Origin of the sequence: Glutamicibacter nicotianae (assembly GCF_006539525.1) — a bacterium.
GTDB lineage: Bacteria > Actinomycetota > Actinomycetes > Actinomycetales > Micrococcaceae > Glutamicibacter > Glutamicibacter nicotianae.
The window spans coordinates 54298-111408 of record NZ_BJNE01000004.1 but is presented as its reverse complement, the minus strand read 5'-3'; the positions used below and the strand labels follow the sequence as shown (position 1 = coordinate 111408).

Annotated in this window: 49 protein-coding genes, 1 tRNA gene, 1 other RNA gene and 1 pseudogene (1 of these 52 only partly in view); 22 read left to right on the top strand and 30 right to left on the bottom strand. The window is 60.9% G+C overall.

The genetic code is table 11. The annotated features are described in order from the left end of the window. Positions 1-54 precede the first annotated feature (54 nt). From ANI01nite_RS06755 to ANI01nite_RS06725, 7 genes and pseudogenes are all read right to left on the bottom strand, one after another. A complete protein-coding gene (locus ANI01nite_RS06755) occupies positions 55-498 on the bottom strand; it encodes a MarR family winged helix-turn-helix transcriptional regulator (protein ID WP_141356912.1) in 444 nt (147 codons plus the stop codon). Positions 499-539: 41 nt separating this feature from the next. Continuing rightward, positions 540-2162: an MFS transporter gene (locus ANI01nite_RS06750; protein ID WP_141356910.1), complete on the bottom strand. Its 1623-nt coding sequence runs from the start codon at positions 2160-2162 to the stop codon at positions 540-542. A 390-nt stretch (positions 2163-2552) separates the two neighbouring features. Then, positions 2553-3143 (bottom strand): annotated as a pseudogene (gene recR, locus ANI01nite_RS06745) (recombination mediator RecR); the annotation flags it as partial. A 90-nt stretch (positions 3144-3233) separates the two neighbouring features. Continuing rightward, entirely contained in the window at positions 3234-6713 is a 3480-nt protein-coding gene (locus ANI01nite_RS06740; protein WP_141356908.1) for a DNA polymerase III subunit gamma and tau, read from the bottom strand. Positions 6714-6725: 12 nt separating this feature from the next. Further along, the gene (gene gluQRS / locus ANI01nite_RS06735; RefSeq protein ID WP_141356906.1) at positions 6726-7643 is read right to left on the bottom strand and encodes a tRNA glutamyl-Q(34) synthetase GluQRS; all 918 of its coding nucleotides are present in this window, start codon (positions 7641-7643) and stop codon (positions 6726-6728) included. Positions 7644-7671: 28 nt separating this feature from the next. Continuing rightward, positions 7672-7768: signal recognition particle sRNA small type (gene ffs / locus ANI01nite_RS06730), an RNA gene on the bottom strand. A gap of 92 nt (positions 7769-7860) precedes the next feature. Further along, on the bottom strand, positions 7861-9402 hold the full coding sequence (locus ANI01nite_RS06725; protein ID WP_141356904.1) for an HNH endonuclease signature motif containing protein: 1542 nt from the start codon (positions 9400-9402) through the stop codon (positions 7861-7863). 188 nt (positions 9403-9590) lie between these two features. Here ANI01nite_RS06725 and ANI01nite_RS06720 point away from each other — a divergent pair. Together ANI01nite_RS06720 and ANI01nite_RS06715 are read left to right on the top strand one after the other, a co-directional pair. Next, a tRNA-Ser gene (locus tag ANI01nite_RS06720) sits at positions 9591-9678 on the top strand. A 127-nt stretch (positions 9679-9805) separates the two neighbouring features. Then, entirely contained in the window at positions 9806-10171 is a 366-nt protein-coding gene (locus ANI01nite_RS06715; RefSeq protein WP_141356902.1) for a VOC family protein, read from the top strand. Between the two features lie 104 nt (positions 10172-10275). Here the strand turns inward: ANI01nite_RS06715 and ANI01nite_RS06710 are convergent, their stop codons facing one another. Further along, complete coding sequence (locus ANI01nite_RS06710; protein WP_141356900.1) at positions 10276-11316, bottom strand: isopenicillin N synthase family dioxygenase; 1041 nt, start codon at positions 11314-11316, stop codon at positions 10276-10278. 271 nt (positions 11317-11587) lie between these two features. Between ANI01nite_RS06710 and ANI01nite_RS06705 the strand changes: the two genes are divergently transcribed. Together ANI01nite_RS06705 and ANI01nite_RS06700 are read left to right on the top strand one after the other, a co-directional pair. Further along, positions 11588-11890: a type II toxin-antitoxin system VapB family antitoxin gene (locus tag ANI01nite_RS06705; RefSeq protein WP_038993786.1), complete on the top strand. Its 303-nt coding sequence runs from the start codon at positions 11588-11590 to the stop codon at positions 11888-11890. Positions 11891-11968: 78 nt separating this feature from the next. Further along, positions 11969-12592 (top strand): LytR C-terminal domain-containing protein, encoded by a 624-nt coding sequence (locus ANI01nite_RS06700; RefSeq protein WP_038993785.1) that lies wholly within the window; start codon positions 11969-11971, stop codon positions 12590-12592. 4 nt (positions 12593-12596) lie between these two features. On the opposite strand, the gene ANI01nite_RS06695 is transcribed toward ANI01nite_RS06700, so the two are convergent. Continuing rightward, positions 12597-13286: a DsbA family oxidoreductase gene (locus ANI01nite_RS06695; RefSeq protein WP_141356898.1), complete on the bottom strand. Its 690-nt coding sequence runs from the start codon at positions 13284-13286 to the stop codon at positions 12597-12599. 123 nt (positions 13287-13409) lie between these two features. Here ANI01nite_RS06695 and ANI01nite_RS06690 point away from each other — a divergent pair, with 123 nt between their 5' ends. Continuing rightward, positions 13410-14132 carry a YoaK family protein gene (locus ANI01nite_RS06690; protein WP_141356896.1) on the top strand — a complete coding sequence of 241 codons (723 nt, stop codon included), beginning with the start codon at positions 13410-13412 and terminating at the stop codon, positions 14130-14132. A 61-nt stretch (positions 14133-14193) separates the two neighbouring features. Here ANI01nite_RS06690 and ANI01nite_RS06685 read toward each other — a convergent pair whose 3' ends face one another. After that, positions 14194-15600, bottom strand: coding sequence for an amino acid permease (locus tag ANI01nite_RS06685; RefSeq protein WP_141356894.1), 1407 nt, complete (start codon positions 15598-15600; stop codon positions 14194-14196). A gap of 186 nt (positions 15601-15786) precedes the next feature. On the opposite strand from ANI01nite_RS06685, the gene ANI01nite_RS06680 reads away from it, so the two are divergent. Beyond that, a complete protein-coding gene (locus ANI01nite_RS06680; protein WP_141356892.1) occupies positions 15787-16353 on the top strand; it encodes a histidine phosphatase family protein in 567 nt (188 codons plus the stop codon). A 6-nt stretch (positions 16354-16359) separates the two neighbouring features. On the opposite strand, the gene ANI01nite_RS06675 is transcribed toward ANI01nite_RS06680, so the two are convergent. From ANI01nite_RS06675 to ANI01nite_RS06655, 5 genes are all read right to left on the bottom strand, one after another. Beyond that, the gene (locus tag ANI01nite_RS06675; RefSeq protein WP_141356890.1) at positions 16360-17424 is read right to left on the bottom strand and encodes an alpha/beta hydrolase; all 1065 of its coding nucleotides are present in this window, start codon (positions 17422-17424) and stop codon (positions 16360-16362) included. 133 nt (positions 17425-17557) lie between these two features. Further along, on the bottom strand, positions 17558-19195 hold the full coding sequence (gene aceB / locus ANI01nite_RS06670; protein ID WP_141356888.1) for a malate synthase A: 1638 nt from the start codon (positions 19193-19195) through the stop codon (positions 17558-17560). A gap of 80 nt (positions 19196-19275) precedes the next feature. Continuing rightward, positions 19276-20589, bottom strand: coding sequence for an isocitrate lyase (gene aceA, locus ANI01nite_RS06665; protein ID WP_038993781.1), 1314 nt, complete (start codon positions 20587-20589; stop codon positions 19276-19278). Positions 20590-21118: 529 nt separating this feature from the next. Further along, the gene (locus ANI01nite_RS06660) at positions 21119-21721 is read right to left on the bottom strand and encodes a HutD family protein (RefSeq protein ID WP_141356886.1); all 603 of its coding nucleotides are present in this window, start codon (positions 21719-21721) and stop codon (positions 21119-21121) included. Positions 21722-21730: 9 nt separating this feature from the next. Beyond that, entirely contained in the window at positions 21731-22288 is a 558-nt protein-coding gene (locus tag ANI01nite_RS06655; RefSeq protein ID WP_170214592.1) for an AAA family ATPase, read from the bottom strand. Between the two features lie 299 nt (positions 22289-22587). On the opposite strand from ANI01nite_RS06655, the gene ANI01nite_RS06650 reads away from it, so the two are divergent. Continuing rightward, positions 22588-24051, top strand: coding sequence for a helix-turn-helix transcriptional regulator (locus ANI01nite_RS06650; protein WP_174787673.1), 1464 nt, complete (start codon positions 22588-22590; stop codon positions 24049-24051). Between the two features lie 10 nt (positions 24052-24061). Here ANI01nite_RS06650 and ANI01nite_RS06645 read toward each other — a convergent pair whose 3' ends face one another. The 3 genes from ANI01nite_RS06645 to ANI01nite_RS06635 form a co-directional block, all read right to left on the bottom strand. After that, complete coding sequence (locus ANI01nite_RS06645; protein WP_141356882.1) at positions 24062-24724, bottom strand: alpha/beta hydrolase family protein; 663 nt, start codon at positions 24722-24724, stop codon at positions 24062-24064. Between the two features lie 56 nt (positions 24725-24780). Further along, on the bottom strand, positions 24781-25695 hold the full coding sequence (locus ANI01nite_RS06640; RefSeq protein WP_141356880.1) for a hypothetical protein: 915 nt from the start codon (positions 25693-25695) through the stop codon (positions 24781-24783). Between the two features lie 63 nt (positions 25696-25758). Then, positions 25759-26175 (bottom strand): GNAT family N-acetyltransferase, encoded by a 417-nt coding sequence (locus ANI01nite_RS06635; protein ID WP_141356878.1) that lies wholly within the window; start codon positions 26173-26175, stop codon positions 25759-25761. Between the two features lie 330 nt (positions 26176-26505). Here ANI01nite_RS06635 and ANI01nite_RS06630 point away from each other — a divergent pair, with 330 nt between their 5' ends. Continuing rightward, a complete protein-coding gene (locus tag ANI01nite_RS06630) occupies positions 26506-26796 on the top strand; it encodes a hypothetical protein (protein WP_141356876.1) in 291 nt (96 codons plus the stop codon). On the opposite strand, the gene ANI01nite_RS06625 is transcribed toward ANI01nite_RS06630, so the two are convergent. The 3 genes from ANI01nite_RS06625 to ANI01nite_RS06615 all read right to left on the bottom strand — a co-directional run bounded on the left by ANI01nite_RS06625 (position 26776) and on the right by ANI01nite_RS06615 (position 30644). Then, a complete protein-coding gene (locus ANI01nite_RS06625; protein ID WP_038992519.1) occupies positions 26776-27132 on the bottom strand; it encodes a VOC family protein in 357 nt (118 codons plus the stop codon). The genes ANI01nite_RS06630 and ANI01nite_RS06625 overlap by 21 nt on opposite strands. 149 nt (positions 27133-27281) lie before the next feature. After that, a complete protein-coding gene (locus ANI01nite_RS06620) occupies positions 27282-29840 on the bottom strand; it encodes an ATP-dependent Clp protease ATP-binding subunit (protein ID WP_141356874.1) in 2559 nt (852 codons plus the stop codon). Positions 29841-29969: 129 nt separating this feature from the next. Then, positions 29970-30644 (bottom strand): response regulator, encoded by a 675-nt coding sequence (locus ANI01nite_RS06615; RefSeq protein ID WP_141356872.1) that lies wholly within the window; start codon positions 30642-30644, stop codon positions 29970-29972. 312 nt (positions 30645-30956) lie between these two features. Here ANI01nite_RS06615 and ANI01nite_RS06610 point away from each other — a divergent pair, with 312 nt between their 5' ends. Then, positions 30957-32141 carry a sensor histidine kinase gene (locus ANI01nite_RS06610; protein WP_141356870.1) on the top strand — a complete coding sequence of 395 codons (1185 nt, stop codon included), beginning with the start codon at positions 30957-30959 and terminating at the stop codon, positions 32139-32141. A 350-nt stretch (positions 32142-32491) separates the two neighbouring features. Beyond that, positions 32492-33112: a malonic semialdehyde reductase gene (locus tag ANI01nite_RS06605; RefSeq protein ID WP_141356868.1), complete on the top strand. Its 621-nt coding sequence runs from the start codon at positions 32492-32494 to the stop codon at positions 33110-33112. A gap of 65 nt (positions 33113-33177) precedes the next feature. On the opposite strand, the gene ANI01nite_RS06600 is transcribed toward ANI01nite_RS06605, so the two are convergent. Beyond that, positions 33178-34383, bottom strand: a complete 1206-nt coding sequence (locus tag ANI01nite_RS06600; RefSeq protein ID WP_141356866.1) for a hypothetical protein — start codon at positions 34381-34383, stop codon at positions 33178-33180. A gap of 323 nt (positions 34384-34706) precedes the next feature. Between ANI01nite_RS06600 and ANI01nite_RS06595 the strand changes: the two genes are divergently transcribed. Further along, positions 34707-35984, top strand: a complete 1278-nt coding sequence (locus tag ANI01nite_RS06595) for an NAD(P)/FAD-dependent oxidoreductase (RefSeq protein WP_170214591.1) — start codon at positions 34707-34709, stop codon at positions 35982-35984. Positions 35985-36087: 103 nt separating this feature from the next. On the opposite strand, the gene ANI01nite_RS06590 is transcribed toward ANI01nite_RS06595, so the two are convergent. Next, positions 36088-36942, bottom strand: coding sequence for an NAD-dependent epimerase/dehydratase family protein (locus tag ANI01nite_RS06590; RefSeq protein ID WP_066143821.1), 855 nt, complete (start codon positions 36940-36942; stop codon positions 36088-36090). 165 nt (positions 36943-37107) lie between these two features. Between ANI01nite_RS06590 and ANI01nite_RS06585 the strand changes: the two genes are divergently transcribed. The 4 genes from ANI01nite_RS06585 to ANI01nite_RS06570 all read left to right on the top strand — a co-directional run bounded on the left by ANI01nite_RS06585 (position 37108) and on the right by ANI01nite_RS06570 (position 41372). Then, positions 37108-38262 (top strand): MFS transporter, encoded by a 1155-nt coding sequence (locus tag ANI01nite_RS06585; RefSeq protein ID WP_170214590.1) that lies wholly within the window; start codon positions 37108-37110, stop codon positions 38260-38262. A gap of 78 nt (positions 38263-38340) precedes the next feature. Further along, positions 38341-38757 (top strand): LexA family protein, encoded by a 417-nt coding sequence (locus tag ANI01nite_RS06580; protein ID WP_084083942.1) that lies wholly within the window; start codon positions 38341-38343, stop codon positions 38755-38757. Then, positions 38747-40039 (top strand): Y-family DNA polymerase, encoded by a 1293-nt coding sequence (locus ANI01nite_RS06575; protein WP_141356858.1) that lies wholly within the window; start codon positions 38747-38749, stop codon positions 40037-40039. Before ANI01nite_RS06580 ends, ANI01nite_RS06575 begins: the two co-directional genes overlap by 11 nt. Before the next feature lie 67 nt (positions 40040-40106). Continuing rightward, positions 40107-41372: a glycoside hydrolase family 3 N-terminal domain-containing protein gene (locus tag ANI01nite_RS06570; RefSeq protein WP_170214589.1), complete on the top strand. Its 1266-nt coding sequence runs from the start codon at positions 40107-40109 to the stop codon at positions 41370-41372. Positions 41373-41463: 91 nt separating this feature from the next. Here the strand turns inward: ANI01nite_RS06570 and ANI01nite_RS06565 are convergent, their stop codons facing one another. The 5 genes from ANI01nite_RS06565 to ANI01nite_RS06545 form a co-directional block, all read right to left on the bottom strand. Continuing rightward, entirely contained in the window at positions 41464-44535 is a 3072-nt protein-coding gene (locus tag ANI01nite_RS06565) for a S8 family serine peptidase (RefSeq protein ID WP_255314439.1), read from the bottom strand. 564 nt (positions 44536-45099) lie between these two features. Beyond that, positions 45100-45588: an FBP domain-containing protein gene (locus ANI01nite_RS06560; RefSeq protein WP_141356852.1), complete on the bottom strand. Its 489-nt coding sequence runs from the start codon at positions 45586-45588 to the stop codon at positions 45100-45102. 363 nt (positions 45589-45951) lie between these two features. After that, on the bottom strand, positions 45952-46773 hold the full coding sequence (locus ANI01nite_RS06555; RefSeq protein WP_121866045.1) for a hydroxymethylpyrimidine/phosphomethylpyrimidine kinase: 822 nt from the start codon (positions 46771-46773) through the stop codon (positions 45952-45954). 36 nt (positions 46774-46809) lie between these two features. Beyond that, positions 46810-47424, bottom strand: a complete 615-nt coding sequence (locus ANI01nite_RS06550) for a hypothetical protein (protein ID WP_038992501.1) — start codon at positions 47422-47424, stop codon at positions 46810-46812. Positions 47425-47548: 124 nt separating this feature from the next. Next, the gene (locus tag ANI01nite_RS06545; RefSeq protein WP_141356850.1) at positions 47549-48256 is read right to left on the bottom strand and encodes a TetR/AcrR family transcriptional regulator; all 708 of its coding nucleotides are present in this window, start codon (positions 48254-48256) and stop codon (positions 47549-47551) included. A 356-nt stretch (positions 48257-48612) separates the two neighbouring features. Here ANI01nite_RS06545 and ANI01nite_RS06540 point away from each other — a divergent pair, with 356 nt between their 5' ends. From ANI01nite_RS06540 to ANI01nite_RS06525, 4 genes are all read left to right on the top strand, one after another. Then, on the top strand, positions 48613-49323 hold the full coding sequence (locus tag ANI01nite_RS06540; protein ID WP_066143848.1) for a queuosine precursor transporter: 711 nt from the start codon (positions 48613-48615) through the stop codon (positions 49321-49323). A 66-nt stretch (positions 49324-49389) separates the two neighbouring features. Next, the gene (locus ANI01nite_RS06535; RefSeq protein ID WP_141356848.1) at positions 49390-50085 is read left to right on the top strand and encodes an ABC transporter ATP-binding protein; all 696 of its coding nucleotides are present in this window, start codon (positions 49390-49392) and stop codon (positions 50083-50085) included. Then, positions 50075-51673 (top strand): DUF6297 family protein, encoded by a 1599-nt coding sequence (locus tag ANI01nite_RS06530; RefSeq protein ID WP_141356846.1) that lies wholly within the window; start codon positions 50075-50077, stop codon positions 51671-51673. Before ANI01nite_RS06535 ends, ANI01nite_RS06530 begins: the two co-directional genes overlap by 11 nt. Before the next feature lie 13 nt (positions 51674-51686). Then, positions 51687-52142 (top strand): GNAT family N-acetyltransferase, encoded by a 456-nt coding sequence (locus ANI01nite_RS06525; protein ID WP_141356844.1) that lies wholly within the window; start codon positions 51687-51689, stop codon positions 52140-52142. Positions 52143-52221: 79 nt separating this feature from the next. Here ANI01nite_RS06525 and tgt read toward each other — a convergent pair whose 3' ends face one another. Continuing rightward, a complete protein-coding gene (gene tgt, locus ANI01nite_RS06520) occupies positions 52222-53520 on the bottom strand; it encodes a tRNA guanosine(34) transglycosylase Tgt (RefSeq protein WP_141356842.1) in 1299 nt (432 codons plus the stop codon). Positions 53521-53653: 133 nt separating this feature from the next. Between tgt and ANI01nite_RS06515 the strand changes: the two genes are divergently transcribed. Beyond that, on the top strand, positions 53654-54751 hold the full coding sequence (locus tag ANI01nite_RS06515) for an FUSC family protein (RefSeq protein ID WP_141356840.1): 1098 nt from the start codon (positions 53654-53656) through the stop codon (positions 54749-54751). On the opposite strand, the gene ANI01nite_RS06510 is transcribed toward ANI01nite_RS06515, so the two are convergent. Next, the gene (locus ANI01nite_RS06510; RefSeq protein ID WP_038992495.1) at positions 54748-55287 is read right to left on the bottom strand and encodes an NUDIX hydrolase family protein; all 540 of its coding nucleotides are present in this window, start codon (positions 55285-55287) and stop codon (positions 54748-54750) included. The two genes, ANI01nite_RS06515 and ANI01nite_RS06510, sit on opposite strands and share 4 nt — an antisense overlap. 209 nt (positions 55288-55496) lie before the next feature. On the opposite strand from ANI01nite_RS06510, the gene ANI01nite_RS06505 reads away from it, so the two are divergent. After that, positions 55497-56945, top strand: coding sequence for an MDR family MFS transporter (locus tag ANI01nite_RS06505; protein WP_141356838.1), 1449 nt, complete (start codon positions 55497-55499; stop codon positions 56943-56945). Positions 56946-57083: 138 nt separating this feature from the next. After that, positions 57084-57111: the 5' end (the start) of a 3-hydroxyacyl-CoA dehydrogenase gene (locus tag ANI01nite_RS06500; protein ID WP_141356836.1), read on the top strand. Its footprint extends 749 nt past the window's final position; 28 of the gene's 777 nt are visible here — the first part of the coding sequence; its start codon is at positions 57084-57086; its stop codon lies beyond the right edge, outside the window.

Sequence of the window (57111 nt, the reverse complement as noted above, 5' to 3'; positions counted from 1 at the left end):
CTCTGGCCGGTCTTCTCGGTATTTCCGAGAAGACCGGCCAGAGGGTGAAGCGAACTAGAGTGACTGGATTTCCAAGTTCAATCGACTGAGCAGATCGATGAGTTTCGACAGATCCTCATCGTCCCAATCGGTCATCCGCGAGCGCAGTTCCGTGCGCCACCCCTGGAAGGTTTCATGCCACCTTTCTGCCGCAAATTCGGCAGGCAGGAGGTGGAATACCCGACGGTCGTCCGGGTCGACTTCTCGCTTGACCAGTTCCAGCTGTTCCAGTTTCGTGATCATTCGCGACAGCGAGGCCTTGTCGACCAGCAGTCTTTCGCAGATTTCGGACTGGGTGATGCGCTGGCTGCGCAGGATCATGCCCAGCACCGGTAGATAGCCTGGGGTGAGCCTGCTGTCGAGCCGGGTGGCCAGTTCCCGCTTGGCGCGCGCCGTCAGCGCGATCAGCGAGAACAGCTCCTGTTCGGCACTGGCGTACAAATCGGGACGTTCCGCCACCGGGGCCTCATCGGCTTTGCTTGGAACCTGCACTGGATCTCCTAGTTGCCAGCTGGCTTTTCTGCCTTGGTTGCGCCCTTGTCCTCCGCGTCCAGATCCTGCATGCGTTCGCTTGCGGTCTGGGTCTTCAGCGACTGGTTGGGGATCAGGCAGACAGCCACGACGACAATCAGCGACAGCGGAGCGGCAATGGCGAACAGCGAAGGCACTGCATCGCCGTAGATGGACTCGAAGATCACGCGGACCGGTTCAGGCATCGCGGCCACCGAAGGCAGGTTTCCGGATCCCAGAGCCGCGGTCAGTTCCTTGGCCTGGTCGCCCAGGGAGGCCAGGGCTGCGGCCAAATCGGACTGGCGGTCGGCGATCATGCTCGGCACGGTAGTCGCCAGTACGGCGCCCAGTCCCGCGGTACCTGCAGTGCCGCCGAGGGTGCGGAAGAAGTTCACGGCCGAGGAAGCTACGCCCAGTTCCTTGACGTGGACCGAGTTCTGCACCACCAGCACCATGTTCTGCATGACCAGGCCCATGCCGGCGCCGAGAATGAACATGTAGGTAGCGACCAGCGCATAGTTGGTGTCGTAGTGGATGGTTCCCAGCAGGAACAAGCCGATGACAACCAGCACAGAACCGGTGACGACCAGCGCCTTCCACTTGCCGGTGCGCGAGATCAGCGCACCGCCGATGGTGGAGATGACCAGCAAGCCGCCCATCAGCGGGAAGGTCATCAGGCCGGCCATGGTGGCTGATGCGCCACGGGCCATGATCATGTACTGGCTGAGGAACACCGAGGTGCCGAACATCGAAACACCAATGGCCAGCGAGGCGATGACCGCGAAGGCGAAGGTGCGGTTCTTGAACAGGCCCAGGCTCAGCAGCGGCTCCGTAGCCTTGGTCTCAACCAGGATGAACAGTGCCAGCAGGACTACCGCGCCGGCAATCATCAGGTAACTGGTCGCCGAGGCCCACTCGAACTGGGAGCCGCCCAGCGACATCCAGATCAGCAGCAGCGAGACGCCGGCGGACAGCAGGACGATGCCCCAGTAGTCGATCTTGACCTTGCGCTTGGCAATGGCCGGCAGGTGCAAGGTGCGCTGGATCAGGATGACCGCGGCGATGGCGAACGGCAAGGCGATGAAGAAGTTCCAGCGCCAGTTGATGGCATCGGTAACGAAGCCGCCGATCAACGGGCCGCCCACGGTGCCAACGGCCATGACAGCGCCGAACAGGCCCATGTACTTGCCGCGTTCACGAGGGGAGAGGAAATCGGCCATGACAATCTGTGCCAAGGCGCCAACGCCACCGCCAGCCAGGCCCTGGACCACGCGCATGGCGATCAGGAAGCTGGTGTCCTGCGAGAAGCCTGCCGCGGCCGAGGCCAGGACGAAGATGGAAAGCGAGATCTGCAGCAGCAGCTTGCGGTTGCCCAGGTCGGCGAGCTTGCCCCAGATCGGGGTGGCGATGGTGGTCGCCAGCAGCGTGGCGGTGACCACCCAGGTGTAGGAGGTCTGGCTGCCGTTGAGATCCGAGACGATCAGCGGCAGCGAGCTGGAAACAACGGTGTTGGCCAAGATGGAGACGAACATGCCCATCAAAATGCCCGTGAGGGCAGTGAGGATTTCGCGGTGAGTCATCTTGGGCTTGGCGACCGGTGCGGTTGCGGTCATTAAAGCTCCAAAAAAATAGGGTCAGGCGTGGAAAGCCTGAATGGTTGATTGATGTCAACTATACGACGATAGTTGACCTTTATCAACTAAGCGTGTTTCACCGCACATCGCGCTGCAGGAATGAAAAACGCCCTGCACTCATGCCGGTGAAGCGGTCGAGTGCAGGGCGTTCAAAAACTGCGGGAATTAGTGGCTGCGGCGGCTGTCCATCTCGGGAACAACTGGATGCGACGACGCTTCGCCAGTGTCGCCGGCAACGCGCAGCAGGCGTGGCTCGGAAAGCTGCGCCTTCGGCTTTTCTGCGGCATCCCCGGCTTCTGCCTGCGGTGCTTCCTGCTCGGACTCCTGCTTCTCTGCCTTGAGCCGGGCCGGGCCGGGTGCGGTGCGGCCGGCGGACCGGCGTCCTTCGAAGGCGCGGGCCAAGGTCACTTCATCGGCGTATTCCAGATCGCCGCCCACCGGCAGGCCGGAAGCCAGGCGGGTAATGCGGATGCCCAGGGGAGCCAACGCGCGCACCAGGTACACGGCGGTGGCTTCGCCCTCGAGATTCGGATCGGTGGCAAGGATCAGCTCGGTGATCGAGTCATCGGCCAAGCGGGTGACCAGCTCGCGGATGTGCAGCTGTTCCGGGCCAATGCCTGCCAGTGGATTGATGGAACCGCCGAGCACGTGGTACTTGCCGGAGAACGCCCGGGTGCGTTCAATGGCCAGGACGTCCTTGGACTCCTCCACGATGCAGATCTTTGTTCCATCGCGGCGCTCATCGCGGCAAATGGCGCAGGTATCCTGCTCCGAGATGTTGAAGCAGATCTCGCAGAATTTCACCTTTTCCTTGACCAGCTGGATCGAGGCGGCGAGCCGGGTCATGTCCTCGGCATCGGCATCGAGAATGTGGAAAGCAATGCGCTGAGCCGACTTCGGGCCGATGCCAGGCAAGCGACCGAGCTCGTCGATCAATTCCTGTACAGCACCTTCGTACACGTGCGCCTACTTTCTAGCTTGCTTCACTACCTTGAAATTGTTCCGTGGTACACCCTAGTGTCTCACTCCGACAGCTCGCCGTGGTGCTGGCTACAAGCTGCGTTTGATTTCCACTACATTCCCGTTCACGTCGCGCTGCTCGATGACCATCCCGCCAAGCAGGCGCTCCACGGCTGGAACGCCGATCAGTGCCGAATCCTCGACCTCGATGTCATCGTCGCTGGGGACGAACTCCTCCGGCTCCTGCACCGGGGCAGGATCGGGAGCCGATGCCGGGCCGCCCCAGCCGCGTGCCGACTGGGCAGGCGCTGGCGCGCTTGGTGCGTTCTTCGCCTGGTTCATCAGCTGCTGGTACCGGCTCATGCGGCCCGTGCTTGCCGGTGCCGATGCAGCGGGGGCTGGTTCAGGCTCAGGCTGCGGAGCACCCCAGCGCGGTGCCGCCTCCGGAGCGGGTGCCGGGGCTGCTGGCGAAGGCGCCGGTGCAAGCGGCTCCGGGCGGGGCTGCTCCTGCTCGCGTGGGCGAACCTGAGGCTGTGCAGGGGCGGGCGCAGGCTCCGGAACCGATCGCTCTGGAGTTTGCGGAGCCGGCTGTTCTGGTGCATCAACCGCCAGATTCTCGAAGGAATCGGTGGTGCTGTCCGGGTGCAACGGAGTCGAAGACACCGGGCGCGCAATATTCGGAACTCCGCCTTCGGCCTGGCGCGCTGCCATGCCGGCAGTCATCCGGGGCTTGGGGGCCACCGGAGGCCCGTCGAAACTGCGTGGCGCACTGGTTGCCGGGGCGGGCGCCACCGGCTCTGGCTGGGTAGCCGGGGCCGGAGACTGCTGCTGCGGCTGAACCTGCGGTGCCACCGGGACGGAGCCAGCCGGCGAATAGTACGGGTCATCCGGGAACGGCGGCTCGTCGAAATACGGCTCTTCCGCGGGTGGCGGAACGTCGTCGTAGGAGCTGGCGTACCCCTCATGGGCGCGTGGCGCAGGTGCGGCTGGTGCCGAGGTCTGCACTGCAGAGGCAGGACGATGCTGCGGTGCCGGAGCGGCAGCTTGGGCCCGTGCTGCGGCGCGCGCAGCAGCCCCAGCAGAACTTACAGCCTTGGTGAACTTAGTTGGTGCTGGGGTTGGCGCCGGGATTGGCCGGCGCTCACCTTTTGGGGAACCACCACCGTTGGGGTTGGATCCGCCTTCGGTCAGGACCACTTCGATTGGCGAACCTGCGACCTGGGAGAGGACTCCGGTCAATGTATTCATCAAATCCGGCCGGTTGCGCAGATTCACGATGGGGCCGGTGTTGCTGAACGCCAAGGTAAGTGTACGGCCATCGAAGCCTGCCACGGAGCCATAGGTGGCGACCATGGAATGCAGGACACGCGAACTGCCCTGCAACTGCTGCAGGATCGTAGGCCACGCCTGCTGGAACATCGCCACCGGCGAGCCGGCGCCCTGTGGTGCTGGCTGCTGGCCCTGCGGGGTTCCGCCGGGCGCGCCGTGCTGAGGCTGCTGGGGAGACTGCGGCCGTTGTTGCTGTTGTGCTTGCTCGCGTTGTGCTTGTTCTTGTGCGGCGCGCTGTTGTGCTTCGCGTTCTGCTTGCTCGCGTTGTGCTTGTTCTTGTGCGGCGCGCTGTTGTGCTTCGCGTTCTGCTTGCTGGCGCTGGGCATGTTCCTGCGCCGGATGGGCAGCGTTGCGCTGGGCATCCATGCCAGGCTGGCTGGCCTCCGGCGCCTGTTGCGCCTGTTGCGACTGCTGCGGCTGGGCAGGCTGCGGTGCTTGTGCTGCGCGGTTGGCTGCCGCGCGACGTGCGAATTCGGCCATGGCAGGATTCTGCTTCACGTCATCGATGGAGACACCGGTGCCGAACGACAGATCTTCACCGCTGGATGGATCAGGAACCAAGCTGAATGGTGCCACGCCTTCCGGACGGGCTGCCGGAATGCTCGGACCAGGCTGCACCTCGGTGGTCACCGAGTAGTTTTCGCCCTTTGGCCCCCAAGTGGCGCCCCAGTCAGCGGCTTCGCCGGTGTTCAGGGAAGCTGCCGCGCCAGGATCCAGCGGGGCATTTGGGTCATCATCAGCCGGCTGCGGCTGCGGCTGTGGCTGTGGCTGTGGCTGTGGCGGCATGGACTGCTGCGGCTGCTCGGTGCGCTGTGCCTGCGCTGATTCTGCGTGCTGCGCAGGCTGCTGTGCCGGTGCGGGAGCCTGCTCATCCTGCTGCGGCTGAGCCTGAGCCGACTGGACCTGTGGTTCCTGCTCTTCAGCCGGTTCCGGGGCAGCGCCTCGACGGGACTTGGCAGCGGCCAAGGCCTCGCGCACAGCGGCAGCACCCTGACGCGCGGCTCCAGGATTCGGGGCAGCATTCGTTGAGGGTGCAGCACCCGCGGCGTCGTCTTCATTAAGCGCAGGCAGCGCTCCACCGGTCATCGCATGGCGCTCCAGGCGATCTAGACGGGCAGCGAAGGAGCTGTCGGAGTTCTGCGAACCCGGCAGCATCAAGCGCGCCGCCAGCAATTCCAAGTGCAGCCGAGGCGAGGTAGCGCCGGTCATCTCGCTCAGGGCCTTGTTGGTGACGTCTGCCCATCGCGACAGTTCGCCTGCGCCGACCAGTCCCGCCTGCAAGCGCAGGGCTTCGAGCTGGTCTTCTGGCACGCCGCGCAAGATCTTCTCAAGGCCTTCGGGCATCGCCTTGGCGATGATCAGATCGCGGAAGCGCTCCAGCACATCTTCAACGAAGCGCCGAGGATCCAGACCGGTCTGGATGATGCGGTCGATCGCGCCGAACAGCCCGGCGCCATCGGATTCGTGCAGCGACAAGGTGACCTCGTCGAGCAGCGTCGAGTGGGTGTAGCCCAGCAGCGCAACCGCGGTCTCGTAATCAAGGCTGCCATCGCGGGCGCCAGAGATCAGCTGGTCCAGCACCGAGAGGGTATCGCGGACCGAACCGCCGCCAGCACGGATCACCAGCGGCAGCACGCCTTCGGCTACTGCGACGCTTTCCCGTTCGCAGAGCACTTGCAGGTACGCCAGCAGCGCCTCGGGCGGAACCAGGCGGAATGGGTAGTGGTGGGTACGCGAGCGGATGGTGCCAATGACCTTTTCCGGCTCGGTTGTCGCGAAGATGAACTTGATGTGCGCCGGCGGCTCTTCAACGATCTTCAGCAGGGCGTTGAAGCCTGCCGCGGTGACCATATGGGCCTCATCGATGATGAAGATCTTGTAGCGGTCGCGGGTAGGCGCGAACGTTGCGCGCTCGCGCAGGTCGCGGGCGTCATCGACGCCACCGTGGCTGGCCGCGTCGATCTCGATGACATCCAGCGAACCTGGTCCGCCATTGGCCAGATCCACGCAGCTTGGGCAGGTGCCACAAGGAACCGGAGTAGGACCTTGCTCGCAGTTCAAGCAGCGGGCCAGGATGCGGGCCGAAGTCGTCTTGCCGCAACCGCGCGGGCCGGAGAACAAGTACGCATGGTTGACGCGGTTCTTCTCCAGAGCCGTCATCAAGGGCGCAGTAACGTGCTCCTGCCCGATGACGTCGCCAAACGTATCGGGACGATATCTGCGATAAAGCGCTGTACTCACACCGGTTCCCTATCAGTTTCCTGATGCCCTGGGCATCAGCTGTTGGACAATATTCTCTGGTTCGACGATCCACGGCTCGCGTGGCAGATTCGCCGGATCGAAAGCTTCCAAGGCTGCCTGCAAACTTGTGCTGGGCAAGCCCAATGACTCTAGCAAAACCGCCACAACGTTGGCTGGATGCACACCTTGTTCGGTGATCTCTTCGAGTGTTACCGCGCCATCGCGCTTGGCCAGGCGCTGGCCTTTGGCATTCAGTGCAAGCTGGACGTGTGCATAGGAGGGGATTGGGTGGCCCAGAAGCGTTGCCAGATAGGCCTGACGTGGCGCGGAAGAGAGCAAATCATCTCCGCGTACGACCTGGTCGATGCTTGAGAAAGCATCATCGACGACCACCGCAAGATTGTAGGCTGGTGCGCCGTCGTTGCGCACCAGGACAAAATCATCAACCGCGCCGGTGTAGTCGCCGAATAGTTCATCGTGAACGGAAAATTCGTTCACTTCTGAACGCAGGCGCAAGGCGGCCGGGCGGTTCTGCGCTTTGGCCGAGCGCTCGCTGGCGCTCAGATTGCGGCAGGTTCCCGGGTAGGCACCGGGCGCAGCATGCGGAGCGCTTCCGGCTTCGGCAATATCCTTGCGCGAGCAGTAGCATTCGTAGACCAGACCGCGCGCTTTGAGCCGCTCAACGGCTTCAAGATATATCGGAAGGCGGTCGGACTGGCGGAGCATGTCACCGTCGAAGTCAATGCCCAAGGACGCTAGCTCGGCAATCTGGGTGGTTTCGGCGCCGGAACGAACACGGTCCAGGTCCTCAATGCGCAACAGGAATTCGCGTTGCGTGGAGCGGGCGAAAAGCCAGGCGAGAATTGCCGTGCGCAAATTGCCAAGATGGAGCGGCCCCGAAGGGCTAGGGGCGAAACGGCCAGCGCCCACGTGGACTCCATTCGGCTTGCGTAAGAAAGTAAAAGACCCCTCATGCACCTGCCAGAGCCCATCTACCCTTGCTACCTTCCGGTCCTGGGGGAGTTCAACAGGATGACACCACACGAGGGGTCACCCAAAATACTACCTGAGGTTGGCGCTTGGATAAAATCGGCAGGCGTGCGCTTGATCTCAACTGGCCAATCCTGAGCAGGGTTGCTGTTAGTTCTCAGGCGGTGCTTTCTTCAGGCGGTTCTAACCAGCCAAGCACGCGGCGAACACGGTCATTGAGTTCGATGGTCGGCAGCATGGGCGTTTGCTCTTTCTCGAAATCGAAGTTCTGCACGCTGGTGACGCTGCCGGGAAGCTCAACGCAGATCATGCCGTTGGGGGAGCGCCAGTTCACCGAACCGTCCGGAAGGTATGTCGCCTGCCACCCCAGCACATGCTTGAACATCTGATGCCGCTTGCACAATAGATGAGTGTTGCTCCGGGTGGTATGCCCGCCCTTGGCCCATGCATCGATATGGTCTATCTCAGCTGATTCGGCTGGCCGATTGCATCCTGGGAATCTGCAAACCACATCCCGGCTCCGCAGCAGATCACGCAGTGCCTTCGACGGACGGTACTTTTCGCGGCCGACGTCTATGGCCGCCCCGGACCAGGGGTCGGTGAGCACCTTGATGAAAGACGGGGCATCCTTGGCAATCAGCAGTGCCGTCCCTACGGGGATGGGTCCGTAGCCTTCGAGATCCGCCAATGCGCGTTTAGGATCAGCGAGCATTTCCAGGGCAGGAATCGTGACAGCGACACGGGCTTTCAGCGGGGTCCCTTCGGTTGCCGGCCAGCCATCGAGCAAGGCATCGCAGATAATATCCAGCCGTCGTTGCTGTTCGGTCCGGTGATCATCTGGATCAGCATTGCGTACTGCATGCCAATTGACCGTATTGATGATGGCCAATGCTTTTTCTGCTGGCAGGTGGAGTTGGATGACGCTCATGCCATTGGCCTCGTGCCAATAGATGACCTTGCGGTCCTCTGCACTTTTCTTGTGGCGTTCCTCGATCGGCTTGGGGTGCAGGCGTTCATGCATTTTCCGAGCGCGTTGGGCAACTGCGGAGTCGGTGGCCTGCCGAGCTATCGGCAGCAAGGTTTGCTGCATCAGCTGCGCATCCTCGGGTGCTAGATCCTGGGAGTGCTTGACGATCTCTTGCGCGGATCTCGTCGTGATCTCGCCGACGCTCAGCGCGTCCAAGATATCTGGGCAAAGATGGCGCAGCCCTTCGGCAAAGAATAACTTGTCCTGGACTTTCCTTTCTGAGGATCGCAGGGCCACCGCTGCTTCGGCGACAAAAGATGAACGGATCAGCGATTCATCGGAACGATTGACGCCGTAGAAATATGCGGATTGATCTTCAACGGGCTCTTCAAATTCCCCAAGGTCATCCAGCAGAGGTTCTTGGGATCCCTGGCTGACTGTCTCGGCAACCAAATATTCGTAGCTATCGGCCAGTACTGCTGCCTCGGCAGCATCGAGCATGCTGTGCAACCGTGCAATGGCCTTCAGCCGTTCCAGCCCTTGGGCGGAACTTGAGACCGGTGGCTGCTCGTAGAGGTGTGTGGCGGTGGCGGCAATCTGGGTAAAGAGATTGTCCTTATCCAGGTTCGCTGCCCAAAGCCCGTCAAATCCGGGGATGCGCCTTGTCCCCGGAGGGCTAATGGGCAGCCGCCGAGGATCATCTTGGCTGTGAAATGCCTCTCTTTTACTCATGCTTACAGTATCGATCTGTTCAAACTGCGGTTTTCAAAGAAAGAATCGAGGTGGTGAAAAGGTGAAATACCGCCGAATTTCAGGGGTTTGGCACCTTGGAGATGCTCCGGGGATCGTCGGGGGAGTGCTCGATTCGTGATTGAGCGAGAATTTAGATATGCTGGATCCTGCTCCTCGGAGCAAACTGAGGAGGATTCGCCTAGCGGCCTATGGCGCACGCCTGGAACGCGTGTTGGGTTAACGCCCTCAGGGGTTCAAATCCCCTATCCTCCGCCAATGTAATGTCTCGGGACATCGTACGAACGATGTCCCGAGACATTATTTTTTTGCTTGCCGGCATTGCCCGAATCTGAGGGGTAGTATCCGTGGCAACTGTTCAGCAATCTTTCGACAAGGTAAGACTATGGCAAGTGTATTGAGCGAAATCGCTGTCGATTGCGCCACCCCGATGCTGGTGGCCAGGTTCTGGTGCGAAGCACTGGACTTCGAGGTGCTGGAAGAAGAAGCCGGATTGGTCAGCATTGGATCCGAAGCCCAAGGCGAGGACGGGTTGAAGCTGACGTTCGCTCAAGTGCCTGAAGCCAAGAGCGTCAAGAATCGCCTCCATCTGGATCTGCGTCCTCAAGGCTCCAGCCAGCAAGAAGAAGTCGACCGTCTCCTTGCCTTGGGGGCCAGCTATGCCGAAGTGGGCCAGCAAGAGGACGAGAGCTGGATCGTGATGGCTGATCCTGAGGGAAATGAATTCTGCGTGCTTTCAAGCCTTGAATGAGCAAGCCGCTTTAATGACCTGTGGCGCCGGGTCGGCAATTTGTCACCGGCTCGACGCCAACAGGATTCGCGGTTGGGCTCCTGATCCCCGCAGGAGCTCAATGCCTAGGCGCTCTTGCGCCCTTTGGCCAGCTCCGGGTAGTGGATGGCCGCGGTCTGCGGGTGGGCTCGCAGCCAGCCCTTGAGCACGTTTGCGCCATAGGAAGCCAGCATTGGATTCTCTGGATCATCGGAAACGCCACGGGCGTCGGCAGCCAGGTCGGCTGGCAGCTCGACTTTGTCGATCACTGCATCCAGGCGAGGGGAGTAGAAGAACGGCACCGAGTAGCGGTCTACACCGGCTGGAGGAGCAATGACGCGGTGGATGGTGGCCATCAGGTAGCCATTGGTGGCCACTTCAAGCATTTCCCCGAGGTTCACTACCAGTGCACCTGGGGTAGGCGGCACCTCGATCCACTCTTCCTGGCCGTAGGGCTGCACCTGCAGGCCTCCAACCTGGTCCTGCAGCAGCAGGGTGACGAAGCCGTAGTCCGCGTGCAGGCCAACGCCCTGGTTGCCCGACTCCGGGACAACGTCGCCCGAAACGTAGTGCACCAGCTTGCCCATCCATGACGGGGTATCGGCGAATGGCTCATCGAAGTGGTCTTCGGGCAGGCCCAGGCCTACGGCGATGGCCGAAAGCAGCTCGTGGCCGGTCTTGTTCATCAGTTCGGCCCACGCCATGGCGCGCTCTTCGAGCTGGGGGAAGTCTGCAGGGAACTGGTTAGGGCCCTGCAGGTTCAAATACGGCTTGTCCTCGGGAACGACGCTCAGGGCCTCGCGTTCCGGTCCGTAGTCAATCTGCTCGCGGGCGTCGGCGCGGCCGCGGGTGATTTCCGTGCCCATGCGGGTGTAGCCGCGGAACTGGGCGCTGTTGCGGTTATCGAGCTTGACCTTCTGCCCGACCGGCTTGCGGAAGAACTCCGCGATGGTGTCGAGCAGCTCCTGGTCCTGGCCGGCGTACGCGCCGTAGGCGACGATCTGGAAGAACCCGACGCGGTGTGCGGCATCGCGAAGCGCGGTTACGAATTCCTCGTTGAAGGAGCCGTCAGCATTGCGCGCGGTAGAAATATCGAGCAGTGGGATCTCGGTGACTACGTTATTCATAAACCTAGAGTGCACCTTATGACGCGATTGTTACTAGCTAAAGTTACGCCCGGTTCCCCCACGTTTCCCGCAGCGTAACAATCCTTGCATTTTCCCATTGCGTGCCCGATTATTCGCATTCACTTGTATTATGTTCCCGGCGTTCGGGGGCCGAGCCCGGGTGCTGGCGGCCAGCCCGCACCGTCTTCGGAACCGGTGTCTCCGGCAACCGCGAACCCCTCACTGATCTGGAAATATGGGGCTCGCAAGAGTTTGTCCGTATGCTTGAATAGTGATTTTTCGAGCGGTCGGTGAGGGCCGGCCATACCCAGACCACGGCTATTCGTCGACGCGTGATTGGAGCGGCCTTCCCCCTCAGCAGGTGAAGTTGGCCGACCTGGTCACCACCAAAGCGACCCTGGATCTTGAAACATTGCTCTCCGAGGATTCCACCTTCTACGGCGATTTGTTCCCGCACGTGGTGCGCTATCGGGGCGTGTTGTATCTGGAAGACGGGATGCACCGTGCGCTGCGTTCGGCGCTTCATCATCGCTCCGTAATACACGCGCGCGTATTGGATCTGGACGCCAGTTAGATAAGCTAGCGCCACGAGGATGACGATGAGGTCTCCTTCAGGCCAGCGGCTGCCGAAGGCTGACCAGAGCAAGGTGGAATGATGCGTGATCGCGATGATCCGGGGCAATGGCACGGTGCGCATATTGTCGACGAGCAGGAATTGAGTTTCAGCTCGGATGGACAAGCAAAGAAGCGTGCCCGCAGACGCCAGAATATTGTTTTCTCCGTGATGGCCCTGCTGGTGATCGCGGTACTGGTCGGCGCCGTGCTGGTTTTCAATGGAACGATCAAATTGGGTGCCGAACCCGCCGCAGTTGAGAGCCCGGAGCCAAGCGAAGCAGAAATCGAGAATCCAAACTGCCCGGCCATCGACTTCAAGTACCAGACGCCTGCAGAAGTAGAAATACGCGTGCTGAATACGACCAGCATTCCAGGGCTTGCCGGTGACACCGCCAAGGCACTGGAAAAGCGCGGCTTCAAGATTTCTTCGTTGACTTCCGGGTGGAAATCGCTCTCCGATACCGCCGGTGCAGTCATTGCCGGACCTGATGGCTATGCCCAGGCATTCACCGTGCAGCGCCAGATCCCCGGCATCGTCTTCATCTACGACGAGACGAAGTGGGGAAGCCGGGTGGACCTGGCGCTGGGGGAGAAGTTCGAAGGCCTCGTAAAAGAACGCAAGCTCGATACTTCGGATGGCAAGCTCGTCTGCGCTAAATAGCCCGCTACCGGGTCTGCACGTTTCCGGAGTGGACCTGGGTCAGGGCGTTGGCAAAGACCGCGGCTGGCTGCGCGCCGGAAATGCCGTACTTCCCATCGATGATGAAGAAGGGGACTCCGCTGATTCCCAGCTCACGGGCCTGGGCGATATCTGCGTTGACTTCTTCGGCATAGGCGCCGGAAGCCAGATCTGCGCGGAGTTCGCCAGTATCCAAGCCTAGCGATCCGGCCAGCTGTAGCAGGGTTTCTTCATCCCCGGTATCCAGGCCTTTTTCGAAGTGCGCAGAAAGCAGCGCTTCCTTCATTTCGCTTCCAGCGCCATGCTGCTTGGCATATTCCAGAACTCGAAGCGCGGTGAAGGAATTAGCGACCTTCAGATTGGCGAAGTCGTAGTCCAGGCCTTCGCCAGCTGCCTGGGCGGTGACATGATCAAGCATCTGGGACACCTGTTCCTGGCCCAAGCCCTTCATCTTGGAGAGGTATTCGGCTTCGCTGCCGTCGTAGTTCTCTGGCAGGCTTGGATCCAGCTGGTACGAATGCCAGTAGACGTCCACGTTCTGGGAGTATTCGAACGCTTCGACACCCCGCTCGAAGCGGCGCTTGCCGATGAAGCACCATGGGCAGGCAATGTCGGAGAAGATATCGACGCGGATGCGCTTTTCTTCCAGGGATGGGGCAGCAGTATTTTCACTCATGCTTGAGGTAACAACTTTTGCTCCCCGGGCATTCCGCATCCGTGGTTGCCGACTCCGGCTAGAGATAATGGGAGGGTTCCTGCGGAATGGGGACAACGGCGATGGCGAGAGAAAGCGAGACAGGTGGCAAAGAATCTTCGATGGCGGGGGATCCTTTTCGCCGGGACGATTACGGCGATGGCAGGGTTCGTCGATGGTGTCGGATTCGTGCACTTCGGCGGCTACTTCCTGTCGTTCATGTCAGGCAACTCCACCCGTTCCTCCGCAGCTCTGATGACAGGAGATTTTGCCGGATGGGCCCTGGCCATGTCACTGGTCGGCTGCTTCGTTGGCGGCGTCATCCTCGCAACCCTGCTGACTCTCCGGCTGGAGAAGCTGCGCCGGCCAGTGGCCATGTACTTCAGTGCGGTACTGCTGCTCGCTGCGGCCATTTCAGGGCAGGCCCTGCCGCAGCTGACGGCGCTGCTGCTGGCCGCCGCCATGGGAGCGGTGAATGTTTCCTACACCCGTTCGGGCGAGGTTGCATTGGGCCTGACGTATATGACCGGCACATTGGTCAAGCTCGGCCAGGCGTTGGGCGGAGCAATCATCGGGCTGGCCACCGGCTCGGATCGTGGCGGCTACCGAATGCTATGGGCACGCTACGCACTGCTGTGGCTGATGATCACCATCGGATCGCTGGGTGGCGTCCTGGCCTATCTGCGGCTGGGTTTGGGCAGCCTGTGGATAGTTGCTGCCGGCATGCTTGCTTGGGCGAGCTTGGCGCTAATCCAGGAGCAGCGCGCATCCAGGGGCCCGGATGCTTCCCCGGGACCGCGGAACGGATCCCTGACCGAGATCGAGTAAGAAGAAAAAATATGCTTGGCTTTGCTATATGCGAAGCCAAGCATATTTTATTTCTCGGTGGTTAGCCCAGCAGCGAGTCGCTGTCCTGCTTGACCGGAGCCGCAGGGCGAACCAGCAGCTTGAAGAGCACGGCCAGGAGTACGAGCCAGGCGATGCCGGTGTACAGGGCTACGCGTGTAGCCGGGCTCAGGGCCAGGAGCACAACGACGAAGACCATGAAGGCCAACGCGATCCACGCGGCTACGGTACCGCCGGGCACCGCATACTCGCGGGCAACACCCGGTCCACGGCCCGCCGCGGCTTCCTTGCGCCGCATCGACAGGTACGAGGTCAGGATCATGATCCACACCCAGACGGTGGCGAAGGTGGCGATGGAAGCGATGATGGTGAAGAGCGCTTCGGGCAGCAGGGCGTTGAGCACCACGCCGACCAGCAGCACGATGGCCATGACGACCACGGTCATCCATGGCACGCCGTTGCGGGAGATCCGGCCGAACGATTTCGGGGCATGGCCGATTTCGGACATGGCGAAGAGCATGCGTCCAGCGCCAAAGGTATCGGCGTTGATCGCCGAGACGGCCGCGGTGATCACCACGGCATTGAGCACGTGGGCCGCGGCCGGGATGCCCAGTCCGTCGAAAATCTGCACGAACGGCGACGCCGAGCCGTCGATCTGGCGCCAGTCGAAAAGCATCATGACCACTGCCAGCGAAGCTACGTAGAAGAGCAGGATGCGCCACGGCACGGTGTTGATGGCAGCCGGAACCGACTTGGCCGGATCGTCAGCTTCGCCTGCGGTGATGCCGATGGTTTCAATGCCGCCGAAGGCGAACATCACCACGGAGAAGGATAGCAGCAGGCCCACGAAGCCATTGGGGAACAGGGTGCCGGCGCTCATCAGGGTGGCGAAGCCGGTAGCCGTTTCGGTCTCAGGGGTATTGAAGCCGAAGATGATCAGCGCCGCGCCGCCAACGATCATCGCGATAATCGCGGTCACCTTGACGATGGCCAGCCAGAATTCGGTTTCGCCGAAGACCTTCACCTTCATCAGGTTGATCGCGGCGATCAGCAAGACGATGGCCAGGACCCAGATCCACTGCGCGACCTGCGGGAACCAGAATCCCATGTAGATGCCGAACGCGGTGACATCAGCAATCGCGACAATGGCCATCTCGAAGGCGAAGGTCCACCCGGTGACGAAGCCTGCGAAGCGGCCAAGGTAGCGCGAAGCGTAGTGAGCGAAGGATCCGGACACCGGATGCTTGACAGCCATCTCGCCCATGGCGCGCATCACGATGAAAACGGCAGCGCCGCCAATCATGTACGCGAAGAGAACGGCAGGGCCAGCAGCCTGGATGGCAGAAGAGGAGCCGTAGAAAAGGCCCGTTCCGATAGCTGAGCCGAGGGCCATGAAGCGGATGTGGCGGGCAGTCAGCCCGCGGGCGAGAGACGCCTTTATTTCGTTCACGATAGTAATGCTCGGATCCTGTAAGGGGTGCGTTCGATGGGGCGGGCCCGTGCAAATGGCAGGACGCAGCCGTGAAAATCTTATGTGTTCCCAGGATTTTTGACGCACTTAAGTGTTGCAGATCTATCGTGAGCTTTGCCACCAGCCAGTACACGGGCCACTGGACCGGGTGGAAGAATGGGGGTCATGAAACTTGGATTCGTCCGCCACGGACAGACGCAATGGAATCTCGAAGGCCGCTTGCAGGGTTCAAGCGACATCCCCTTGAACGACACCGGGCGCGCCCAGGCCCGCGAGGCCGTCTCCGTGCTGGAGCCCGGCCAGTGGGATGCCATCGTCTCCTCGCCGCTGTCTCGTGCGCGCGAGACCGCGCAGATCATCGCCGACGGGCTTGGTCTTGAATTGGGCCCGAGCTATGACTTGCTGATCGAGCGCGACTACGCGCAGGGCGAGGGCATGGTGGAAACCGAGGCCCTGGCCCTGTGGCCGGATAAGCACGGCGGCGGAATCGAGCCGCTGGATTCGGTGGTCGAGCGCGGATTGCGCGCCATCGAGCAGATTGCCGCCGACTACCCTGGCATGAACGTCGCGGTGATCTGCCACGGCACCATTATCCGCTACACGCTCTCGCACTTCGCCGGCTACAAGCTGGACACCATCCGCAATGGCTCGGTAGCAATCATTGGCAATGAGTCCGGGTCCTGGCAGCTGGAACTGGTCAACGACCAGGTGCCCAACCGGGTAGCGGGCTAGGCCATGCTAGCTGCCGGAAGGAAGGATCCGGCGGATTGCGGAGGCCAGCTGCGAATCCCGTTGGCGGTTCTTGACCACCGCCAGCCATGAACCCAGCGCCATGTAGGCCTTGGAGCGGATCTTCGGCGAGGAGAGGAACACATCGTGCAGCGCGCCGGGCAGGCGCACCAGATGCAGTTCCCGGCCCAGATCAATGCTGCGCTGGGCAACGACCTGCACATTCAGCGCCACATCGGCGCGGGTAGCGGTGTCATGCCAGCGGGGCAGCAGGTAGTCTTCCGCCGAGAGCATCACCAGCGTGGGCATTTGCAGGTCCAACCCCTTCTTCACCTTGGCTTGCGCTGCGAAGACCGCAGAAATGAAACCTGCGGTGAGCTTGAAGCCGTTTGCTGGACGCCAGCCCAGGTCGTAGTCCCATTCCCCGGAGAACTGGCTGGAGACCGTGCGGGTGTAGAACCCGGGGTCCACGGTGGGCAACAGGCGGTGCGGGTTCCGGTTGCTGGCAGCCTGGACGATCCGGGCCAACGCGGTGCGCCCGATCTCGCTGGCCTGGAATTCCAGCCACGGGCTGTTCAACGCCAGCGCATCGACCTTCTGCGGGTTGACTGCCGCATACAGTGATGCGCTGAGCCCGCCGGTGGAATGGGCGAGCAGCACGAAGCGGGTTCCCGGATGCGCGCTGGAAATGATCCGATGAGCCGCGTCGAACTCCTCGAAGTACTCTTCCAGATCGGTGGTGAAGCCGGGGCTGCTGTGCTCGGCGATGCCCCTGGCCCGGTCCAAGGGCAGGTTCCGCCCATAGTGGCGCAGGTCCAGGGCGTAGAAATCCGCGCCGGCCTCGGAAAGGAACTCGGCCAGCTCGGACTGGAAGAAGTAGTCGGACCAGCCATGCACATAGAGCACCGCGATTCCGCGCAACGGAGGCGGCCAGCGCAGCGATCTGCGCGGACGGTGCCTGACCAGAGTCGCGGTGGAACCATCGGACATCGGCAGCGGCCGTTGCGAGAAATCCTCGCCAAGCAGGTCTGGCTGCCACAGGTCCTCGGCCGGGTTCTTGAACTGGAAGGCCATGGGTATAGCGTATCCACTTTTGCGCACGAAAAACGGCACTCACCCGTTGGAGCGGTTGCCAACTGGTGAATGCCGTTTCCCGCGGCCGGTGTTCAGGGACGACTGTTTCTTGCCGGCCAGGTCTGGCGGTTGCCTAGCCTGCCATTTCCAAGGTGCGCGCTGGTGCGTCCAGGTAGCGCAGGTAGGCGTTCTTGGTCAGGAAGGTCGGGAAGTCGTCGCGCAGTGCGCAAGCCTCGAAGATCTCCACGGCTTCCTCGAAGCGATCGCCTTCGAAGCGCTCCAGGGAATCCATGGTTTCCTCCGTCAGTTCCTGCACCCAGCGGCGGGTGATGATCTCGCCCTCGTCGGTGATTGCCGACTGGTGGATCCACTGCCACAGCTGCGAACGGGAGATCTCCGCGGTGGCGGCATCTTCCATCAGGTTGCGCAGGGCCACCGCGCCATTGCCGCGCAGCCAGGACTCGATGTAGCGGATGCCGATCTCGATGTTGTCGCGGATGCCGCGTTCGGTGATCTTGCCGGTCACGCTTTCCACGTTCAGCAGGGCAGCACCCGACACCTCCACATCTTCGCGGGTGCGCTGCAACTGGTTGGGGTTCTCGCCCAGCACCTCGTCGTACACCTCGCGGGCCACCGGCACCAGGTCCGGATGGGCCACCCAGGAGCCGTCGAAGCCGTCAGCGGCTTCGCGGGCCTTGTCCTCGCGGACCTTGCCGAAGGCCATCTCGTTGATCGAGGCGTCCTTGCGGTTCGGAACGAAAGCGCTCATCCCGCCAATGGCCGAAGCGCCGCGGCGGTGGCATGCACGCACCAGCTGCTCGGTGTAGGCCCGCATGAACGGTGCGGTCATGGTGACGGTGTCGCGATCCGGGAAGACGAAGCGCGGTCCGCGGGAACGGAAGCTCTTGATGATCGAGAAGATGTAGTCCCAGCGTCCTGCATTCAGCCCCGAGGAGTGCTCGCGCAGCTCGTAGAGGATTTCTTCCATCTCGAAGGCTGCGGTGATGGTCTCGATCAGCACGGTGGCACGGATGGTGCCGCGATCGATATCCATCAGGTCCTGGGCCAGGTTGAACACGTCGTTCCACAACCGCGCCTCCAGGTGGTTTTCCAGCTTCGGCAGGTAGTAGTACGGACCGCGTCCGGCGGCCAGCAGACGCTTGGCGTTGTGGAAGAAGTGCAGTCCGAAGTCCACCAGCGCACCGGACATCGGGGTGCCGGCAACCAGCAGGTGCTTCTCCGGCAGGTGCCAGCCGCGAGGGCGGACAACGATGGTCGGCAGCTGCTTCAAGTCGTAGGTGTTCAGCTTGTACTCGCGGCCATCAGGTGCGGTGAAGTCCAGTTCCTGATCCAGCACGCGGATCAGGTTGACCTGGTTCTTGATGACGTTTTGCCAGGTCGGCGAGGATGCGTCCTCCATGTCGGCCAGCCAGACCTTGGCGCCGGAGTTCAGCGCGTTGATGGCCATCTTGCGTTCGATCGGGCCGGTGATTTCCACCCGGCGGTCTTCCAGCCCCGGTGCAATCGGGGCCACCTGCCATGATTCATCGTCGCGGATTGCGCGGGTCTCGTCCAGGAATTTCGGATCGCGGCCGTTGGCAATGCGGGCCCGGTTGACCTGGCGGCGCTGCATCAGTTCGGCACGGCGCGGTTCGAATGCGGTGTGCAGGGCCGAAAGGAAGTCCAGGGCTTCGCTGGTCAGGATCTGCTCCTGGTAGCGAACGGGGGTAGCGGTAATGGTGATGTTGTTCAGGGTGATGGGGGAGTTCATGGCAGCGTCCTTAAAAACTTGTAAATGGTGTTGGTGCTAGCCGGCGCCTTTGCCGGCTAGCACCATCGACCCATCAGGGTCTAATGGAATTGGCCTTCTTCGGTGGATCCCACTAGGGCCAGGGTGGAGGCGTTGGGATTCAGCGCCGTGGAGATTGCATCGAAGTAGCCGGTGCCGACTTCGCGCTGGTGCTTGGTGGCGGTGTAGCCGGCAGCCTCGGATGCGAATTCGCGTTCCTGCAGCTCGACGTAGGCGCTCATGCCGTCCTTCGCGTAGCCCTGGGCCAGATCGAACATAGAGTGGTTCAAGGCGTGGAAGCCGGCCAGGGTGATGAACTGGAAGCTGAAGCCCATGGCACCGAGTTCGCGTTGGAACTTGGCGATGGTTGCGTCGTCCAGGTGCTTCTTCCAGTTGAACGATGGCGAGCAGTTGTATGAAAGCATCTGGTCCGGGAAGTCCTTCTTGACCGCTTCGGCGAACTTGCGGGCCAGCTCCAGGTCAGGGGTGCCGGTTTCCATCCAGATCAGATCCGAATACGGTGCGTAGGCCTTGGCGCGGGCGATGCATGGCTCGATGCCGTTGCGGACCTTGTAGAAGCCTTCGGGGGTGCGCTCGCCGGTGATGAATTCCTGGTCGCGCTCGTCGACATCCGAGGTGATCAGCGTTGCCGCTTCGGCGTCGGTGCGGGCGATGACCACCGAAGGGGTGCCAGCCACATCGGCAGCCAGGCGGGCCGCGTTCAGGGTGCGGATGTGCTGCTGGGTCGGGATCAGCACCTTGCCACCGAGGTGGCCGCACTTCTTTTCGGATGCCAGCTGGTCTTCCCAGTGGACGCCCGAGGCGCCCGCGGTGATCATGGATTTCATCAGCTCGTAGGCGTTCAGCGGGCCGCCGAAGCCTGCCTCGGCGTCAGCGACGATCGGGACCATCCAGTCCTCGACGGTCTGGATGCCTTCGGAGAATTCGATCTGGTCGGCACGCTGCAAGGCGTTGTTGATGCGGCGGACAACCTGCGGCACCGAGTTTGCCGGGTACAGCGACTGGTCCGGGTAGGTCTGGCCCGAGAGGTTGGCATCTGCTGCCACCTGCCAGCCCGAAAGATAGATGGCTCGCAGGCCGGCTTTGACCTGCTGCACTGCCTGGTTGCCGGTCAGTGCGCCCAATGCGTTGGTGTAGCCGCCGGTAGGGGTTTCCTCGGTGAGCTGCTTCCACAGCTTCTCGGATCCGCGCTTGGCCAGGGTGTGCTCTTCCTGGACCCGGCCCTGGAGCTTCACAACGTCTGCGGCGCTGTAATCGCGGGTGACGCCGGCCCAGCGGGGGTTGTTTTCCCAGTCGGTTTCGATGGCTGCGATGCGGTTGTCGATCGAGGTTTCGTTGGTGTTCTCGGTAGTCATTGCCTTGGCTCCTTCGCACAAGCTGCGGGTTCATGTTGATCGGAAGGTGATCTTGTGAACTTCTTCGTGACAACTACTTTTCCGCAGGGGCAAGGGGTTCACCAGAGGTTTTTTGAATTAAGATTTGCGGTTCTTCGCGAAAATGAAAATTTTTGGATTCTTGCTGCATTTGTGAGCCAAAGCATGGAAAGTTGGTGAAAGTGACCGATTTGGCTGCGAAGAAGAATGAAATTTAACTCAAACTTCGGGCAGCTGAAGGGTGAAGGGCCTCTCAGAACGGACCTTCGCAGAAGCCCATGAATCGCCGGTGAGCTGGCATTTCCGGTAATCCGCAGGTGCTGGCTCGCCCATTAGTTCGCCGTGGAACGAGCCAGGAAACGTGAAATGTCCGAGTTTCGGACGGGTCGCGGACGCTTTCGGATGAGCGATGGGGATTGCACTCATACCTCGGGATGGCTGGCCGGAGCCGCAAGAGGCGGGCGCGAAGATCCGCGGACCTTGCGAAAATGGGTAGGAGCGCTGGAACGGGTTAGGGCTGGTCGAAAGAGGCTACGGCCATGAAGCCGCGGCCCGAGATGCGTGGTTCAGCGGCATCGGAGCCTACGACGGTGTCGCGCAGATTCAGCTGCTGTTCGCTGTCGCCGAGCAAGAGCTTGGCAGAACCTTGAACCATGATGCCCAGCTGCCCGTCAAAGAGGTACTGCTCGCGTTTCTTGGACAGTTCCACAATGCGAACGGTGGCCCGCACCTGCGCCGGTTCGGCAGCCACGTGGACGATGAGCAATTCCTCGGCGGGCTGGCTCGCCTCGACGGGATTGCCGGTGTCGAACTTCAGGGGGCGCAGCGGTTCCAGTCCGTGTTGGTGCCCATCAACTTCCAGTTGCGCGAAGTCGCCGGCGATCAAGGTGAATACTTGAGCCGAGGGCGCCGGTGTGAAGCTTGCGGCTTTCTCTATGGAGCGAATCGACAGCTGCCAGGTGCCTTCGCGCGGGCTGCTGGGCTGCAAAGTTCCGTCCTGCGCCAGAGTGCCGCTGGCAATGAGCCGGATCTGGCCCAGCTCCCACTGCTTCTTGGTGCTCTGCGCCAATTCGAGGATGGAACCTGGTGCTAGAGATGCCTGTGCTTCGCTCATAGGATGAGTCTACTTGCCGGCGATCATGCGAAGCTGTTCAACCAATTGAGGTGTGGGTATCGAGGCATCAAGGATGATCCAGCCATGATGTTGCGCCAGGCGGAGGTATTCAGCTCGGCTCGCTTCAAGGTACTCCAAGCTTTCTTCGTCTGTGCCGCGGGTATTGATTCGCTTGAAGGCAAGGTGGGGATCCACATCGAGCAGGACAATTCTCGCCTCCTCGGTACTTTTCCGGGCAAGCCAGGGCAGGAGCAATCCGTCAGGATGTCCACGCAGGCGCCGCAGCACCAGCTGGCAATAAAGGTGGCGGTCCATCACGCTGAGCCCGGGGGAATGCGCGGCAATGAACGTGTTGCGTGCAACGTTGAAGCAGCGGATGGACGTTTCGAGGAAATCCTGGGTGAAGGTCGGGAAGGCGATTCCCGCCGCGCGGGAGAATTTGGTCAGCCAGCTTCGGGCGGCGACGTTTGCGAGCTTGCGTGCTTGAATGCGTTCGTTGCGCAACTGATGCACTAGGGTATCGATGCTGGTGCTCTTGCCTGCGCCATCCGTTCCGACGATGACCAATGTTTGGGGTGGGTCGTGGGCAGGGCTCGTGACGGGTAGCGGGCTGGTGGAAATTGCGTGCATGCTGCTCCTCGGAAAGCGTCTTTGAAGTTTCAACGTGTGTGCGGCAACGATGATTCCGCAGAACGGCTGTGTGTTTGATGAGAGAAGCTCGTCCCGGCATGAAAGAAGAACTGGAAAGTTTTGATGCCGAACTCAGGATGAGTCTAAGAATTACCGTCAAAAGCAGGAAGATCTGGAAAATTTCCTGGTTTTTGGCCTAATCTTGATATGTGACTGCAACCACATGGAATCGCTCAGTGAACTCAGCGGGCAACGACGCTGGCAGCGAAGATACGGAACTCGACTCCATCGCCCTAGGCCGGAGAATCCGTTTTCTGCGCAAAAGTAAGCAACTGACCTTGGATGATGTTTCGGCCCTGGTCGATACCGCGCCGAGCCAACTGTCGTTGATTGAAAACGGAAAGCGCGAACCGAAGCTCTCTTTGCTCAAATCCTTGGCAGGCGCTTTGGGAGTCGGCGTCGATGATCTTCTGGGGACCGAACCGCCATCGCGACGCGCTGCCTTGGAGATCGAATTGGAACGTGCCCAGCGCGGCCCCTTGTACGCTTCCTTGGGATTGCCGACTGTGCGCGTTGGCGCACGCCTGCCGATGGATGTTCTCGAGTCGTTGGTGGGTTTGCAGAATGAATTGGAACGCCGTTTGAATGAGCAGGCCGCTACCCCTGAGGAAGCGCGGCGGGCCAATACCGCGTTGCGCCATGAGATGCGCCAGCGCAATAACTACTACAAGGACATTGAGCAGGAAGCCGCCAAAGTCCTCGCGGCAGTTGGGCACGATGCAGGCCCGCTCTCGCATCATCGAGCAGCGGATATTGCCGAGCATCTGGGATTCAGCCTGCGCTTCGTGGGCAATCTTCCGCATTCCACGCGTTCGGTGACTGATCAGAAGAACAAGCGCATCTACCTGACCCAGACCAACCGCTCGGAACATGATCCCCGCTCGGTGCTGTTGCAGGCGCTAGGGCATCATGTATTGGGGCATAAGCCGCCAACCGATTATTTCGATTTCCTCTCGCAGCGCGTGGCGACCAATTATTTTGCAGCGGCATTGATGATGCCGGAGAAGTCCACGGTGGAGTACCTGCGGCGCGCCAAAGACAATCGTGAATTGGCCGTCGAGGATCTGCGCGATGCCTTCGCCGTGTCCTATGAGTCCGCGGCCCACCGCTTCACCAACCTTGCCACCGAGCATCTGGGAATGACCTGCCACTTCCAGAAAGTCCACGAATCAGGCATTCTGCACAAGGCCTATGAAAATGATCGGGTGAATTTCCCGGCCGACCACACCGGTGCCATTGAAGGGCAGACCATCTGCCGCTATTGGACAAGCCGAGTGGTGTTCGAGCAGATGGACAAGTTCCGCTCCTTCGAGCAGTACACCGATACCGTCAATGGAACCTTCTGGTGCACCGCACGCACCGAGCGTCACTCTTCGGGACTGTATTCATTATCCATTGGCGTGCCTTTTGAACACGTGAAGTGGTTCCGGGGACGCGATACCAAGGAACGCTGCCAGTCCACCTGCCCAGACGAGAATTGCTGCCGCCGACCACCTGCCGACCTGTCCAGCCAATGGTTCGGCAATGCGTGGCCTGCAACGCGTGCCAATACGCACCTGCTGGCAGCCATGCCGACCGGTGCCTTTCCCGGCGTGGATGAAACCGAGGTCTATCGATTCCTGGAAAAGCAGGTGGACTAGGGCTGCTGGGCTACGCGGTGTGCTTGGCGATGAAGTCGAGAGCAGGATCCGCGAGCCATGCGCCGTCCTGGGACACAGTGCGGCCGGAACGGGCGACCTTGAAGGAATGGTTGCCACCTTCGAACCAGGAAAGTTCGCTGTGCGAGTTCAGCTTGCTGACCACGTTCTCCATCTTTTCGGGGTTGGCAAACGGATCACGGGTGCCTTCGAGGAAGAGCATCGGCACTTCAAGCGGGTAAAGGTGCTCATCGCGCAGCTTCTCTTCCTTCTTCGGCGCATGCAACGGGTAAGCCAGGAAGATCAAGCCTGCCGATGGCATGCCCTCGGCAACTGCAAGCGAGGCGATGCGTCCGCCGAAGGACTTTCCTGCAGTGAAGATGGGCAGGCCCTCAGCAAGGTTTTCTTCCACCCAACGGCGGACTTGGTGCCAAACTGCAACCGCTACGGGAGACTTGTCGGGAAACTTCTTTCCGGCATCCATGTAGGGGAAGTTGAAACGCAGGACGCTGGCACCGAGATTCGCAACGGCTAGCGCAAAGCCAGCCATGAAGTCGTGATCCTTGCCGGCACCTGAACCGTGAGCGAGCACCACAACAGCTTTCGCATTCTCTGCGCGGTCCCAGAGGGCACTGAGCTCGATCTCGTCAAAGGGGATGGAAAATTCCTGCGTCATGGTTTCCAGCCTATCGGCTCGATAGGTGGCGGATGATTGTCCGGAAACCAGACGTACTAATTAATGGCCGTCGAGATCGTCTCTGTATGAGTATCAGCACCGTTTCTGGCGATGACGGTCAGTTTCTCGACCTTCTCGCCTTGAGCGGCCTTTTGGTTGATTCTGATACTCATATTTGAACCTACGAACACTGAAGCGGGAATGTCGTATTCACCATCGATCCATGGACCGTCTTCAAGGGTGACGACGAGTTCACCGAAAGCAGGAGACTCTACCTTCTCAACGTAGCCATGCGGATCGGTTGGCAAGCAATTGCGATACACCTCGAGCTCGGTGATTTCGCTGTGGCAGAAGGATTCGTACGTATCATTCATGGAGTCGAGCCACTGCACAATCTTTTCCTCGGCCCATGCTTTTCGATCCTTGGGATCAGCCCCGGTTCGTGCACGCGTGTAAGTTCCGGAATGCTTGCCATTCTCTGTTGCGAAAGTGACGGACTCGAGCTCTGGCGAAGCCTCGCCGACGCTCTCGAACATGATGAGTCCCATTGTGCGCAACTCATCCTCATTGGTTTCGTAGCTTTGCGGCATTTGAGTGCCAAATTCCATGCTGTTGTCCAAGAAGATATTGATGACGCCGGGGGATGGAGACTCCCAAGAAGCCATTAGATTGTAGGGATACAAAAACCCTTTTGTGGACTTGATACCGGAGTTTTCTTTCCACATCTCAATCTTGGAATCTGCCCAGGCTTGTCCTGAATTAACGTTGGCGTCGGCTTCAGCGACGGTAGCAGGACTGGTTTCAGCAGATTCAGCAGTTTCACGAAATGCTGCCGTGGGTTTCGCAGCTGGACTGGATTCAGCGACCGCAGATACCGTCGAATCAGCGGGCGCTGCTTGCTCAGGAGCGGCGCTGCACCCTGCTGCAAGCAAAGCCAACGATGATAAGGCAATAACCGACCTGGCGTGCATGAATAACTCCTCGCAAGTGATGAACGGCCAGTCTATATAGGCCAGGCCACGAGGAGCGATCTGTTAAGAGAATTTGGCGAAGAGCCGGATGACGCCGGGACGGAAGTCCGACCCCTCGGCGAGTCCCATGGATTCGTAGAAAGCCCGTTGCCCGGGTTCGTCATCGGTGATCAGGACCAGCTGGCGAACATGCTCATACTTCGCTTGAACGGCGGAGAACAAGGCGCGGCCTACGCCGGAGCGATGCGCAGACGGGCGCACCAGGATGTCCTGGACATAGCAGATGGTGGCGTTATCGGAGACCACACGCACAAGACCGACGAGCTGGTGTTCGTCATCGTAGGCATAGATCGCGCAGGCTGAATTCTTCAGGCCTTCGAAGAGCACCTCTGGCTGGTCTGTGTAAGCGCTCCAGCCGACCGAGTTGTAGAGCGAGAGCACTTCTTCTCCGGAAGGCACCTTGGTGGTAGAGAGTTCCATCGAGTCCTTTTACTGCTGAGGGGAAACCGGAACGATTTCGGCCTTGCTAAGCAACGGATGCTTGACCAGTTCTGCTTCCAAGGTATGGATAATGGCCTGGGCGGAGTTGCCTTATAGACGAATACCGGGCCATCGTGACGGTAGTAGACATCCTCGTGCCAACCGATGCTGCCGTCGCCCAAGGCATGCTGCAGCGCCCTGACGGTTGGCTCCAGATGCGCATCCGATTCGTCTGAGAGCCTGGTTCTCAGCAAAACGTACTCGCTGTCGCCTACGTCGGTGCGCTGGCCATCAATAATCAGCCAGGAACCCCGCCCCAACCCGCTCGCGGTGAGCGAAGAGAGCATCTTGGCAAACAGCTTTTTCGGATCGGAGGTGGTCACTTCGAGTTCAATGTCGCTGGAGATCGGTTCTTCGGCAGCGTCCAGCGTGGACTTGGCGTTGGTGATGGACCCGGAAGAATTGCATGCGGGCAGCAGCGTATCGATCAGGCCCGCCTCATGGTCTTTGCGCAGCCGTTCGGTCATTGGCTGGGCAAAATGGATGTGCACCCGGTGCGTTGAGGCTTCTGATGTTTTCCTGGCGAACAGCGACATGGCGTCAATCCTCGTGCGGGTCTGAAACGCAAAAGACGATGCCGTAGGGATCACGCAGTATGGTCCAGCCGAAAGAGGGATCGTCGGTGTGGTCCTCAACGCGGGTTGCGCCGGCGGCAACGAAACGGGCGACTTCCTGTTCACGGCTCGAGCCGGCTTCCAAATCCAGATGGACGCGATTCTTGCCTGCGGTTACCTCATCGACTTTCTGGAACCCCAGTCGCGCGCTGAAGCCAGGGACGCTGATCATCGTGAATCCCGGGTACTGGCCCAGATATTGCCCGCCCAAGACCGCCCTCCACCAGGCAGACGCTGACCGTTCATCAAGGGCATCGAGGGTGATCATTCCAATATTCGCCATGCTGACAAAGGTACCGCCAGTCTCTCCGCTTAGCTAGAGGCCGCCTGCAATCCGCGGTTCGACGAGGCCAAATGCGGAAAAGCAAAAGGCGCTGGTTTGGCTGGGATTCCAGTCCCAGCCAAACCAGCGCCTCAACTGGCGACGCCGACTCAGCTATCGAAGTAGCTTGGCGCATGCTCGCTGTGGGCAGGTGGCGTCGGCAGGTCGACTTTCTTCTGCACCTTCAGCTTGTCCGCGACATAGTCCACCGACACAGTATCGCCAGCGGCAAGCGCATCGCTGATCAGCAGGTCCGCAATGGCATCTTGCACCTTGCGCTGCACCAGCCGGCGCAGCGGGCGGGCGCCGAACTCGGGATCGTAGCCTTCGCCAGCCAGCCACTGCACGGCAGCGTCGCTCACCTCCAGCTTCAGCTCCTGGTCTGCCAGCCGCGCCTCGGTCTCGGCGATGACCAACTTGACGATCTGGCCGATTTCCGATGGCGAGAGCTTGGAGAACAGCAGCACCTCGTCCAGGCGGTTCAGGAACTCCGGACGCATGAACTCGCGCACCTTGCCCATGACCTTGGCGCGGACCTCGCCGGCTTCGCTGGCCGCATTCGCGGAAGTGAAGCCGAAGTTCCCGGCCTTGTTGGCCAGGTACTCGCCGCCGAGGTTGCTGGTCATGAGGATCAGCGTGTTGGAGAAATCGACGGTGCGGCCGGCCGAATCGGTCAACCGGCCGTCATCGAGCACCTGCAGCAGCACATTGAACACGTCCGGGTGGGCCTTCTCGATTTCATCGAGCAGGACGACCGAGTACGGGTTGCGGCGGATCTTCTCTGTGAGCTGGCCGGGCTCGTCGTGGCCGACGTAGCCCGGAGGCGCACCGATCAGGCGTGCCACGGTGTGCTTCTCCCCGTATTCGCTCATGTCGATGCGCACCAGCGAATCAGCCGAGCCGAACAGGTTTGCGGCCAGGGCCTTGGCCAGCTCGGTCTTGCCGACACCGGTTGGACCCAGGAACAGGAACGAGCCGATCGGGCGGCCAGCCGGGGACATTCCGGTGCGGTTCCGGCGAACGGCGCTAGCCACCGCGGCGACGGCATCGTGCTGGCCGATGACCGAAGCATGCAGCGAATCTTCCAGTGATGCCAGCCGCGCCTTGTCGTCGCCCGAGATGCGCGAGGTCGGAATGCCGGTGGAGCGGGAGATCACTTGCGAAATCTGCATTTCGTCCACCACGCGGGTCACTTCGGCATCGCCGGATTCCTCGGCGGCCTTGATCCGCGCGGTCATTTCCGCGATGTGGTCGCGCCATGCGCCAGCTTCCTCGAACCGCTCCTCGCCGATGGCGCGCGACTTCTCGCGTTCGGCATCCACCAATTCGGCGCGCAAGGACTGCACGTCTTCGGCATCTCCCGCGGCGATGGAGCGGCGGGCGCCGGCGATGTCGATCAGGTCGATGGCCTTGTCCGGAAGCTGCCGGTCGCTCAGGTAGCGGGCAGAGAGCGTGACCGCGGCCTTGAGCGCTTCGGGGGTGTACTGCACCTGGTGGTGCTCCTCGTAGGATTCGCGCAGCCCTTCCAAGATGGCCAACGCGGTTTCCTCCGATGGCTCGGCGACAGTGACCTTGCCGAAGCGCCGTGCCAGCGCGCTGTCCTTCTCCACCTTGCGGAATTCATCCAGCGTGGTGGCGCCGATCATGTGCAGCTCGCCGCGCGCCAGGCGCGGCTTGAGGATATTCGCGGCATCCATGTTTCCGGACTCGCCGGAACCAGCACCGACCAGCAGGTGCATCTCATCGATGAACAGCAGCACCTGGCCTTCGGCGGCGGCTACCTCGTCGAGCAGGCCGGTCAGCCGCTGTTCGAAATCGCCGCGGTAGCGGGTGCCGGCGAGCATGCCCGGAAGGTCCACCGAGATCAGGGCCGCATTGCGCAGCTGCGCTGGAACCTCGTCGTCGATGATGGCGCGGGCCAGGCCCTCGGCAATGGCGGTCTTGCCCACGCCGGCCTCGCCGATCAGCACTGGGTTGTTCTTGGTGCGGCGGGCCAGGATCTCGATTACCTGGTCCATTTCCTCTTTGCGGCCGATCACCGGATCGATCTGGCCGTCGGCCGCGAGCAAGGTCAGATCGGTTCCGTAGCGTTCGAGCATGGACACGTCGGACTCGGCATCGTTCTGGTTCTGGGCATCATTGCTGCCCCGCTGGGCCTGCTCCATGGCAGCTTGTTGCAGCGACTGTCCGGTGACGCCATGCTGGGCCAAGAGCTGGCTGACCGGTGATTCCGGATTGAAGACGAAGGCCAGGAAAAGGTGATCCGGGTCGATGTAGGTCGAGCCGTAGTTACGGGCAACCTGATAGGCGTCAAAGAGGCTGCGCTGGGCTGCCGACGAGAGGCGGGACGGCTTCTCGTCCCGCTCCTGTGCCTTGGGCATGCGTGCGATGGCGTCGGCACTCAAAGCCTCGATGTCGATTCCCATGGCGGTCAGGTGCTCGCCAACTGGTTCGGTGCGCAGCAGAGCCATCAGCAGATGCAGCGAATCGATCTCGTCATGGCCGTGCTCTTGGGAAATCGCCGCCGCGGTGGCTACCGCTTCGTGGGTACGGGCAGAAAGCAGACGCGTGATGTCGATGGGGCGCGCAGCTTGAGCTCGCGACGACAGGAACCGAGAGAGGAATTCCTCAAACGAGCCATCTGATGGTGCGCCGAAGAATGCTGGCAAGTGAGCCTCCTATTAGAAACTTGAGCGGTCTATGCTCATGTTCAACGCATACGGCGCGCAAATATTCCCGGACCAAGCGGGAGAGGTGTCAAAGAGGTTGAGTTCACACAAATGGCAGGCAGCCAGCGGCTAGTCTTTCGGGATTTCGATGAGTCCCATGCGGGCGGCGGCAACCAACGCCTGGACCCTGTCGCGAACATCCAGCTTAACGAAAATCTTGGCCATGTGGGTTTTAACCGTTGTCTCGGAAATAGCCAGAGTTCTTGAAATCTCGGTGTTGTTTAGCCCCCGGGCCAGCAGCTTTAGAATTTCGAATTCCCGATTGGTGATTCCCAGATCATAGGCAAGATCTTGAATGTCTTGGGAATTGTCGCGGTAAGCCTCGCGAACGGCAGAAACGAGATCGGAAGAAACTGACGGGGAAATGGCTGCCGTTCCTTGATGAACGGCATGAACCGCGCGGATAATTTCATCCGGTTCAGAATCCTTGACCAAGTATCCACTGGCCCCAGCGGTCAGAACAGGAACCAGATATTCATCGGAGGAAAAGGCGGTAATAGCAAGCACAGATGGGCTGTCTTCGACGGATTTGATGGCTTTGGTAGCACTAACTCCATCCATAATTGGCATCTGCAAATCCATGAGCACAACGTCTACTTGATGGTCCTTGCAATATTCGACGGCGGCCCGCCCATTTTCAACAGAATTAACCGTTACAATTCCGCTATCTATTGCTAGGATTGTGCCCAACGCATGACGAATAAGGGGTTCATCATCGACGATAAGAACCTTGATCTTTTCCACTTGATTCCTTTGATCGATGGTGAAGTCCCTGCGACGTCCTGCTCACCTGAAAGTATATAAGTAGACGTGATGGGGGTTTGTTATGAAAGGTCTTAAAATGCTGGCAATCGCCGCATTGGCACTGTCGCCTGTAGCAGTGGTTGCTGCTCCGGCCTCCGCTGCTCCGGCATCGGCCATTAACGGCGGTTCGGTTGCCACGCCTGCTGGTTGGGGCACGGATTTTGCTGATTGGTTCTGTCGGAACTACGGAGTGGCCTGCCCCTAAGGCATCGCCATTTGACTTGATTGACATCGCCGTGAATCATTCGGCATATGAATGAACGACTCAAAGGCACCCTGGCCAGGCTTTTCGCTGGCCGGGGTGTCATTGTCTGGGTAGGGATCGTGGTGCTGCTGGCCGTGTCCAGCAGCGAGGTCATCACCCTCCTGCAAGATGGCCTCGCAGATTCGACGGACCGTTCCGTTCGAGGCGCCCTGGTGGGCCTTGGGCTCTGCGTCATCCTCTTCCTAGGACTGCGCTGGACCGCTGCCTCTCTGGGCCTGTTCGTTGCCGTGGCATTCTTCTTCCTGGCTGATGGCGTGATGTTCTTCTGGGCCATCGTGTCCTTCATGGCGTTTTCCGCATTGGCGGCCACTGCTTCGGCGCGCAGCATCCGCGCCGCCTACTTGACCCTCTGCCTGGCGTGGGCCGTGCAATTCGCCTTCCAAGCGCATAACGACGCTGTGCTTCTGATCGCGATTGTGCCCTTGGCAGCCATGGCCTATGTCGTGACGCGAAGCATCTACTTGCTGCGAGAGAAGAATGCCGTTGCGCAACAGCAAATGCAAACTGTCGAAGAGCAGACTCGTCTTGCTGTCGACCGGGAGAGAAAGAACATCGCCCGGGACCTGCACGATATTGTCGCCCATGACATAACGGTTGTGGCCATGCAGTCGAAGGCCGCGAAATTCGCCAACGATGGGCAGAAGGCTCTTGAAGCGCTCGATATCATCGCCAAACTGAGTACGGAAACCTTGCATGACTTGCGCCTGATGCTCAATGTCCTGAGGGCCGACGGAACCATGGCTGATTCTTTGTCCCGCAGCAATGACAAGCCGGCCGCTACAACTGTGTATGCGCTTCAGGGCGCCGAACTTTTTGTCCAGAGGCTAAAGGATGCAAATTTCAAGGTGAGCTCCACCACGGATGAGAAAATTTCCGAATTGCCCCGTTCTGCCCAGACTGCGATTTACCGCGTCATGCAAGAAGGTACAACGAATGTGATAAAGCACGGGGCTTTAGGCGCGAAGTGCACTTTCAGCCTCACGGTCGTCGGAGCTGAAGCTGTCCTGGAAATTACTAATCAGATAGAGAATTCTGGCAAGAAAGCGAGTGGCCTTCCGGAGGGCGGGACGGGGCTGATCGGCATGGGCGACAGAATGCGGGCATTCGGTGGAAAGTTTGCAACCGATGCCAAAAATGGTGTTTGGAGACTGCGCGCGAGTATCCCGTTCTGACTCCTGCCCTCCTACTAAAGTATGATTTCGGAATTTTGCAGGACGCGATAAGTTAGACATGTATCGGTGAAGACCGATCACCGAGAAGGTACTCGGTGGTGTTTTGCGAGTGGCATCACTGAGGATCCAAGGGTGATTAAAAGGTACGTTGCATTGCGTAAACGGACTGATCTTTCATCGGCGCTGTGCCCCCATCGCACGCCGCTGTCTGTCAGTAATGCAACGTACCTTTTATAACTTAACTCCAGACCACAGTTCTGTGCTCTGACTCACATCTTAGCTTGGAATTGGCTTGAAGGACGTGGCGTTGTGCCTAGGGAGAGAACTTCCCGTCTTGAAAGCGAGTCCGCATGAGCGTCCAGGCAGAAACCAACCTTTACGAATCGATGGCTATCGGCCAGGCAGCCGCAGATCAGCTGTTCTTCGAAGCCCGCAGCGCCAATTCGTTCAGCGATGAACCGGTGACCGACGACGTGCTGGACGCAATCTATGAGGCCATGAAAATGGGGCCGACGATGATGAACAATCAGCCGTTGCGCATCACCTGGATCAAGAGTCCTGAAGCGCGTCAGGCAGTAGCGAGCACCATGCCCGGAAGCAATGCCGCGAAGGCGCTTTCGGCACCTGCCTTGGCTGTTCTATCGTTCGATACCGAGTGGCACGAGGAATTCGCGAATTTCTTCCCCCACGCTCCGGAACGCAAGGAGATGTTCCAGGACGCTGGAGTCCGCACCGCAGTGGGCAGCAATAATGCGTGGCTGCAGGCTGGCTACTTCATCATGGCTGTCCGCGCAGTTGGTCTGGCGGCTGGCCCGATGGGTGGCTTTGACAGCGATGCGGTAGATGCCGCGATTAACGCAGGCAACAACCATAAGTCCTTCCTGGTCGTCAATGTTGGCAAGCCGGGCGAGAACCCATGGTTTGATCGCCTGCCACGGCATGACGCCGAGTTGGCGACGCGCAGCATCTGATCGATGATTCAACGACGAAGGTGCGGGAACTTGATCGTTCCCGCACCTTCGTCGTTTTTGGAGCCCTAAGCCTGAGGATCTGCTGCTTCTTCGGCGCCCTTCAAGACGTGATCCGAAACCTTGGCCAGAGCGCGTTCCAGCGAAGAACGCAAGACAACGGGAACCGTGATCTCGTCGTTGATCTCGACAAGGCCTTCGCGTTCGAAAACCCGCAGCAGTGACTCGACCTGGGGGACCACCTCTTCGAGGCTGGCAATCAGGTGATGCTGCTCGGCGGGCAGGTCTTCTTCGGTTGGAACCTGCAACGCAAACTCGGCACGCGGCGGGGTTGATGACGCGGCATTGCTCAATACGCCGGCTACCATCTCGGCGATCTGCGCCTTGCCAGGCTCCTCCAAGGTGTTGATCAGGATATGCGAATAGAGAACCTCGGCAATCAACTCCTTGACCAGGCGTGCGCCTTGCCCGCTGGAGGCCAGCAGTGCATCGCTGAGCGACTCCGTGGGGGTCGCGTTCGGTGCCTCGTAGCGCAGCATGGCCGTGCCGATCAAGGCATCCCAATATGCCGACAGGCGTGGAACGTCGGCCAGCGACGAAACAACCGTGCCGTCTTCCGGCTCCCACTGGGAATCCTCTGGAATGCCGGCTGACTCATCTACCTTGACGAATAAGCCAAGTGCGCCGGCTGCATCCTGCAGCGTCTGGCCGGTGAGCACTCCAGCAGGGGTCGTTGGCTTGCCTTCGCCAACCCAGTCGATCAATTCGCGAGCCGCGAAAACGAAAGGCATCGCTTCGAGGTTGCCGTTGGCCTCGTCATCTTCGAGGTAAGGGGCCACAATTGGCGAATCCCCGGCCATGCGGGAGAGGAACTCGAAGGTCTGCTTGAACTCATCCACGCTTCCGCCGAAATTAGCGGTCGTGCCCAGGAAGGTCAGGTAATGCTTGAGGATCGCAGCGCTGGCTTCCGAAACTTCCTTGCCCAGCGAGGTCAGGTGGCCGAGCTGCTCGCCCAGAATCGTCGGATCCAGGGTTTTGACGTCAACGCTCTTGCGCAGCTGGGCATGAACGGTCAGCAGGGTGGTCAGGCCTTCCAGCGCTGCACGGGTCTCGCTGGCTGATTGGCCCTCTTCATGGAAGTGGCGGAAGAGCGAGGACTTGAATGGCTGAAGAGCTTGGCGCACTTCCGACTCGAAAGGCACGTTGCTGGCGCCGGTACGGCGGGCTGGGTGGCCCTGGGCAGGCTTCTTCTTGGCTGGTTTACGTGAGGCCATAAGTGTGGTGCGGTTCCTTAGAAATGGCTGATCGGCAGGGTTGGCAAATCGCTTGCCTCCAGTCTACGCAGGACGCGATTCGGCAAAAGTTCCCGTTGCGCCATGGTGACGCAGTCAATGGGGAAAGTTGTCATGCACGGCCAAGTCTTTGTTGGAAATTTGGGGTAAGCCATAATTTTCCGCAAAAAGAGCGAACTTGGCGCCACTGTGGTGGCGCTCACCGTCGAATCGTCAGCACGCGTTGATTTTCCCTGGGGATCGCGCGACAGTGAACACATGCGGGCTCGTGTGGAGAGCCCGCCGAAATGCTAGGAGAGTGGATCATGGCTGGAGGAAACGTGCCAGATCATGTAGTTGTTGTGGGCGCCGGCTTTGTTGGACTGTCGACCGCGTGGTATCTGCAGGAAGCGGGCATTAAAGTCACCGTTGTGGACCGTGGCGGCGTCGCATCCGGATCCTCTTGGGGCAATGCCGGCTGGCTGACCCCGGCCCTGACCCTGCCTATCGCCGAGCCGTCGATTTTCAAGAACGGCCTGAAGATGATGCTTGACCCTGCATCGCCGCTCTACATCCCGCTGAGAGCCGACGCCAAGCTGCTGCGCTTCCTCATCGGCTTCGCATGGCACTCGACCCCGAAGAAGTGGGAAGAAGCCATGCGGGTCTTCTCGGAAATCGGCGCAACCGGTCTGGATGCCTTTGACGAAATCGCGCAGTCGACCACAGCAGGACCTGGCGTGCAGGAGCTGACCAAGCCCGCTGAACCATTCTTGACCGGTTTCACCTCGCTCAGCGACCGTGATGCGCTGCTGCACGAATTCGAAATGATCGAGAAGACCGGCGGCAATGTCGAGTACGAATTGCTCACCGGCGATGAGCTGCGCGGCATTGAACCGACCCTGTCCAATAAGGTCGCTGCCGGTGTGGCCATCAAGAACCAGCGCTACATCAACCCGCCGAAGTTCATGGATTCGCTGGCCGAGTCCGTGATTGCCCGCGGAGGCGACATCATTGGCGCGTTCAATGTCACTGATGTGCGCGACAACGGCGGTTCGGTCACCGTCATCGGTTCCGAAGGCCGTGCAATCACCGCGGATCACGTGGTGCTGGCAACCGGCGCGTGGATGACCGACATGGCCAGCAAGTTCGGCGTGAACGTCGTGGTCCAGGCGGGCCGCGGCTACTCGTTCACCGTTGAGCCAGAGGACATGCCAACGCATCCGATCTACTTCCCGACCCAGCGCGTTGCCTGCACCCCGCTGGGCGATCGCTTCCGCATCGCCGGAACCATGGAGTTCCGCGACGCCAACCACAAGCTGGAGCCGAAGCGCATCGAGGCCATCGTTGCCGCGGCGACCCCGGTCTACAAGGGCATCAACTGGGAGAACCGCAAGGAGGAATGGGTGGGCGGACGCCCATGCACCGCCGACGGCCTGCCATTGATCGGCCAGACCGCATCTTCGCGGGTTTCGGTCGGTGGCGGCCACGGCATGTGGGGCGTTGCCCTCGGCCCGCTGACTGGCAAGATCCTGGCCGCCCAGATTGCCGGCCAGCAGGTTCCCGGCATTGCCCGGCACTTCAACCCATTGCGCAAGGGTTTCTAGGCGTTTCGGTCCACACCCGGAACGAAATAAGGGAACCGGCTTGCGGTGCATCGTTCAGATGCGCCGCAAGCCGGTTTGCTTTTATTGCTGTCCTTATTGCCCTTTACGGATGTCGGACTGACGTCCCGGCAAGGATCGCGCGGTAGCCCTCTGCATATCCCGGATACTGCAGTTCAAGCCCGCTGGCGAGCAGCCTGGCATTATCGAGCCTGCGGTCGGCGGCCCTTCGAGCCGGGGCCTGTCCCGCCATGTCCGGCTCCGGAAGACCAAGTTCCTTGGCCAGGAACTGGTAGACCTCGCCCAACTGGGCGGGGGTGCTGTCGCTGGCCAGATAGAGCCCGGCAGCATGCTCGCCCAGCCCGGCGACGTGGACAATCGCCGCTGCCAGATCATCGCGGTGGATGCGGTTGGTCCAGTGGGACTGCGTTGGCAATTGAGCGGTGCCCGCGCGGACTTGGTCAATCAAGCGCGTGCGGCCCGGACCGTAGATCCCGGAGGCCCGCAGGATGGTGACCGGCAGGCCGCTTCCGGCGAGCGCCTCCTCGGTTTGCGCAAGAACCTTCGCGGTGGGGGTGGCTGGTGACAGCGGCGCCGATTCGTCGACGAGCTCTCCGTTGCCGCCGCCCATGACCGCGGTGGAGGAGACATAGATTAGCCGGCGAAGAGCGGGGCATTGCGTTTCCAGCCGGGAAACCAGTTCCTGGGCGACCTGCAGATAGCTGCGCGTGTAGCCCTCGGCATCGCGGGTTGCCGGTACGGGGGTGAGCACGGCGATCTCGGTGCCGGGATCAATGCTTGGCCACTGGGACGCATCGAGCAGATCTGCGCTGTGCCCGTCGAATCCGGCGGGCAGCTTGCTGCTGTTGCGCCGCCAAGCGGTGATGCGATGGCCCGCCTGCTCGAAGCGCAGTCCGGCCTCTGTGGCGACATCTCCGCAACTGACAAGTAAAACTTTCACGAGACTCCTTGGGTGAGAGATGTCCTTGGAGGCGGATCCTCCTACCCATAGGATAGAACCTCCAGATCCATGCGGCATGTGCGAAGGGACGGGGTGCAGGTGCGGTCGTCAGTGCGTTGCGTCCTGTTCTGCGTGATTGCGCTGCTATCCATGCTTGGTGAGGGGATGGCGCTCTTTGCCTTGACCCTTGAATCCGCGGACCAGCTGGGGTCATGGGGCGTGACAGCATTATTTTTGATTGGCCTGGTTCCGCCGATCCTTGCTGCTCCGGCCATTGGGCGTTGGGTTGACGGTGCTGCCCTGTTCCGGGTGTGGATCCTGAACCTCTGCGTGCATATCGGGATTTTTGCGGTGATGGCTATTTTCGCTAATATTCTCCTGAGCCTTGCCTTGATGTCGGTGGCCAGTGTTTGCGCGGTGATCAACGGTGCGGTGGTCTTCAAGATCATTCCGCGCATCCGCGGTGGCTTCAGCCTTGCCCGTGCCAGCAGCTTCCTTGTCGTGGCTACCTCCCTGGCCGGGATTATTGCGCCGGCAATCGCTTCGATCGCCTTCGCGAGGGCAGGGATCGGTGCGGTGCTGTGGTGTGCGACGGCGGGATTCCTGGGATTGGCAATGGCGGCCGTGGTCCTGTCGCGCTCGCTGGCAGCCAGACGGCATGAGGTTCAGACAGGTTCTGAGCCCGCTCCTAATGCCAGGATTACTGGTGGCGGTGCCGCGCTCGTACGCCATCCGCGACTGCGGATCCTGCTGCTGCCAGTAGCGGCGATCGTCCTGTTTACCGCAGCTGAAGGGGTTGCGGGGGTGTTCTACCTGCGCGAGATCACCGATAGCGACACGGGATATGCGGTGTTGCTCGGTGCCTGGTCCGTCGGCGCGGTGCTCGGTTCCCTGTTGGGAGGCAATCGGCGCTTCGGTGCCCGAAGCTCCCTGCCGATTTTGCTCGGTGGCGGGCTGGTGGGTACATCGATCCTCATCGAAGGGCTCTGGGCCAACGCGGTCGGCTTGGCGATGGTGTTCCTGGCCGGCGGCCTGGGCAACGGGCTGCACAACACCGGTGTGCGCACTGCCATCTACGAGCATGTGCCGGAAAGCCGCCATGGCGCTGCCTGGGCCCAGCTGCGGATGCTCATCAACATCATGGTTGCCCTGGGCTACCTGATCGGCACCCCGGGACTGCTCGTGGGCCCCGCCCGCACGATCATCGTAGTCTCCGGTGCCGTGACGCTGCTGGCGATCATCCTGCCCGCGGTGCTCCTGGGCCGCACGGCGCGGGGCGGCGTTCGCCGCCAGCGCGCCGTGGCCGAGTCCGTGGGGTAGGCGCTCGCCGGAAGCATGACGCTGGTTAACGCGCTACAATTCAAGTATTCGAATATTTGTACTAGAAGGTGGTGGGGTGTGGCTGAAGAGCAGGAGCTGATGCCTCCGGGAGCAACCCAAGGGCCGGTGCAAGCGGTTTCGGCGATGGGTTTCCCCTCGCCAGCGCGCGATTACTTCGACGGCGGACTGGACCTGAACCGGTTGCTGGTCCGCGACCGTGTATCCACCTTCATCATGCGCGTCTCGGGCCATGCCATGCAGTCAGCGGGGATCTTCGATGGCGATGAGGTGATTGTGGACCGGTCCCTTTCCGTGCGCCACGGATCGGTGGTCATCGTCAACCTGAATGGCCAGATGCTGGTGCGCCGCTGGCAGATCGACGGCCAGCAGGTCGGGTTGCTCAGCGATGAATCGCCCTTGCCGGTCATCTTGGCCGAAGGCGATGAAGTCAGCGTCTTCGGCGTCATCACCAGGTGCTTGCATCATGTCCGCTGATCACGTCTCCCTGGTGGACGTCAATAATTTCTACGTCTCCTGCGAGCGGGCCTTCGACTACTCGCTGCGCAATCGCCCGGTGGTGGTGCTGTCGAACAATGACGGCTGCGTGGTGGCGCGCTCTCAGGAAGCCAAGGACCTGGGCATTCCGACCGGCGAGCCGTTCTTCAAGGTCCAGCGCTACATGGACTCGCACAACCTTGCGGTGCGGTCGAGCAACTATGAGCTATACGGCGACATGTCTGCCCGGGTCATGGAATTGCTCGGGCGCTTCGGGACTTGGCATGAAGTGTATTCCATCGATGAATCGTTCGTCGGGCTGGAAGGCAACCTGGAGCAGGTGCGCAGCACCGCCGCCCAGATCCGTGCCGCCATCGACAAGACGATTGGCGTGCCGGTCTGCGTCGGTGTTTCATCCACCAAAACCCTGGCGAAGCTGGCCAACCACATCGCCAAGCACAATCCGGGGCTCGGAGGCGTCTGCGTCCAGCAGCTCATGGATCCCGAGGTCCTGGACAGCATCATGAACCGGGTCCCGGTGACCGATGTCTGGGGCGTAGGACGCAAAACCGGTGCCAAGCTTGCGGCCATGGGCATTGAAACCATCGCTGACCTCCAAGCGGCCGACCCATTGGCGATCCGCAAGAAATTTTCGGTTGTCCTGCAGCGCACGGTATTCGAGCTCAATGGGCAACGCTGCATCGGTCCGGTGGAAGAACGCGCGGACCGCGGCCAAGTCATGTTCACACGCTCCTTCTCCACGCCGGTGCGCACCTATGAGGCGATGGAGGAAGTCATGTCCATCTATGCGCAGAAGGCCGCCAGCCGATTGGCGAGCGAAGGCCGCTACGCTTCACTGCTCACCGTCACCGCAGGCACCAGCCGCTTCGCGCGCGGAGAGGCGTCATTCCCCAGTGCCCAGGTGAGACTGCCACGGCCGACCCGGGATCCGATCCTGCTCAGCAAGCTGGCCATCGCCGCGATGCGGGATCTGATGCAACCGGGAATGGACTACGTCCGCGGGGGAGTGATCCTCTCCGGGCTCAGCGACACCCCCGGCGAGCAGCAGCTGGATCTCTTTGGCCAGAACGTTGACCCAGCTGCGCAGGAACAGGAAAATGTCTCCTCGGTTGTCCAGGACATTTCGCTTCGATTCGGCGCCAAGTCCATCGGCCTGGGGCATGCCGGATTGGCCAGGAGCCCCGAATGGTCGATGAAACGGGAGCATATCTCGCAGCGCTACACCACCGACTGGGACGAGCTGCTGGTGGTGCGCGCCTGAGGCCGGCCAACGGCAAAAAATGGCGGCTCTACGGGAACTTCGCAGTTTCCGGTGGGAGGATGAATTCATGATGACCCGTGCCATGCAGATCATGTCAGCCGGAATCCTGATGACAGCGATGCTCGCCAGCTGCAGTGCGCCGAATGCCGGAGAACCAGCTCCAAGCACGCCCGCCCCCAGCGCCAGCAGCCCGAGCGGCACGAGTGCGCCCGCGCAGCCGGACTCTCCAAGCCCGTCGAGCACTGCCGGCGTTGAGGAGAGTTCAACCCCTAGCCAGAGCAAAGAGCCTTCGTTGCGCCAGCAAGCCGAAGAATTGGTTGACGAGTTGAGCGCCAGCGAACAGGCAGCGAGCCTGGTGATGGCGGGTGTTCCGGCAACCGGCGCATCCGCCGCGGAAATTTCAGCGATGAAGAAGCAGGGGATTTCCAATGTCTTCCTGCGCGGGCGTTCCCAGCTGGCGGTCAAGCAGACTGCTGCCCAGGTCCAAAAAATTACCCAGGACCTGGACTCCAGCATTCCCGGGCAGCTGCCGGTCTGGGTGGCCACCGATCAGGAGGGAGGCTTTGTCCGGGTGCTCCAGGGCGACGGTTTTGCCGAACTGCCCACGGCGTTGAAGCAGGGCCAGTGGTCCACCTCGAAGCTGGAACGCGAAGTGGGAACCGCCGGAAAGCAGCTGGCTGAAGCCGGCATCAACGTGAATCTGGCTCCGGTGGCTGACGTTGTTCCATCCAGCATCGGCACCAGCAACGCACCCATCGGCTACTTCGGCCGCGAGTACGCCCATGACGCCGCCGGTGTTTCCAAAGCCGTCGCAATGGTCAATGAAGCGCTGCACGCCCAAGGGGTGCAACCGGTGGTCAAGCACTTCCCAGGACTGGGCAGGGTTGCCGAGAATACTGATACCAATACGGGGGTGACAGATACGAAGATCGGTGCGGACTCCAGCGATCTGCAGCCATTCGAGCAGGCTATCGAGCAGGGCAAGTCCTGGGTCATGGTCTCCAATGCCCGCTATGCCCGGCTCGATGCGAAGAATGATGCGCCGTTCTCCTCGAAGATCATTACCGGGTTGCTGCGTGAGCAGATGGGCTACGACGGTATCGTGATTTCCGATGATCTCTGCGAAGCCAAGCAGGTCGGCCACGTGCCGGTGGGCGAGCGTGCCGTGAAATTCATTGCCGCTGGCGGAACGGTTCCGTTATGCGTGAATTCGGCTCCGGCCATCACCATGGCGAAGGCGCTGGCTGCCGAAGCGAAATCCGACAGCAAATTCGCGGGCAAGGTCAGGGAAGCGGCGGTGCTCGTCCTGGAAGAGAAGCTGCGCAGCCAATAGGCCATAGGACGGAATATTAAAAGTGATAGGCCCGGAGCTCTTCCTTACTCGCTAGGAAGTGCCCCGGGCCTGGTTTTGGGAGACGTAAGGCCTACTTCTTGCCCTTCGTCTTTCCGTCAGTCACGTCCAGAACCTGGGCGCGGTCGCCGCTGCCGTTGTGCAGGTGCAGCAGCAGCGCCTTCGATGCCTTGGAGCTGTCAGCGACAGTTACCGGGATGCTGGTTCCGGATAGATCGGTGAACAGGGTGCCCTCCGCACCGAAATCAACCTGTGGCGTCGCCACGTTGAAATCGATCCAGTCGGTCTGGTCAACCGGGATCATTGCACCGTTCTCATCGGTGTTGTACCAGGAGTAGCCCAGAACACGGTAGGAGATCTCTGCCGAATCCTCATCGAGTCCCAGTGCCGCCAGGGAGATCGGGAAGATCGCCGCGTTGGTGTCGAAGGTGTTGGTATCGACATCGCCCAGCACGCCGTTCACCGGCTGCAGGTCAACCTGCTCGCCGGTGGCGAGATTGAAGGTCGCCGCCAGGTCCAGGTCCACTTCATCGAATGCCGCATTGAAGGTCACGAAGTCGGCTTTGCCATCGCCATTGGTATCGATCTCGACATCCAGCTCGGTGCCGCCGGCCAGGTGGGCCCAGTTTTCCCAGGTGGAGATGCCGATATTCAGCAGTCCGTCAGCGATGCCGGTTCGGCCTGCGGTGCTCGAAGCGCCAACGTGCTGCAGGTCCATCGAGCGGGCAGCTGGGATGCTGTCCAGCGAGTCATCGCCGCGTTCGCTCGAAGCGCCGAGCTCGAAAGCGCCGAGCAGCGAGGTGACCGAGGTAGCGCCCTCGCCTGCGGTGATGTCCTTGCCCTTCAGGCTCAGGCTGGTGGTATCCGCGCCCTTCTTCAGCTTCTTGAGCTTGCCTTCCATGTCAGCAGCCAGCTTTGGTGCTGCCTGGACTGGAATGCGCAGGGTTGGAGCATCGTTAGCAGTCAGCTCGACACGGCCGGTTGCATCGGCGACCCAGGCACGGGCCAATCCGGACTGGCTGGTAGCCATGGTCGGATCGATGGTCTTGGCCCACTGCTTCGGGTCGACCTTCAGGGTGACATTCAGCTTGGCGCTGCCGCCGGCCGGCACGGTGACGCTGCTGCGATCCAGGGTGAAGGTTGCACCCGGGATCTCGGTAGCTGCCACGTAGTTGGCATCGTAGGTCTGCGCCTTGCCGCTGGTGTTCTCGATGGTGATTTCCCGCTTCGCGGTGAACGGCTTCTTGCCGTCCAGTTCCATGACGCCGAAGACCACGCTGGTCAGGTCCGCTGCTTCGGAATCGTAGGCGAAGGCAGGAGTCTGCAGTGCCGCATCGGCCATGACGCGACCGGAACCAACACGGTTAGGACCGTAGGCTTCGCCGTCGGCGTCCTTGATGTCGGTGGCCGCGGTGTTCATGATGATGCTCTTGGCTTCGTACGGGGTGTAGTCCGTGTCTTCCAGCACCAGCGCGGCGATGCCAGCGACCAGCGGGGTCGCCATAGAGGTACCGGTCATCACGGCAGTGCCGGTACCGGTGCCGACGCCAACCGAGCCGATCTGGGTGCCTGGGGCAGCCACATCCGGCTTGACCACGCCGTTGGAACCGTGGACGCCACGCGAGGAGGAAGAATTCAACGTGTCGCCAACGCCGGACTCGCTGGAGGAACCGCCAACGAATTCAGGGGACAGGGTCACCTTCAGCGTGCCCGCTTCAGCTGCTGGACGCAGCCGATTCGACTCGTCCAAGGTGAACTGCGCACCCGGGATGGTCGCGTTGCCGGCGATGCCCGCATCGAACAGGTTGGTTTCTGCATCCAAGAGGACGCCGGTGGCACCGGCGGCTTCAGCGTTGTTGAAGCGGACGCCGGAACCGCAAGGGAACTCGCCGCCTTCGCTCCACTGCAGCCAAACCCACTTGCCTTCCAGCGAACCCTCTTCGAACGCCTCGCAACCGAATGCGTTATCGGCCGGAGCCATCACCGCTTCTCCGGACAGGGCAGCCGGATCAGCATTGGTGTAGTTGAAGTTTGCCGAGTACTGGCCCGAGGCCGAGCCGGCAACATCTTCTGGAGCGTCAATCTGGATCTTGTCCAGGGTGACGTGCGAGCCGACGGAGTTGGCGACGGTCAGCGAGGAACGGGAGTTGCCCGGGGAACCGCCCACGTCGGTGACATCGCCAGCGTTGCCGGAAGCGACAACCGAGAGGATGCCGGCTGCGCTCAGGGCATCGACAATGTCGTTCTCAGGGTCATTGGCCGGGGAATGATCCGAGCCGAGGGACATGTTGACCACGTCGGCGCGGTCGGAGAAGTCGCCGTCGCCGTTCGGGTCGAGGACGTAGTCCAGCGCCTGGCCGACGACGGCGGAGGAGCCGCCGCAACCGAAGACGCGGATGCCGATGAGCTGTGCGTCAGGGGCCGAGCCCGGGCCGACCTTCATCTTCGCCAGTGCGTCGGCGTCCAGCGAGGAGTAGTCTCCGGTGAAGGTCGAGCCATCGGCGTTGACGCCGTAGCCTGCGGTGGTGCCGGCAACGTGGGAGCCGTGCCCGGCGGCCTGGCAGTCAAGTGGGTTCGGGTCGGGATGGGGGATTGGCTGGTAGGTGGGGTCGTCGGAGTTTGCGTTGTAGTCGTCGCCGACCAGGTCCCAGCCGCCAATGAACTTGTCGGGGTCGATCAGGCCGGAGTCTGCGCTGGGCAGCTCTTCAGAGGCCTGGGCTTCCTTGTAGGCCTCCAGGGTGCCCGGGCCGCCGAAGCTGGCGTGGGTGTAGTCCACGCCGGTGTCCAGCACGGCCACCTTGACGCCTTCGCCGGTCTTGTCCAGGGCCTTCCAGGATTCCAGGGCTCCGGTGTCAACTACCGAGCTGCGGTTTGAAGGCTTCTTGGGAACGATGGAGCTGATCTTGGCAACGTCGCTGCGCTCGGCCAGCTTGCGCAGGTCTGCGGCATCGCCGGTCAGGGCGACACCCTGCAGTGCGTTATGCGTGGTGTAGATGACCTTCGAGTTGGACTCGGCGGCCAGCTTCTTGCCCTTGGCCTTGACCTCCTTGTCCATCTTCTTGACCTTGGCGGCATCCTTCTTCTTGCCGGACTTCTTCACCGTCTCGAAGGCGCCATCGCCTTGGAGCTGAACGTAAACCGACACCTCGCCAGTAGCTTTGGCAAGCGGTCCGGAGACTTTCAAATTGGAGAGCGCTGATGAATTGGTGATTGGCAGGGAAGCGGCGTTTTCGCCGTCGCTTGGTTGGGGGATTCCTGCTGCGCTTGCCGGTCCTGAGAGGGTAACGGCCAGTGCAAGTGCAGTGGCTGATCCCAAAATCAGGCGCGGCACTCTCTGCGTGCGGCGAGTGACCATGATTCTCCTAGCTGGGCTGGATAGCGGTACTGCTCCCGTCATGGGCGGGCGACATTAAAGCAGTGCGAGCCTTGATGATCGTCCGGGGTAAACGTCCGCTAGTGCGTATACCCCTAGCTGGAATCTTAGGTGACCCAGCTCATATATCAAGGGGTTATTGAATAGTGACCTTTGGCCGGATATCGGGCTGGCTTGGGAATTTCATAATGAAATCCGCGAACCACTGCGACAAACCCGCCCAGCGAGGCCTGATGAGTGCGCTAATCCTTGAGAAAATTTTAGACGCTTTGTTACTCATCAGTTCACTACCTGCTGGGCGGGTTGAGCCGGAATCGGCTTGGCTCCTCCTGCCTTCTAGAGGCGGTTCAGGAAGCTATGCACGCGTTCGTCGAGCAGCTGGATTCGCTCGGCAACGACGACCATCGGATTCGGATAGATCGGATTCTTCGGAGGCGGAATCCGAACGTTGCGGGAGCACTCGAAGTTCAGGCAGATCAAGGTCCCCAAGGTGTTGCCGTCGCGCCCGGCCTGGCCTGCGCGCTTGGTCGTCCACATGCCTACTGCGCAGGGGATATTCACATCGCGGCACATCTCGCACATGGTGGCGTTATTCGGCTTGCGGCCACCGTCGGTGGGACGCAGCAGGATGCCACGGGTCCGGCCCGTTCCATCGGTGTGGAGCAGGTAGCCGCGCTGCATCATTTTCGGGTCGCGCCATCCCAGGTAATCGAGCGAATCCCAATCGAGGGAGTCGAAGTTTTCGGGCAGGGTCAATTTCTTCGCTTCTTGGCGGCTGGCGTTGATGAAGGAAGAGCGGATGGTTTTTTCGGTCAATGGCTGCATGGGAAATCCTCAAATGGTCCGCGGGCACTTTACCGGCGCGCGGAGTCTCTAATCGTCAAAGGTTTTGAGGTCTGCGAGGCATCGAGAATTCGGGGGCGCTAGAACAACGCCCAAGGCAGGTGTCCTAAGCGGAAAATACGTTGACAACCCCGTTCGATGCGCAGACGAACGGGCAGAGCGTCAAAGTGGCTTGCATAGCCGACCGCCCCTTCCTGTGGTTCTCCACGCATTGATTCCGAGCACTTCCGAAATAACGATAGCAAGTGCGGTTGGCTTAGGCCAATGACTGCGATCACGCTTAAAGCAATTTGCTGGCCACCGCCGTGAACGGCGGTGGCCAGCAACAAGTCCAGCGGCTGGGGCCTAGCGGCGGCCGCCCTGCCACAGTGCGTCAAACGGGGTCTTGCCGGACACGCGGTTGCGGATGCCTTCGGTGACAAACGCCTTGGCGGTGCGGGCAGCCTCCAGAGGGGTCGCGCCCTTGGCCAGCTCTGCAGTGACGGCGGCGGCCAGCGAGCAGCCCGCGCCGGAGACGGCGACTTCGCCGATCTTCTTCTCGCGCAATACCTCAAGGGTGCTGCCGTCGTAGAACACGTCCACGGCGTCTTCGCCGGCGATGCGGACACCGCCCTTGGCCAGGACCGCTGCGCCGGAGGCCTCGTGGATCTTCTTGGCGGCTTCGACCAGGTCATCTTCGGTGGTGATCTTGATTCCCGAGAGCTGCTCGGCCTCGAAGTGGTTCGGGGTGACAAACGTAGCCAGCGGCAGCAGGGTGGACTTGAGCGCTTCGTCGGTGTCCAGTGCGTGGCCTGGTTCCTGGCCCTTGCAGATCAGCACCGGATCCAGCAGCACGTTCTCCCAGTCCTGGGACTTCAGCGCGGTGGCGACGGTGTTGATCGTTGCTGGAGAGCCCATCATGCCCAACTTGACCGTGCCGAGCTTGCCCTCGTAGCAGGTCTGGATGGCTTCGAGCTGATCGGCAATGACCTGCTGGTCAACTGGAACGAAGCGGTGGTTCCAGGAATCCTTCGGGTCGAAGGAGACGATGCAGGTCAAGGCCACGATGCCGTAGGTTCCCAGTTCCTGGAAGGTCTTCAGGTCGGCCTGGGCGCCAGCGCCGCCAGTGGCTTCGGAACCGGCGATGGTCAGGGTCATTGCTGGAGAAGCGGTGTTTGTATTAGTCATAGTCTCAATTGCAGGTAGTGCGGGTAGGGAATGGGTTTAGTCGTGCTGCCAGAAGCTGAGCGTTGTTGCCTTGGACCAGCCTTCTGGAAGCTGCTGGGCATGTTCTGCGGTGGCCACCAGCAGCAGCCAAGGCAGTCCATGGCCGAACGCGGCGCCAGCGAAGTTTGCCAGCACTGCACGGCGGGCCGTATCGGGATCTGCAGGAGAGAAAAGGTCCGGGTCGGTGAGCAAGCCGTAGTTCTCGCCGTAGCGCATTCGTCCTCGGGCTACCGGGCGGTCGAAGTCGGTCACCTCGACGACGTCGTAGTTGTCCATGGGAGCTTCGAAAAGCCCGGATGTGTCGGCGAGCTTGACTACCTGCTCGACATCGTCAGGCTTGCCGGCCAGCAGGTGCATGGTCGTGCTTTGCTGCCAGCCTGCCTTGGCGAGTTCTGCAGCGGTGCTGTCGTTGGGCGGGCCCAAGAGGATCAAGCGCTGCGCATCCTTTGGCACTGTCCAGGAAGCATCAGGCCAGTAGCGGAGGATTTCCACGTCCTCGCCGTCCTGGTTGACCGAGCGAATCTCATGCTGGTTCGGGAAAGAAGCAATGCGATCACGCAGCGTGGCGTAGTCGTGGGTCCAGCTTGGCAGTGCTCGTGCCGTTGCGCTCATAGTGCTGCGCTCTCCTTTGGTTCGCTAGGGATCACCTATCGGCATCTTTGACTTTACGCCTTAACCCGCGGTGATACGGAACTCTGTGTCTGGGTGTTTGCCAGCTAGCGCGATGCGCAGCATTTCAGGAGGCCTTGGGTCTTCTTAGCTGGGCAGGTGTCGACTTGGCTGCCGCGGCGAGTTCTGCTGGTCCGGGATCCATCAGTGCGAGGACATCTTCAAAGAGCGAGCGCACCACGGGCAAACGGCAGAGCACGGCAAACTTGGCGGCAACCGGTGCCATATTCTTCATCAGCAGCCTGGAGCGGCGCTGCTGCGGCGACTGGTCGAAGGCCCATGCGGAGAAGATCTGGCGGGAGACGAGCAGCAGGAACTTCGGCAGATCCCGTCGGATGCCCATTGGCGGCAATGGGCGGGATCCGGCAACGACCTCCTCCCAGAGCTCCAACTCGATGCGCGAGATCTCGTCGTTGCCCATGTCGCGCGAGAGCATCAAGCGCAGGAATGCCGGCCCGAAATCGTGATACCGGGCCAACGCTTCGACGCCCGAATCGAGCACGGCGCGGATATTGGCTTCGAGCGTGTTGCCTTCATTGAGCATTCCCGAACATTGCTCATATTGCTCCCTGCGCAGGTTGAGCAGCAGTTGGGCAACGATGTCCTCTTTGGACTTGAAGTAGTAGTAGGCATGCGACAGGGAGACCCCTGCCTTCGCGGCAATGACACGCATGCTCGAGGCCTTATACCCATCCTTGGCAAAGCACTCCAAAGCAGTAGCCAAGAGCTTGGCTTGGGTCTGCTGACCTTTTTCGGTGCGGGGTTGCGTTGTCATGGGGCCTTTGAACGGAAAGCGGGTGGATTCGATTCTAGCAATTATTTGAACGCGTTCAAAAAAGGAAAAATTTAACGCTCAAGTACGGGAGAGCGGTCACTGCTCCATTTGTTTCCTCGAATTCATAGTCCGAAGAATGGCTAGTGAGATATGAATTTCAGAAAATCCTGATTCTCGAAACATGGTTGGCCGGCAACAGGTGAGAACTTGGCCCCAGCTATGCGTGGGATACTTGTTGCGTAAGTGCTAATACAGCGGGACAGCGCGTAGGCATGCAACTCCACCCTGTTGATTCATGGGTTGGGCTGTGCCATGTGAGCGGTGTTCTGGCGAACCACTTTGACAAGGAAAATTTCATGGGCGATTCCACCGCCGGCAACAATTTGATTCGAACCAAGAACGCGGTATTCGCTTCTTCGGGTTCCCCTTACTTCTCCACGGTGCTCACGTTGATGGGTGCCGTCGTGATTCTTTCGAACATCGGCGCCTCCAAAGGCGTCAGCTTCGGACCGCTCATCACCGATGGCGGCTTCTTCCTCTTCCCTCTGGCCTATATCCTGGGCGACGTCATTTCGGAAGTGTATGGATTGAAGGCAGCCCGCCGTTCGATCCTCGTGACGTTCATCTTGGCATTCTTCGCGGTGTTCTGCTTCTGGATCATGATCCAGCTGCCGGCAGCCGAGTTCTACGACGGGCAGGAAGCTCTTGAACGCACGCTGGGCCCGATCTGGCAGATCGTCGTCGCCTCGGCCTGCGGCTTCCTGGTGGGTCAGTTCGCCAATTCATGGGTGCTGGTCAAACTCAAGGAACGTTCCGGCGAGCGTGGACTGATTCTCCGGCTTATCGGTTCCAGCGGTGTTGGAGAATTCCTGGATACCCTGATCTTCTGCGCCATTGCCGCGCCGGTGATTGGCATCGCCGATGTACCGAGCTTCATCAATTATGTGGTGGTGGGCTTCATCTACAAGACTGCAGTGGAAATCCTGTTCGTTCCGGTGACCTCAATGGTCATCAAATGGTTCAAGAAGCGCGAGCCAGGCTACAGCCAAACGGCTGTCGAAAGCTGATCATCCTGTAGGCATCATCCGTGAGGGCGATGCCCACAGCTGTATCCGGACATTAGAGTCGAGGATATGCAGGCAGGTCAAGACGACACATTCGAGCTGGAAACCAGGGGCCTGGCTATCGGCTATCCCGGCCGGGTAATCTGCGGGCCAATCAACCTGAGGCTGTCTCCGGGCGCTGGCGTGGGAATTATCGGTGCCAATGGCAGCGGGAAATCGACACTGATCCGCACAATCCTGGGGCATCTCATTCCGCTTGAAGGCAGCATCTCGTTCCAAGGCCTTCCCGTGGATGAAAGCTCGGAGCATTTTCGCCGTACCGTCGCCGTCCAGGTCACCGATGGCGCATTCTTCGACGAACTCACGGTGCGCGAGCATCTGGAAATGGTCGCTCGAGGGCACGGACTTCAGGACTGGGGCCAGGCTGTCCAAGCGGAACTCGACTTCTTTGAAATCACTGCCGTTGCCGGTCATCTGCCCGGCGAGCTGTCTTCCGGCCAGCGTCGCAAGCTGCTGCTGGCCGCGGTCCTGATCCGCCCGGCAGAATTGCTGATTCTCGACGAACCGGAACAGCGCCTGGATCTGCGCATCAGGCACAAGCTCTACCATCGGCTCGCCGGGTTGCGCGGCGGCGGAACAGCGTTGCTGGCGGTGACCCACGATCCGCTCATGCTGCGAAGCTGCATGGACCGGGTACTGCTGCTGGACGCCGACGAGGGCGAGTTGCTTGATCCGCACCGAGGGGCGCAGTGGCTTGAACGCTAGTCCAGCCGCCAGCCAAAGCGTTGCCTTCGATCCGCGCGAACTGCTCCGTCGAGCCAGGAAGCGCAGGAACTTCGCCGAGAAATTCGACAGCTTTTCCGATGCCTATGTCTGGGTGCTGGCCGCGTTGATTGCGTTGGCCTACCTCTTCAGTGCGCTCTTCGGCATGCTGTTCGTGCTCCTGGGCGAAGGCGTAGCCCACCAAGAGCTGCCCAGCGCCGTGTGGCGCATGCAGGATCTGTCCTTCGTGCTTTTGATGCTGTCAGCTTTGGCAATCTTCAGGCTCATGATTTATCTGGGACCGTGCGGGCTTAGCGCGGCCAAGGCCGACTGGTGGCTGCCGCTGCCGGTCACGCTCCGGGCAATCCGCCGACCGGCGTGGCGAAATGCGATGCTCACTGGGCTCTTCGCAAGCAGCTTCGCAGGCGCGCTGTGGCTGATCGTGATGCTGGGGCTGGCCGGATCGCTCCCGCTTCCAGTTGCTGTCCTGGGGCTCGCCTGCTTTGCGGCGGCCGGGGCAGGGCTTGCCAACGCGGCCACGGCGATCCAAGCAATGAACCGCCAAGCTGCTGCACGACGGATCTGCGATGGGGTGGGCCTCGGACTGCTCACCGCAGTGGCGGTGTTGTGGTTGCTCTTGCTGTTCCAGATTCCTTGGGCGCAGGATCTGGTTGGCGCAGTGGCTGCCGCCACATTGGATCCGGCGGCGTGGCTGTTCGCCTTGCTTGTCGTCCTGGCATTGGGCGCGGTGAGTACGTATTGGGCGTATCGCCATGTCGAACGGATTCCGGGCCCGGCCTTGCGCTTGGCAGGAGAGCACCAGCAACTGGCCATGGGGACGTTGATGCAGGGCGACTCGCGGGGCATCGCAGCTCCGGCGCAGTCCGCCATCAGCCGCAGGATGACCCTGGGCAGCAAGCTCACCGCCGCATTGCCCGTGGCCTGGCGCATCCTCTGCCTGCGCTTGCTGCGGTCAGGCCGCTGGCATCCGGTGGCCGGATTCCTGCTCCTGGCTTTTTCGCTGGCCGCCACGGTCCAGCGGATTGCCAATCCGCTGAGTGCAGCGGCTTTCTACCTGGTGCTCTGCCTGATTCTGGCCTTCAGCATTTCCGCGACCATTGCCCCGCTGGTCTCGGAGAAACAGCTGACCCAGCCACTTGGGATATCGGAAGCAGCTCTGGTGCGGGAAGCAACGCTGTACGCGATGCTCTTCTCGGCCATCAGCCTGCTGCTGTTGACCGGAGGGCTAGGACTGGTTGGCATGATCCAGCTGGAGCGTATTTGGCTCTGGATCGCAGCAATCGTGGTTGCCGCGTTGGGATGCGCTGCTGCCAGCATTGCGCATGCAAGGAGAGCAGAACGCGATTGGTCCGCAGTACTCGGGGGAGCGACCAATGACGCGGCCATGGCCACACAGCTCTTCATGGAAACCGCTACGTTTATTCGGGCGGCCGCCACATTCTCGCCAATCTTCTGCCTGGTGCTCAGCCCGGCTACTCCCATTCCCCCATTGCTGTGGGTTGCCGCGATGCTCTTCGGCGCAAATTCGCTGATTCACGTTGCCGGCAGGAAACTGGGAGGAGCGGCGTAGATGGTCTTGTGCGATGAACGACATGATTTCCATCTATAAGCCCGATGAGCTGTCCATGGATTTGTTCTACTCAATCTTGAAATTGCGGGCCGACGTCTTCATCGCCGAGCAGCGCTCGTGCTGTCCGGACATTGACGGCCGCGATCTGGATGCCGGCACGGTGCACCTGGTTGTTGCCGAGGACGGAAAAGTGCTGAGCACGGTTCGAATCATGGATATCGACAGCTGCGCTCCGCGCATTGGGCGCGTTGCGACGGCAGCGGAGGCCCGCGGCCGCGGCCTTGCCGGGGAACTCACGCAACGTGCCGTGGACCTGTGCGCCCCGGACGCTCAGATCCAGCTTAGCGCCCAGACCCAGCTGGAGGGCTGGTATGGCAAGTTCGGGTTCCAGCGTTCTGGGGAAGACTGTGATGACGACGGGATCATGCATTTGCCGATGATCCGCGCAGGGCAGGGCATTCCAGCCTAGAAAAGACCGAGGCATCGGTTCTCCACACGCTGGCTGGCGCGTTCAGAACCGATGCCTTGGCTGTTCTAGGAATCCTCGTCTACTGGGTAACTGGCTGGCCCTGCGGATCGGGCTTGCCAGCGTAGTAGCTGGAGAGCACCTTGTCCTTCAGTTCGAAGAAGGTTCCGTCTTCGATGGCCTGGCGCGCGGACTCGACCAGCGAAACAGTGAACTGCTCATTGTGGATGGAAATCAACGTGTGGCTGAGCAGTTCCTTGGACTTGTACAGGTGGTGGATGTAGGCACGGGTGAAGTTTCTGCAGGCATAGCACTCGCAGCCTTCCACCAGTGGGGTGAAGTCGCGCTTGTAGCGTGCACCTGAAAGGTTGAAGCGGCCCCAGGGGGTATAGAACGCCGAGTTGCGGGCCACGCGGGTGGGCGAGACGCAGTCAAAGGTGTCAGCGCCGTTCTCAATGGCGGTGAAGATGTCATCCGGCTCGGAAATGCCCAGCAGGTGGCGTGGCTTGTTCTCGGGCAGTTCTTCGGCGCACCAGCCGACGATGGTTCCCAGGTTCTCCTTTTCCAAGGCGCCGCCGATGCCGAAGCCGTCGAAGGCCATGGCTCCCAGATCCTGGCAGGCCTTGCGGCGCAGGTCTTCGTACTGGGCGCCCTGGATGACTCCGAACAGCGCCTGGTAATCCTTGCCCGCCCGGGAATCTGTCAGGGCGAAGTGCTCGGCAATGCAGCGCTCGGCCCAGCGCCGGGTGCGCTCCAGGGACTCGACCTGGTAGCCGCGGGAATTCTGCAGGGTGGTCAGCTCGTCGAAGGCGAACATGATGTCCGCGCCGATCTGGTGCTGCACGCCCATGGAGATCTCAGGGGAGAAGCGGTGCTTGGTGCCGTCGAGGTGGGACTTGAACCAGACGCCGTCCCCATCCACATTGGCCAGGCGTTCCTTGCCCGGAGCCACAGCATCATCCGGACCCGACTGGTCCACCGACTTCATGTCGATGACCTTCTTGAAGCCCGAACCCAGGCTCATGACCTGGAATCCGCCCGAATCGGTGAAGGTTGGACCTTCCCAGCCCATGAACTTGCCCAGGCCACCGGCCTCATCGAGGATGTCCGCCCCCGGCTGCAGGTACAGGTGGTAGGCATTGGACAGCACTGCCTGCGCGCCAAGCTCCTCGACCTGAACGGGGGTGACCGCCTTGACGGTGGCTTTGGTGCCTACGGCAATGAACGCTGGCGTCTTGATTTCGCCGTGCGGGGTACGGATCACGCCGGTACGCCCGAGCATCGGGGAACCGTCTTCAGCGGTCAGCCGGGTTCCGACTTCAAAGCCGAATTCGTTCTGGCGGGCATGCGGGGCACTGGGGTCAAAGTTCTTTTCGGGCACGTAACAAGTTTGCCGTATTAATCGCGCGGTGAGGAAAACGACAGGGTCAATGTGCGCCAAAACCTAACGTGTCACAAGGCAAAGCGCGAATAATGGGGCATACGTGTTGTGTCCAACGCGACGGAAGGAAGATGTGGCCCTGCAGAATCTGAAGGAGTCCGCCAAGGCGCTGGTGACGCTGGGGCCTGCCCGCAAAGACCACTGGATCGGCTTGCGCACTGGCGTAGGTGTTTTTGCGCCACTGCTTGCCCTTTTCGCGATTGACCGGCTGGACCTGGTGGTCTTTGCCGTTTTCGGTGCCTTCACCGGCGTGTATGGGCGCGTGGATGGCTACTGGAACCGCTTGCGGATGCAGGTCCGTTCCGGTGCCTTGTTCTTCGCGGTGATTGCCTTGGCGCTGGCCGCTTCCCACTGGTGGATCGACCATTCGGACCCCGGGATCAAGCAGTGGCAAGTCGTTGGCGCGACGACCCTCGTTGCCGGTGCCTGTTCGGTGCTGGTCGGTTTCATGCGGTTGCGGCCTGGCGGTTCGCTGTTCCACATCTTCGCCTTTGCGGCGATTGCCTCGATTCCTGGGCCCGTGCCCTTTGGCGAGGCCCTGCTCGTGGCGGGCTTGACGATCTTGCTGTCGATAGCCATCGGCGCTGCCGGGGCGCTCGGGCAGTGGACCAGCCTGTGGAAGCGCACCCCGTTGCCGCCGCTGTCGGATAACGTCCGCAAAGCCATCTGGTGGGAAGGGCTGTTCTATATCCTGACGGCCGGCGTCGCCGGTGCCCTGGCCAATACCTTGGGCAACAACCTGGAAGCCGGGCACAACTACTGGGCGATGGTGGCCGCGGTGGTTCCCCTGGTTGGGCACACCACTAGCCTGCGCATCCGGCGCGGCATGCACCGTATGCTCGGCACCTTGGTGGGGGTGATCCTGATGGCGATCTTGATCTTCCTGAATCCGCAGGTGTGGATCCTGCTTGCCTTCATCGGCTTCTGCCAGTTCATGGCCGAGCTGCTGGTCATGCGCAACTACTTCTTGGCGCAGGTCTTCATTACCCCGATGGCACTGGTAGGCGTCTCGCTGGCCACAGGCCTGAGCGGCTCGGTGATGTACGACCGCGTGGTCGAAACACTGATCGGCTGCATCGTGGGCATGCTCGGCGTGCTCTTGGGAAGCTGGGTCGGATCGATCGTCAAGCGTCGTCAGGGAATCATCCCCAAGGGCGGAAAGCAGAACTAGATATTCACTCCGACGTGGGCTAATGCCTGACGGAGAATATTTTCACGGCCGCCCGCGAACTCGCCCTGGATATCCGAGCTGAGCGCTTCGGTTGGCGAAAGCCAGGTCAGTTCCAAGGCGTCGGAGCGCGGGCTGGTCTCGCCGCGGACCGGCACGATGTAGCACATGGACACTGCGTGCTGGCGATCATCGGTCAGGCCGGTTTCGCTCGGCGCCGGGAAGTACTCGGCAACGGTGAATGGCACCGGTGAGGCCGGAAGCTGCGGCAGCACCATGGTGCCCAGATCCTTTTCGATGTGGCGGATCAACGCTGCGCGAATGGTCTCGCGGTACATCACCCGGCCCGAAACGAAGGTGCGCAGCATGCGGCCATCGTCATCGCCGGTCAGCAGCAGGCCCACCTCGTTGACATAGCCCAGCGGATCCAGGCGCACGGGAATCGCCTCGACGTAGAGCATCGGCAGGCGCTGGCGTGCCTCGTAGAGGTCTTCCTCGGAGAGCCATCCAGGGTATGGGTCAGGTGTGCGCACGTTCATGGTTCTATCTTGGTACACAAACCCTCGACATTCCATGAAGCTGGATCTGTGTTGCCGAACTCACTGATGCGGATTTCCCGCAACCCTAGTGCGCCGCATTCCCAAGCGATAAAATCGGTAGAGCTATTTGAATTTCTAGTCCGGCGAACAGCTGCAGGCATCAAATGGCATTTCCTTTTTCCGAATCCTCGTGGAAGCAGATTCCTGCCGTGACGAACGCTCCAGAACGACTGAGCAAACAGAATTTCACCACGATTGCGGTGCTGATTGTTTCCAGCTTCGTGGTCATCCTGAACGAAACCATCATGAACGTGGCTCTGCCTGTGCTCATGGTTGAATTCAATGTCACCGCTGACGCAATCCAGTGGCTGTCAACCATCTTCATGCTGACCATGGCCGTGGTCATTCCGATGACCGGCTTCTTGCTGCAGCGGCTGAGCATACGCAATGTCTTCGTCTTGGCGATGGGCCTATTCACCCTCGGCACCCTGCTGGCTGCACTCGCGCCGGGTCTGGGCGTCCTGCTGCTGGCCCGTGTCATCCAGGCCAGCGGCACCGCCATCATGATGCCGCTGCTGATGACCACCATTTTGCATCTGGTCCCGGCCGAGCGCCGCGGCGTGCTGATGGGCAACGTCTCCATCGTGATTTCCGTAGCTCCGGCCATCGGCCCGACGCTCTCCGGCCTGATCCTGCAGTTCCTCTCGTGGCGCTTCATGTTCATCGTGATCATCCCGATTGCGGTAGCAGCCCTGCTGATCGGTACCCCGCGGCTGTCCAAGGACGTCGACGGCGCCTCGGCTCCGCTGTCCATTCCTTCCTTGATCCTGGCGATCCCTGGATTCGGCGGCCTGGTCTACGGACTGAGCGGCCTCTCGGCAGGAATCACCCCGCTGAACCTGGGCATCCTGGTCGGCGCGGTCCTGTGCCTGGTCGCCTTCGTCTTCCTGCAGCTGAACCTGCAGAAGGAGGACAAGGCGCTGCTGGATTTGCGTCCGCTGAACTACAAGGATTTCACCCTTTCGCTGGTGCTGATGATGTTCTCGATGATCTCGCTGTTCGGCGTGATTATCCTGCTGCCGATGTTCTTCACCAGCGTGCTGGGCATTGAGACCCTGACCACCGGCCTGATCATGCTTCCGGGCGGACTGCTGATGGGCATCCTGGCACCGATGGTCGGCAAGCTCTACGACAAGGTCGGCGCCCGTCCGCTGATCGTTCCCGGCGCCGTGGTGCTTCTGGTGTCCCTGCTTGGTTACGCCATGATCCTGAACGCGAATACCCCGATTTGGCTGTTGGTTGTCATGCACCTGGTGATGAGCTTGGGCCTGGCCTTCATCTTCACCCCGGCGTTCACCACTGCGCTGAACCCGTTGCCGCACAGCCTGCACTCGCATGGTTCGGCCCTGCTGTCGACCTTGCAGCAGTTGGCTGGCGCCATGGGCACCGCGCTGCTCGTTGGCGTTGTCGCCGCGGCCACCGCCTCGAAGATCGCGGACGGCATCGACCCGCTGACCGCTTCGGTTGAAGGCTTCCAGCCCGGCTTCCTTGTTGGTGCCGCCTGCAGCGTGGGCATCGTGGTCATCGGCTTCCTGCTCGGCGGGAAGAACAAGTCCGTTGCCGCTGAAGCCGAACCTGCAAAGGTTCCGAGCCACTAGACAGCAGAAGCGTACGAGAGCCGCTGGATCCCATCATGGGATCCAGCGGTTTTTCCATGCCTGCTGGCAAGCTTCTTCGCCTGGACGTAACTGGCCAGTAATGTAGATCACAGGTTCACTGTCTACGAAGGAGCAAGCATGCAGTTGCAGGATTCAGTCGCACTCG

Coding starts and splice junctions, on each gene's coding strand:
- ANI01nite_RS06750 (WP_141356910.1), bottom strand. CDS start 2,162: ATGACCGCAACCGCACCGGTCGCCAAGCCCAAGATGACTCACCGCGAA.
- ANI01nite_RS06725 (WP_141356904.1), bottom strand. CDS start 9,402: ATGAGTAAAAGAGAGGCATTTCACAGCCAAGATGATCCTCGGCGGCTG.
- ANI01nite_RS06715 (WP_141356902.1), top strand. CDS start 9,806: ATGGCAAGTGTATTGAGCGAAATCGCTGTCGATTGCGCCACCCCGATG.
- ANI01nite_RS06710 (WP_141356900.1), bottom strand. CDS start 11,316: ATGAATAACGTAGTCACCGAGATCCCACTGCTCGATATTTCTACCGCG.
- ANI01nite_RS06700 (WP_038993785.1), top strand. CDS start 11,969: ATGATGCGTGATCGCGATGATCCGGGGCAATGGCACGGTGCGCATATT.
- ANI01nite_RS06695 (WP_141356898.1), bottom strand. CDS start 13,286: ATGAGTGAAAATACTGCTGCCCCATCCCTGGAAGAAAAGCGCATCCGC.
- ANI01nite_RS06680 (WP_141356892.1), top strand. CDS start 15,787: ATGAAACTTGGATTCGTCCGCCACGGACAGACGCAATGGAATCTCGAA.
- ANI01nite_RS06675 (WP_141356890.1), bottom strand. CDS start 17,424: ATGGCCTTCCAGTTCAAGAACCCGGCCGAGGACCTGTGGCAGCCAGAC.
- aceB (WP_141356888.1), bottom strand. CDS start 19,195: ATGAACTCCCCCATCACCCTGAACAACATCACCATTACCGCTACCCCC.
- aceA (WP_038993781.1), bottom strand. CDS start 20,589: ATGACTACCGAGAACACCAACGAAACCTCGATCGACAACCGCATCGCA.
- ANI01nite_RS06660 (WP_141356886.1), bottom strand. CDS start 21,721: ATGAGCGAAGCACAGGCATCTCTAGCACCAGGTTCCATCCTCGAATTG.
- ANI01nite_RS06645 (WP_141356882.1), bottom strand. CDS start 24,724: ATGACGCAGGAATTTTCCATCCCCTTTGACGAGATCGAGCTCAGTGCC.
- ANI01nite_RS06640 (WP_141356880.1), bottom strand. CDS start 25,695: ATGCACGCCAGGTCGGTTATTGCCTTATCATCGTTGGCTTTGCTTGCA.
- ANI01nite_RS06635 (WP_141356878.1), bottom strand. CDS start 26,175: ATGGAACTCTCTACCACCAAGGTGCCTTCCGGAGAAGAAGTGCTCTCG.
- ANI01nite_RS06625 (WP_038992519.1), bottom strand. CDS start 27,132: ATGGCGAATATTGGAATGATCACCCTCGATGCCCTTGATGAACGGTCA.
- ANI01nite_RS06610 (WP_141356870.1), top strand. CDS start 30,957: ATGAATGAACGACTCAAAGGCACCCTGGCCAGGCTTTTCGCTGGCCGG.
- ANI01nite_RS06605 (WP_141356868.1), top strand. CDS start 32,492: ATGAGCGTCCAGGCAGAAACCAACCTTTACGAATCGATGGCTATCGGC.
- ANI01nite_RS06600 (WP_141356866.1), bottom strand. CDS start 34,383: ATGGCCTCACGTAAACCAGCCAAGAAGAAGCCTGCCCAGGGCCACCCA.
- ANI01nite_RS06595 (WP_170214591.1), top strand. CDS start 34,707: ATGGCTGGAGGAAACGTGCCAGATCATGTAGTTGTTGTGGGCGCCGGC.
- ANI01nite_RS06585 (WP_170214590.1), top strand. CDS start 37,108: ATGGCGCTCTTTGCCTTGACCCTTGAATCCGCGGACCAGCTGGGGTCA.
- ANI01nite_RS06575 (WP_141356858.1), top strand. CDS start 38,747: ATGTCCGCTGATCACGTCTCCCTGGTGGACGTCAATAATTTCTACGTC.
- ANI01nite_RS06570 (WP_170214589.1), top strand. CDS start 40,107: ATGATGACCCGTGCCATGCAGATCATGTCAGCCGGAATCCTGATGACA.
- ANI01nite_RS06560 (WP_141356852.1), bottom strand. CDS start 45,588: ATGCAGCCATTGACCGAAAAAACCATCCGCTCTTCCTTCATCAACGCC.
- ANI01nite_RS06555 (WP_121866045.1), bottom strand. CDS start 46,773: ATGACTAATACAAACACCGCTTCTCCAGCAATGACCCTGACCATCGCC.
- ANI01nite_RS06550 (WP_038992501.1), bottom strand. CDS start 47,424: ATGAGCGCAACGGCACGAGCACTGCCAAGCTGGACCCACGACTACGCC.
- ANI01nite_RS06545 (WP_141356850.1), bottom strand. CDS start 48,256: ATGACAACGCAACCCCGCACCGAAAAAGGTCAGCAGACCCAAGCCAAG.
- ANI01nite_RS06540 (WP_066143848.1), top strand. CDS start 48,613: ATGGGCGATTCCACCGCCGGCAACAATTTGATTCGAACCAAGAACGCG.
- ANI01nite_RS06535 (WP_141356848.1), top strand. CDS start 49,390: ATGCAGGCAGGTCAAGACGACACATTCGAGCTGGAAACCAGGGGCCTG.
- ANI01nite_RS06525 (WP_141356844.1), top strand. CDS start 51,687: ATGAACGACATGATTTCCATCTATAAGCCCGATGAGCTGTCCATGGAT.
- ANI01nite_RS06510 (WP_038992495.1), bottom strand. CDS start 55,287: ATGAACGTGCGCACACCTGACCCATACCCTGGATGGCTCTCCGAGGAA.